This is a genomic window from Collinsella aerofaciens, from assembly GCF_028209395.1.
Lineage (GTDB): Bacteria > Actinomycetota > Coriobacteriia > Coriobacteriales > Coriobacteriaceae > Collinsella > Collinsella aerofaciens_AZ.
Map to the genome: position 1 here is coordinate 2,467 of NZ_JAQLDQ010000012.1, position 55,914 is coordinate 58,380.

The 55,914-nt window shown below is 60.5% G+C and carries 37 protein-coding genes; 26 read left to right on the forward strand and 11 right to left on the reverse strand.

What is annotated here, in order from left to right; all coding sequences use genetic code 11:
* Together PMW67_RS05980 and cysK are read right to left on the reverse strand one after the other, a co-directional pair.
* Positions 1-608: MnmA/TRMU family protein (locus tag PMW67_RS05980; RefSeq protein ID WP_271739082.1), on the reverse strand; the 608-nt coding region annotated here is incomplete at its 3' end.
* Positions 609-789: 181 nt separating this feature from the next.
* Positions 790-1,728: a cysteine synthase A gene (cysK, locus tag PMW67_RS05985; protein WP_055250951.1), complete on the reverse strand. Its 939-nt coding sequence runs from the start codon at positions 1,726-1,728 to the stop codon at positions 790-792.
* Positions 1,729-1,981: 253 nt separating this feature from the next.
* Here cysK and PMW67_RS05990 point away from each other — a divergent pair, with 253 nt between their 5' ends.
* Positions 1,982-2,410, forward strand: coding sequence for an RrF2 family transcriptional regulator (locus tag PMW67_RS05990; RefSeq protein WP_117564502.1), 429 nt, complete (start codon positions 1,982-1,984; stop codon positions 2,408-2,410).
* Between the two features lie 140 nt (positions 2,411-2,550).
* On the opposite strand, the gene PMW67_RS05995 is transcribed toward PMW67_RS05990, so the two are convergent.
* The gene (locus PMW67_RS05995) at positions 2,551-2,916 is read right to left on the reverse strand and encodes a phage holin family protein (RefSeq protein ID WP_161194649.1); all 366 of its coding nucleotides are present in this window, start codon (positions 2,914-2,916) and stop codon (positions 2,551-2,553) included.
* 323 nt (positions 2,917-3,239) lie between these two features.
* On the opposite strand from PMW67_RS05995, the gene PMW67_RS06000 reads away from it, so the two are divergent.
* The 15 genes from PMW67_RS06000 (at position 3,240) to PMW67_RS06070 (ending at position 27,932) form a co-directional block, all read left to right on the forward strand.
* Positions 3,240-3,539: a YerC/YecD family TrpR-related protein gene (locus PMW67_RS06000; protein ID WP_022094855.1), complete on the forward strand. Its 300-nt coding sequence runs from the start codon at positions 3,240-3,242 to the stop codon at positions 3,537-3,539.
* Positions 3,540-3,724: 185 nt separating this feature from the next.
* Positions 3,725-6,877, forward strand: a complete 3,153-nt coding sequence (locus PMW67_RS06005) for a PD-(D/E)XK nuclease family protein (protein ID WP_271739086.1) — start codon at positions 3,725-3,727, stop codon at positions 6,875-6,877.
* Positions 6,878-6,880: 3 nt separating this feature from the next.
* Positions 6,881-10,507 (forward strand): UvrD-helicase domain-containing protein, encoded by a 3,627-nt coding sequence (locus tag PMW67_RS06010; protein WP_271739088.1) that lies wholly within the window; start codon positions 6,881-6,883, stop codon positions 10,505-10,507.
* A 135-nt stretch (positions 10,508-10,642) separates the two neighbouring features.
* Positions 10,643-10,828: a DUF3284 domain-containing protein gene (locus tag PMW67_RS06015; RefSeq protein ID WP_271739089.1), complete on the forward strand. Its 186-nt coding sequence runs from the start codon at positions 10,643-10,645 to the stop codon at positions 10,826-10,828.
* 1 nt (position 10,829) lies between these two features.
* Positions 10,830-11,150: an SRPBCC family protein gene (locus PMW67_RS06020; protein ID WP_271739124.1), complete on the forward strand. Its 321-nt coding sequence runs from the start codon at positions 10,830-10,832 to the stop codon at positions 11,148-11,150.
* A 103-nt stretch (positions 11,151-11,253) separates the two neighbouring features.
* Complete coding sequence (locus PMW67_RS06025) at positions 11,254-12,453, forward strand: MFS transporter (RefSeq protein WP_161194646.1); 1,200 nt, start codon at positions 11,254-11,256, stop codon at positions 12,451-12,453.
* A 239-nt stretch (positions 12,454-12,692) separates the two neighbouring features.
* Positions 12,693-16,496, forward strand: coding sequence for a DNA polymerase III subunit alpha (dnaE, locus tag PMW67_RS06030; protein WP_118377276.1), 3,804 nt, complete (start codon positions 12,693-12,695; stop codon positions 16,494-16,496).
* A 28-nt stretch (positions 16,497-16,524) separates the two neighbouring features.
* On the forward strand, positions 16,525-19,989 hold the full coding sequence (locus PMW67_RS06035; protein WP_271739091.1) for a DEAD/DEAH box helicase: 3,465 nt from the start codon (positions 16,525-16,527) through the stop codon (positions 19,987-19,989).
* 150 nt (positions 19,990-20,139) lie between these two features.
* Complete coding sequence (locus PMW67_RS06040; protein WP_089572163.1) at positions 20,140-20,502, forward strand: desulfoferrodoxin family protein; 363 nt, start codon at positions 20,140-20,142, stop codon at positions 20,500-20,502.
* Between the two features lie 117 nt (positions 20,503-20,619).
* The gene (locus PMW67_RS06045) at positions 20,620-22,605 is read left to right on the forward strand and encodes an NAD(+) synthetase (RefSeq protein WP_161194643.1); all 1,986 of its coding nucleotides are present in this window, start codon (positions 20,620-20,622) and stop codon (positions 22,603-22,605) included.
* 137 nt (positions 22,606-22,742) lie between these two features.
* Entirely contained in the window at positions 22,743-23,264 is a 522-nt protein-coding gene (gene ruvC, locus PMW67_RS06050) for a crossover junction endodeoxyribonuclease RuvC (protein ID WP_035137351.1), read from the forward strand.
* Positions 23,264-23,884, forward strand: a complete 621-nt coding sequence (ruvA, locus tag PMW67_RS06055; RefSeq protein ID WP_055250934.1) for a Holliday junction branch migration protein RuvA — start codon at positions 23,264-23,266, stop codon at positions 23,882-23,884. Before ruvC ends, ruvA begins: the two co-directional genes overlap by 1 nt.
* Positions 23,884-24,951, forward strand: coding sequence for a Holliday junction branch migration DNA helicase RuvB (gene ruvB, locus PMW67_RS06060; protein WP_117639770.1), 1,068 nt, complete (start codon positions 23,884-23,886; stop codon positions 24,949-24,951). The genes ruvA and ruvB overlap by 1 nt, the downstream gene beginning before the upstream one ends.
* Before the next feature lie 144 nt (positions 24,952-25,095).
* Positions 25,096-26,763 (forward strand): formate--tetrahydrofolate ligase, encoded by a 1,668-nt coding sequence (locus tag PMW67_RS06065; RefSeq protein ID WP_117778469.1) that lies wholly within the window; start codon positions 25,096-25,098, stop codon positions 26,761-26,763.
* A gap of 179 nt (positions 26,764-26,942) precedes the next feature.
* Positions 26,943-27,932, forward strand: coding sequence for a hypothetical protein (locus PMW67_RS06070; protein ID WP_117778468.1), 990 nt, complete (start codon positions 26,943-26,945; stop codon positions 27,930-27,932).
* Between the two features lie 12 nt (positions 27,933-27,944).
* Here PMW67_RS06070 and PMW67_RS06075 read toward each other — a convergent pair whose 3' ends face one another.
* Positions 27,945-29,126: a cation diffusion facilitator family transporter gene (locus tag PMW67_RS06075; protein WP_161194641.1), complete on the reverse strand. Its 1,182-nt coding sequence runs from the start codon at positions 29,124-29,126 to the stop codon at positions 27,945-27,947.
* Between the two features lie 218 nt (positions 29,127-29,344).
* Here PMW67_RS06075 and PMW67_RS06080 point away from each other — a divergent pair, with 218 nt between their 5' ends.
* Positions 29,345-30,682 carry a TFIIB-type zinc ribbon-containing protein gene (locus PMW67_RS06080; protein WP_271739098.1) on the forward strand — a complete coding sequence of 446 codons (1,338 nt, stop codon included), beginning with the start codon at positions 29,345-29,347 and terminating at the stop codon, positions 30,680-30,682.
* A gap of 57 nt (positions 30,683-30,739) precedes the next feature.
* On the opposite strand, the gene PMW67_RS06085 is transcribed toward PMW67_RS06080, so the two are convergent.
* The 4 genes from PMW67_RS06085 to PMW67_RS06100 all read right to left on the reverse strand — a co-directional run bounded on the left by PMW67_RS06085 (position 30,740) and on the right by PMW67_RS06100 (position 36,241).
* Positions 30,740-31,789 (reverse strand): PDDEXK nuclease domain-containing protein, encoded by a 1,050-nt coding sequence (locus PMW67_RS06085; protein ID WP_271739100.1) that lies wholly within the window; start codon positions 31,787-31,789, stop codon positions 30,740-30,742.
* A 268-nt stretch (positions 31,790-32,057) separates the two neighbouring features.
* Positions 32,058-34,526, reverse strand: coding sequence for a phosphatidylinositol-specific phospholipase C (locus PMW67_RS06090; protein WP_271739101.1), 2,469 nt, complete (start codon positions 34,524-34,526; stop codon positions 32,058-32,060).
* A gap of 305 nt (positions 34,527-34,831) precedes the next feature.
* Positions 34,832-35,425, reverse strand: a complete 594-nt coding sequence (locus tag PMW67_RS06095; protein ID WP_271739102.1) for a hypothetical protein — start codon at positions 35,423-35,425, stop codon at positions 34,832-34,834.
* A 216-nt stretch (positions 35,426-35,641) separates the two neighbouring features.
* Positions 35,642-36,241 carry a hypothetical protein gene (locus PMW67_RS06100; RefSeq protein ID WP_271739104.1) on the reverse strand — a complete coding sequence of 200 codons (600 nt, stop codon included), beginning with the start codon at positions 36,239-36,241 and terminating at the stop codon, positions 35,642-35,644.
* Positions 36,242-36,582: 341 nt separating this feature from the next.
* Here PMW67_RS06100 and PMW67_RS06105 point away from each other — a divergent pair, with 341 nt between their 5' ends.
* The 8 genes from PMW67_RS06105 to PMW67_RS06140 all read left to right on the forward strand — a co-directional run bounded on the left by PMW67_RS06105 (position 36,583) and on the right by PMW67_RS06140 (position 51,370).
* Complete coding sequence (locus PMW67_RS06105) at positions 36,583-37,434, forward strand: zinc ribbon domain-containing protein (RefSeq protein ID WP_271739106.1); 852 nt, start codon at positions 36,583-36,585, stop codon at positions 37,432-37,434.
* Between the two features lie 185 nt (positions 37,435-37,619).
* The gene (locus PMW67_RS06110; protein ID WP_158555253.1) at positions 37,620-38,252 is read left to right on the forward strand and encodes a cyclodeaminase/cyclohydrolase family protein; all 633 of its coding nucleotides are present in this window, start codon (positions 37,620-37,622) and stop codon (positions 38,250-38,252) included.
* A gap of 2 nt (positions 38,253-38,254) precedes the next feature.
* Positions 38,255-39,109, forward strand: a complete 855-nt coding sequence (locus tag PMW67_RS06115) for a bifunctional 5,10-methylenetetrahydrofolate dehydrogenase/5,10-methenyltetrahydrofolate cyclohydrolase (RefSeq protein ID WP_271739109.1) — start codon at positions 38,255-38,257, stop codon at positions 39,107-39,109.
* A 365-nt stretch (positions 39,110-39,474) separates the two neighbouring features.
* Positions 39,475-40,998, forward strand: a complete 1,524-nt coding sequence (locus PMW67_RS06120) for a C69 family dipeptidase (protein ID WP_271739111.1) — start codon at positions 39,475-39,477, stop codon at positions 40,996-40,998.
* Positions 40,999-41,146: 148 nt separating this feature from the next.
* Positions 41,147-41,563 carry a hypothetical protein gene (locus PMW67_RS06125; RefSeq protein WP_117637319.1) on the forward strand — a complete coding sequence of 139 codons (417 nt, stop codon included), beginning with the start codon at positions 41,147-41,149 and terminating at the stop codon, positions 41,561-41,563.
* Between the two features lie 8 nt (positions 41,564-41,571).
* Positions 41,572-43,335: an ABC1 kinase family protein gene (locus tag PMW67_RS06130; RefSeq protein ID WP_271739113.1), complete on the forward strand. Its 1,764-nt coding sequence runs from the start codon at positions 41,572-41,574 to the stop codon at positions 43,333-43,335.
* A 664-nt stretch (positions 43,336-43,999) separates the two neighbouring features.
* On the forward strand, positions 44,000-50,482 hold the full coding sequence (locus PMW67_RS06135; protein WP_271739115.1) for an InlB B-repeat-containing protein: 6,483 nt from the start codon (positions 44,000-44,002) through the stop codon (positions 50,480-50,482).
* A gap of 9 nt (positions 50,483-50,491) precedes the next feature.
* Positions 50,492-51,370, forward strand: a complete 879-nt coding sequence (locus tag PMW67_RS06140) for a DUF4430 domain-containing protein (protein WP_271739117.1) — start codon at positions 50,492-50,494, stop codon at positions 51,368-51,370.
* Between the two features lie 158 nt (positions 51,371-51,528).
* Here PMW67_RS06140 and PMW67_RS06145 read toward each other — a convergent pair whose 3' ends face one another.
* From PMW67_RS06145 to PMW67_RS06155, 3 genes are all read right to left on the reverse strand, one after another.
* Entirely contained in the window at positions 51,529-51,936 is a 408-nt protein-coding gene (locus PMW67_RS06145) for a GtrA family protein (protein ID WP_271739119.1), read from the reverse strand.
* Between the two features lie 219 nt (positions 51,937-52,155).
* Entirely contained in the window at positions 52,156-52,551 is a 396-nt protein-coding gene (locus PMW67_RS06150) for a GtrA family protein (RefSeq protein WP_271739121.1), read from the reverse strand.
* A 78-nt stretch (positions 52,552-52,629) separates the two neighbouring features.
* The gene (locus PMW67_RS06155; RefSeq protein WP_271739122.1) at positions 52,630-54,546 is read right to left on the reverse strand and encodes a fructose-1,6-bisphosphatase; all 1,917 of its coding nucleotides are present in this window, start codon (positions 54,544-54,546) and stop codon (positions 52,630-52,632) included.
* Between the two features lie 320 nt (positions 54,547-54,866).
* Here PMW67_RS06155 and PMW67_RS06160 point away from each other — a divergent pair, with 320 nt between their 5' ends.
* Positions 54,867-55,757, forward strand: a complete 891-nt coding sequence (locus tag PMW67_RS06160; RefSeq protein ID WP_271739123.1) for a DegV family protein — start codon at positions 54,867-54,869, stop codon at positions 55,755-55,757.
* The last annotated feature ends 157 nt before the right edge of the window (positions 55,758-55,914 follow it).

The following is a 55,914-nucleotide window of genomic DNA, read 5'->3' on the forward strand; positions in this document are numbered from 1 at the left end:
GGAATAAAGCAGATGTCCTCGCTTTCGGCCTTCTGGGCGTTGGTAAAGCCCTGCTCGGCGGCTATGCGGCGCACGTCGCGCTCTTTGTCTAGGCCTGCCAGCGGAAAGATCGTGTGCGCCAGGCGCTCCTGCGTGAGCGAATACAAAAAGTAGCTTTGGTCCTTTTTAGGGTCCTCGCCGCGATGCAGCTGCCAGGTGCCGTCTGCCGCCTGGCTTGTTTTGGCGTAATGGCCCGTGGCGATGTAGTCGCAGCCCATGTCCAGCGCTGCATCGAGCAGCGCGCCAAACTTAATGTGGCGGTTGCAGATAATGCACGGATTGGGCGTCAGCCCCTCCTGGTAGGCGTTCATAAAACGCTCGACAACGTTGCGGTCGAAGGTTTGCTGCAAGTCGAGCACGTGATGGGGTATCCCCAGGCGCTCGGCGACGGCCTTTGCATCGGCGATGTCGTGGTCGACCTTACTCATGCCCGTGGCGGGATCGGGCGCGGGGCAGGTGAGGCGCATGGTGGCACCGACACATTCGTAACCCTGACTTTTGAGCAGATACGCGGTCACGCTGGAATCGACGCCGCCGCTCATGGCGACGAGCACGCGCTTGTTGTGCATGAGGAGGTTCTCCTTGGTGGCATGTGGCCAAAAAAGAAAAGCGGCGCGGGAGGCTGGTTCCGCGCCGCAGACATTGTAGCAAGTTCGGACGTCTCGTGGGGCATCCTGTTGGGATGAGGTCAGACTGCCAGAAGAGAGGGGAGACCGGCGTGCCTTGGACTCGTTCTAAGAACGAGAAGCTCTAGTCCTGGAAGAGCGCCGTGGACAGGTAGCGCTCGCCGGTGTCGGCGAGCAGCGCCACGATGGTCTTGCCTTCGTTCTCGGGGCGCTTGGCCAGCTGCAGAGCGGCCCAGACGGCGGCGCCGGACGAAATGCCCACGAGCACGCCTTCCTTGTGGCCCACGGCGCGGCCGGTGGCAAAGGCATCGTCGTTCTCGACGGGGATGATCTCGTCATAGACCTGGGTATCGAGGACGTCGGGCACAAAGCCGGCGCCGATGCCCTGGATCTTGTGCGGGCCGGCCTGGCCCTTAGAGAGCACCGGGGAGGTGGCGGGCTCGACGGCGACGACCTGAATCTCGGGGTTCTGCTCCTTGAGGAACTCGCCCACGCCGGTCACGGTGCCGCCGGTGCCAACGCCGGCGACGAAGATGTCGACCTTGCCGTCGGTGTCGTCCCAGATCTCGGGGCCGGTCGTGGCCTTGTGGATGGCGGGGTTGGCGGGGTTCACAAACTGGCCGGCGATGATGCTGTTGGGGGTCTCCTTCTGCAGCTCCTCGGCCTTGGCGATGGCGCCCTTCATGCCTTTGGAGCCGTCGGTGAGCACGAGCTGTGCGCCGTATGCCTGCATGAGCTTGCGGCGCTCGACGGACATGGTCTCGGGCATAGTGATGATCACCTTGTAGCCGCGGGCCGCCGCCACCGAGGCGATGCCGACGCCGGTGTTGCCACTCGTGGGCTCGATGATGGTGTAGTCGCCACCGCGCACGAGCTTGCCGGCCTTCTCGGCCTCGTCAATCATGTTCTTGGCGACGCGGTCTTTGACGGACCCGGCGGGGTTGAAGTATTCCAATTTGACGAGCACACGGGCCTTGAGGTCCTCGTCGGCCTCGAAGTGGGTGAGCTCCAGAAGCGGGGTGTGGCCGATAAGCTGATCGATGGACGTGTAAACATTGCTCATGGTGAACCTCCAAAGTGTTCAAATGACTGGATACCGTGTGGTTTTACGGTGTGTGTGGCAGCGAAACCCACAAACCTTATAGGTTGTTCGTTTTGCTGTTGGCAAGCATAGTAGACACCAAAGCCTAGTAACGCAATAGGAAATAGAAGATTATTACGAGTCGATTAACCATCTTGACGGGAATAGGTATTTTCAAAACCAATTTTTCGGCTAGAATTTCTACGAATTAAAAGACCGAAAGGCAGCTATATATATGTTGGTTTCCACAAAGGGCAGATATGCCCTGCGCGTTATGGTCGACCTGGCCGAGCACCAGGCGACAGGCCGTATCCCGCTTAAAGAGATTGCGGCGCGTCAGGGTATTTCGGAGAAGTACCTCGAGAATATTCTGGCTACGCTCGTGCGCGCCAACATGCTCTCGGGCATGCGCGGCAAGGGCGGCGGCTATGTGCTCACGCGCCCGCCCGAGCAGTACACGGTGGGCGAGATCTTGCGCCTGACCGAGGGCAGCCTGGCGCCGGTCGCCTGCCTGGATGGCGACTGCAAGGGTTGTTCGCGCTCTGACGAGTGCCCCACGCTCGACGTGTGGAAGAACCTGGACAAGCTTATCAACGACTACCTCGACGGTGTGACGCTCGATCAACTTGTCGCTCCCAACGAAGGCTACGACTACGTGATCTAGCCCACCTGCCATTTGGGGACGGGGTGGAAATGGCAGATTCTCTCGCCCTTTGAGACTTGGCAAATAAGAAGGCCGCCCATTTTTGTGATGGGCGGCCTTCGTTTTGGGCTGTTGAGACGGGCGCGGCCGGAATGGCCGTTTTAGCCCTCGGCGATGCTGTCGAGGATGCTGCGCATGATGGACACCAGGATGCTGCCCATAAAGGCCGATCCAAAGCTGGCGATGGAGATGCCCGCGCCCAGCAGATTGACCGACAGATAGCTGGCCAGCTCGAGCATAAAGCTGTTGACTACGAGCTGAAAAATACCCAGCGTAATGATCGTGAGCGGCAGCGAGATAACCGTCAGGAACGGCTTGACGAGCGAATCGACGATGTTCAGGAACAGTCCCACGAAGGCAAAGCAGACCCAGGCGTCGGCCATGCCGAAGGGCTGAATGCCGGGGACGAGAAACGTTGCGATCGCGATGGCGATTGAGGTCAAAAGCCAGTTGAGCATAAAGCGCATGGTGTGAATCCTTTCTTGCGCATGGCGTGGTGAGGGAGCGTGAGAGGCACATGCCTTTGCAACTCGGACAGATGCTCGGGCACGGCTCTGTTTGGGCGCCCATTGTCTCAGATATTCGTGGAGCTTGCGTGCGCATTCGGTTTCAAAACGGCGTTCGTCCTAGAAAACGCGCCGCTGGCAGAGAGTTTTGTCGCTTTAGTTTGGTGGTGTGCTAAACTGCTACGGGCAAAAGCCACAGGCGTTGCCCTATTGCATAGAACGGGCGAACGATGCCCGATGTCAGTATCAACTTCGATGCCTTATGGCGGGTTTGGCGGTGATCGATGAATATCGAGAACATGTTTGACAAGCCTGATGTCAAGCAGCTGGTCCACGCATTTAGTCTTTTGGATGACGAGAAGGATATCCAAGCGTTTTTGACCGATATCTGCACGCCGCGCGAGATCTGCGATCTTTCGCAACGTCTGCAGGTTGCGCGCTATCTGGATGAGGGCGAGCCTTATGTTGAGGTTCAGGCCCGCACCGGCGCTTCGTCCACTACGGTGAGCCGCGTTTCAAAGGCGCTGAACGGCGAGTACGGCGGCTATCGCAAGATCCTCATCAAGCTGGAGGATGGCGAGTAGGCCAGCGACAACAAACGAATTGTGCAGAACCGTTCCTTCGGGGGCGGTTTTTATATGCCCGCAATCGGCTGGTGCGTTGGGGTCAGGTTGCTTTGCACCAAAACATGGAGCTGAGGTAGCAATCTGTCCGCGTGGGCGGGTAGGATGGAAGCATTGAATATTGCGAACGGTTTGAGTGGAGGACCATGCCTGTTCGAATCTATACCACCAACGCCGGCGCGGATTTGAGCGATGCCGAGGCGGCGCTGCTTGCCGACCTTATTGCCCGCCACGGGCGTGCCGTGCTGCTGGCGCCAACGTTTGCCGAGCTCGACCTGTGCCGTCATGATGCGGCGGAAGCCGGCGTTTCGCTGGGTATTGACTACAAGACGCCTACATCGTGTGTTCGCTCGCTTTGGGAGCTTTTGGGCGACGGGCGCGGTTTCGTCGACAACCTGCAGCGCCAGATGCTGTTTTCGGACATGGTAGCGCGTCTCGACGACGCCGACCTGCAGCCGCTTTCGCGCAGCCAGGGCACGGTGCGTATGCTCGCGCGTATGGCTCGCGATGTGCTGCCGGGTGTGGCAGGGACAGGTGCCGAGCGTTGCTGCGACAACGTTTGCAAGCCCAAGCCCAGAAGCGACGCCGAGGCTCGCGTGTTTGAACTTTTGTGCGCCTATGCGCGCGGTTTGGACCGTCGAGATATGGTCGAGCCCTGCGAGGCGGCTGACATTATGGCCGGCGCTTTGGCCGACAACCTGCCGGGGTGCGCCCGCGCCGTTTGCGTGCGCGGCGTCACGTCATTTACGTATAGCCTGCTCGAGCTGCTGTCCGCCGTGGCAAACAACGGGGGAGAGGTTGTCGTGCTGCTTGCCCGCGAGCAAGCGGCGATGCGCGAGGAGCTTGCCGCGGCATTTGATGTCCGCGGTGTGCTGTTTGAGATCGCGCCGCTGGACGAGGATGCCGGCGCTCCCGCGATTGCTCCAAAGTCCGTCGTACGTCCTGCCTTTGTGGAAGTCGCCGGGCCCCATGCCCGTGCCCGTGTCTATGCGGACGTCATCGATAAGATGGTGAAAGCGCGCAAGGAGTCCAAGGTCAACGATGCCGCCTCCGCACCCGTCGATCCCGTGCGCGTACTCGTGGTGTCCGCCCGGGCACCCCAGCTGTTCGGCGAGCTTGCCGCTCGTTTGGCGGCGCGCCACGTTGCTGCCGAGACGGCCGAGTTCACGGCGTTTTCCCAATCCATTGCGGGCAGGCAGTTCACGGCGCTCGCCAACCTGATCGAGCGTATGAAGGCCGCCGACGAAGGGGCAGCTTCTAAGACTGAGTGGTGGCCCGCTCCGGAGCTTACCGACTGGATTTACAGCCCGCTTTCGGGTGCCGACGCCGCCAGCGCGCGCACGTTCGACAAGAATATGCGACTGTCGCGCAGCAAGACCACTGCGGGCGTCAAGAGCCTGCTGCAGAGCGTGCAGGGCCAGGTGAGGGGCGCGCGTAAAGCGGCGAGCGACGAGAACTGGTTTAAGAGCGTGCCGTGCGTGATCTCGGACGTGTTCCAGGCGCTGTGGCGCGACAAACCCGTGACGGCGCTCAAGGCCATGCTTGCCGTTGCCGAGGCACTGCCCGATCGCGCACTTGGCGGTCTCGACGGTCAGGCCCGTCGCCAGGCGGAGGTGGCCCTGCTGCGCCACGTCATCGACATCCTTATGAATGACGCCCGTGCGCTCAACGTGTCGCAGGCCGCGACCGTGCCCGTGCTCGATGACATTCGAACCAAGGTGGACAAGCGTAGCGCCGCCTACGATTACGAGACCTACGAGGTTGACCGTGCGCCACGCGCCCAGGTTCGCTTTGCTTCGCTTGCCGATGCGGCGGCTCTGCGCCCCGGCAGCTACGATGCCGTGCTGTTTGCCGATGTCGATCTGGACAGCTATCCGCTCTCACACGAAGAGGGGCCGCTGACCACGCTGACGGCGAGCCTCGGTCGCGAGGACGTGACGCTTGAGCCTGCGGCCTTGCTGCGCGCACGCTTTGGCCGCGCGATACAAGCGTCGCGTGGTCCGGTTACGCTCGCCCGTGTGACCCACGATCGTCAGGCGCGCGAGTGCTATCCGGCGGCCGTGTGGACCGAGTTGCGGGCGCATGCCGAGGCCGCTAACGATGCTAAGGCCGCTGACGCCGACAAGGCCGCTGACGACGCTAAGGCCGTTGGCGCCGACAAGGCGAAGTGTGTGGGTGAGGGCGATATCGTAAGGGACTTCGATCCCGCGGCAGGCGAAGGTCTTAGGCGCGAGCGCGTGACCTGCGAAGCCCCCCAGCATCTGAGCGATGAAGCCATTCCGTATCTGGTCCTGCGTCGTCGCGATGGCGAGGGCGAGGATGCGCCGCTGGTGCCGCGCCTGACGTCTGCCTCGCAGATCGAGGCCTATTCGACCTGCCCGCTATGCTGGTTCGTCTCGTACCGCGTGAAGCCCCAGTCGATCGACGCTGGCTTTGGCAATATGGAGAAGGGCAACTTTGTCCACGACGTGCTGGAACACTTGCATGCCCGTCTGCCCCAGGAGGGCATGGAGCGCGTGACACCCATGAATCTGCCACGCGCGAAGGAGCTGCTGCGCGAGGTCTTTGACGAGACCTTGGCCGAGCATGCGGGCAAGCGCGGTACCGAGGGCCCGCTCGTGCCGCTCTCCCCGGTGGAGGAGCGCCAGGTGGCCGAGATTTTGCCGCAGCTGGAGGGCGTTCTTGCCTACGAGTCCGAGGCGCTCGCGCCCTTCGCGCCGCGCTACCTGGAGTTTGCGTTCAACGAGCTCCAGGTCGAGTATGCCGGCTGGCCGCTCGGCGGGCGCATCGACCGCGTGGATGTGGATGCCGAGAATCGCGCCGTGGTAATCGACTACAAGCATCGCACGGGCGTTGAGGAGTTTAAACTCGCCGACCCCACGGTGCGCGACGAGGAATCGGGCGAGGCCGCCATCGACGACCCGCGGTGGCTGCCGCCCCATACCCAGACGCTTATCTATGCGCAGGCCATGCGCCGGGCGCTGGATCTGGATGCCCGTGCGGCGCTCTATTTTTCGACCAAGGGCGGCAAACCGGCGCTGCGCGGCGCCGCGAGTGCCGAGCTGCTCGAGGAGGAGCGTGGTGACGGCCGCATCCCGGGGCTTAAGAAGGGCTTTCCCGGCGAGGGTGGCAGCATGGACTTCGACGCCCTGCTCGATCGCGTGGAGGCCGGCATCGCCGAGCGCCTGCACGAACTCGAGGCAGGCGACGTTGCCGCCGTCGACCCGATGTCGGCTCAGGCCGCGCATGCGCGCTGCTCGTATAACCACGAAGGAACGTTTGTAAGGAGGGACGTGTAGACCATGGATCTTTCGACTTTGATGCCGCAACAGCTGCAGATCGTCAAAACGCTCGACCGTCCGCTGTTTGTCTCGGCGGGTGCCGGTTCGGGCAAGACCTTTACCCTCACGCGCCGCATCGTCTACGCGCTCTCGCCCGAATCCGGTCCGTTCGTTGAGCATCTGGACCAGGTGCTCGCCATTACCTTCACCAAAGATGCCGCGGCCGAGATTCGCGACCGCGTGCGTCGCGCGCTTATCGAAGAGGGTATGGACGAGGAGGCCCTGACCGTCGACGACGCTTGGATCTCGACCATTCACGGTATGTGTTCGCGCATCCTGCGCGCGCATGCGTTGGAGCTGGGCATCGATCCCGAGTTCACGGTGCTTACCGATACCGATGAGCTTATGGATCAGGCTGTCGAGCATGTGCTGGGGCGCGCGACGGCGCCCGATGCCGCGCCTGAGCTCGCCGCCTCGCTTAAGGCCCTCTACGCTTGGTATCCCATGGCGGGCGAGGGCGGGCCGTTTGGCGCCGGTACCACCATCAAAGGTCTGGTGCGCGACCTGCTGGAGCTATCGAGCCAGCTGCCGGGCGGCATGGACGATGTGTGCGTGGCGCGCGGCCAGGCCGATACCTCGGCACTCGCCGACGCCTATCGCGCGGCGTTGGGTGCGAGCAAGGCCGCGACCGAGAAAGCGCAGGTGGCACTCGATGCCATCGACGCGTTTGAGGCGAGCGGCAAAACCATGGAGGATGTGGCGCGACTCATGATGTCGTGCAGCATGCCTCGGGCGAGCAAGGCGTTTCCTAAGGAACAGGTGGAGCTGCTCAAGGCCGAGGCTGCCGATGCGTTTATCAATATCGTGCTGGCCTGCGGTGGTCCCGCGCTCGATGCGCTGGTGGGCCTGGCCCGTTCCGTGGAGGCTGAGTATCGCGCGCTGAAGGCCGGCCAGTCCGCGCTCGATAACAACGACCTACTGCGTATGGCGTACGAGGCGCTGCGCGACTACCCGGCTATTCGAGCGGCCTATGAGGGTCGCTTTAAGATGGTCATGATCGATGAGTTCCAGGATACCGACCAGATGCAGGTCGATTTGATCCGTTACCTGACGGGCGCGGGGGAGCGCGCACTGTGCACCGTAGGCGATGCGCAGCAGTCGATCTACCGCTTCCGTGGTGCCGAGGTCGAGGTGTTCCGTCGCCAGGAGCGCAAGGTGGGTTCGACGACGGCGTCCGAGACGGTCGCCACGTCCGATGCCCCCGCCGGCGAGCTCGTCAAGCTTGTACGCAACTTCCGCAGCCACGACGAGGTGCTGCGCTATGTGGCGCGCGTCTTTGACGGCGACACCGGTGGTTTGATGCAGGGGTTCTTGGATCTTGAACCGAGCGACGAACGCGAGGACAAGCTCAAGGCGAAGGCATCGCGCCGCCAGGCGATCTTCGTTGCCGGTGGCAGTACGCAGGAGCGAACGCAGGCGAAAGCTCGCGCGATTGCGGAGCGATTCCAAGCACTCGTTAAAGCGGGCCAGCCCCAGGGCAGCATGGTCCTGCTGCTGGGCCGCATGACCAACGCCGATGTCTATGCGCAGGCCTTCCGCGACCAAGAGCTCGACTGCGTGATCGCAGGCGGCTCGGTCTTTGCCCAGGCAGCTGAGGTGCAGACGGTGCGTGCCCTGGTCTGCGCACTCGCCAATCCGGCCGATACGGCGCAGGGCCTTATGCCGCTGCTCGCCTCGCCGATGTTTGCGCTCGGCGCCCAGGAGTTCCTGGCGCTGGCGACCAAACTGGACGACCAGACGGGGGAGACCTCGCGCCGCAACATCGATGCGGGCATCATGAGCGATTCCGATGTGCCGGGTTTGCAAGACTTGCCGCTCGTGACGCGCGCCCGCGAGGTGCTGCGGTATGCGCTTCGTCGCGTGGGCCGCGATTCGTTCGCCGCCATCGCGCGCGATACTGTCAACGCCTCCGGCTGGTTTGTGCGTCTGGCACAGCGTGGTCCCGAGGGCAAGGCCATTGCCGCCAACGTGCTTAAGGCGCTCGATGCCGTGGCCGAGGCGGAGGCCGAGTTCGGTAACTCGCCGCGTTCCATTGCGCTTGCCTTCGACCGCTTCTTGGCGGGCAAGGAGGCCCCAGGTGCCCTCAACGAGGAGGGCGACGGCGCGGTGCGCATCATGACGGTGCATGCCTCCAAGGGCCTGGAGTATCCGGTCGTGGCGGTTGCGGAGTGCTTTGGCGTGCGTAAGTCTTCGGGTGCGGCTCAGATGGGGCGTGTCGAGGGCGGAGCGCAGGTCGTGGCGCTGCCGGCGCGCTTCGACGGCGTTAAACTCGCGGACGGCACGTTCGTAAAGGGCGATGACGTCAAAAAGCAGTTTGAGCATGCGTTTAAGGGTAAGGGCACGTCGCTATGGTTGCCGCCGGAGCTCATGGAGGATGTCTGCGCGACGGGTTCTCCCGCCGAGGCATTCGTTCGCCTGCGCAACCACGACCTGCAGCTTTCGCTCGAGGAGCGGGCTCGCTTGCTCTATGTCGCCATGACGCGAGCGCGCGAGCTGGTCATTCTGGCGATGGATGTCGGCGTGAGCCGCGGCAAGGTGACGGCGCCGACCTTCGATGTCGAGACGGATCTGACCTACGACGTGCTGCGCCGCATTTTGCCGACGGATGCCCTGGACATGCCGCAGCTCGATGCCGACCGCCTGGTGTTCGACAACTCCCAGCCGGGCGACTACGAGCTCATTTCGCTCGCGGACTTTTCCTTTGGCGAGCAGTCGTTTGAGGCCAATGCTTCTCTGGATGCCGAGGGCAGGCTTGTCCGCGGCGATGCCGATGCCGCCGATAATGCTGCGCACTCAACTGTGCCCGGTCCTGCCGACGCCGAGCCCGATGCGTTTGAGCTCGTGTATCCCCAGGCGGTGGGCGTGCGCATGGGCACCTGCCCGTATCCGGCGCGCGATTCGTACAGCTACTCGTCAATTGCCGCGGCGCTGCATGCCGAGTCCGAGGACCGTGCCGCCGAGGCACACGTGCCCATGGACGAGGCCGGCGATGATGCGGAGTCGGATGGTTCTGAGGTGACGGATGCAGACGTGGCCGCCGTTGAGCCCGCCGGCAACCCCATGGCGCTGGGCTCGGCGTTCCATGCTGCCTGCCAGTGGCTGATCGAGATGGGTGCCGACGTGTTGCCCGCTGTGCGCGCCGATGCGCTGGCACGCTTGTGGCGCCTGACGCCGGAGCAGCGCGAACGCTTCGACGTTGCCCTGGACCGCTGGCTCAAGTCGGCTGTTCGTGCCGACCTGCTCGCGTGGCCGTGCGTTCGCGCCGAGGTGCCGTTCTTTTCGCTGGGCTGTGAGGACAAGGACATTGCCCGCTACGGTGCATATGCCGAGGGCGCCATCGACGCTTTGGCAACCGACCCGGCCGATCCGTCGCGCGCGCTGGTCATCGACTACAAGACGGGCGGCACACCGGACGAGACGCCGGATCAGCTGCAGGAGAAGCACGCCCTGCAGGCGCGCGTCTACGCTGATGTTCTGCACAAGGCGGGCTTTGAGGCCGTGACCGTCAAGTTCGTCCGCGCGGAGCAGCCGGATCCAACCATCTTCGTCAAACCCGCCGAACCTCAAGTAGTCACCTACAACCTTTAGCCACCTCAGGCTTTATGGTGCTATTTGGTTGGTTTTCGGCCGTAAGGCCCTCAATCGTCCAAATGGCACCGCAACGCATGGGAGAGCCTGGGGCGGTACAATGGCTCGAACGGTTCAAGCGAATAAGGAGCCATCATGCAGCTCACCAAAACGCTTAAGGTGACGCCGGAGGAGCTTTTTGACGTTCTGGCGGGGTCCATCATGCAGGATATCGAGAACGCCACGGGCAAACGTCCTAGTCGCAATAAGCTCAACGGCTATAAGTACGAGAAGCGTCCATACCGCAAAAGGCAAGACCAAGGGCACGGCGATCAAGGTTAAGATCAAGCACTTTGACTACCCGTGCCTCTATGAGGTCTGTTTTCAGTATGCGGCGGGCATCAATACCATGCGCTATGAGGCTGCACCTGCTGGCGATGGTGCTTGCGAGCTCACCTATACCGAGGATTTTCAGGGTGCGGGTGGCAACACGTCTGGTATGCGCGGCAAGCTCGGCCTCTTCTTCTACGAGCGCAAGCTCAAGAGCCGCGCCAACCAGACGATTGATCAAATCGTCAAATACATCGAGGGTGAGCGCCGCGTAAAGGCTAATCCCGCCTTCGCCGATGATACTGCCGAAAACGCTTCGGATGTATTCCATTGATACCCTGTGCAAAAGCTTTACCGCTCTTCACATCAACTGTGAACACTTCAGGCTTCGAGTCAGTAGCGAGCGGCCCGGCAAAATTAGTTGATGGAAGTGCCAAATGAATAAGAATGCCGCTACGCAACTGCACATCTATTCCGCCTTTTTCGTTCTCGCGGGATTTGTTTTAAATCGGGGAGTGTTTCTACTTTTCCTTGCGGATAAAGGAATGTCTGTCACGGAAATCGCGCTTTATCAAGCCCTGTACAACATTGCAACGGTCGTCCTCGAGCTGCCAACAGGGCTGGTAGGCGATTTCTTTGGAAAGAAGTTCTCGATTCAAGTGGGCGTTCTGCTTCTTTTCTTCCATACGGCTGGCATGCTGTTACTCTCAGGCCCCTTTCTCGTCGCGCTTTCCCTTGTTGAGGCACTCGCCTACTCCCTTCAATCGGGATCCGAACAAGCACTTTTATATGAAATTGCCCGAAATGCCGGTCAAGGAGAGCGCTTCCTCACCATCAACGCTCGGCTGCTTGCCGCGCAATCAATCGCGACGGGAGTGGCAATCGTACTTGGATCATTCATTGCCCAAGTATCTTGGAGTGCCCTCTACGTATGCGTTTCCGTTTTCTATCTCCTGCAGCTTTTCCTTCTGTATCCCATTGAGAGGATGGAAACGACCCATTCCAAAAACTCTGGGGAGGAAAGGTTTGACGTAGCCAAGATCTTCAGACGCGAAACCTGGTGCATTGGAGAATCCGCTTTTGCGGTATTGCTTCTTCTAGTCGGCACAAGCATGCTCGATGGATTCTATGGGAGTTATTACAACTTGAATCAGTTGGTATTCGACGCATTTGATGCTCCCGTCTCCATAATAGGAATCTTTTTCGGTGCATCCTATGCAGTAAATGCGACGGCCTACATTGCAGCAGATTTCTTCTCATCGCGTTTCGGGAAAAGAAATACCATGCTCGGCTCGATGTTAATCGAGGCCGGTCTTTTCATGATTCTTCCGTGGTTCGCTTCAAATCCGCTGTGTTTGTTTGGCCTTAGCATGGTGCTTTGTTTTCTCCCGGAAGTGGTGTACATCACTTCGGAAAACTTAATCCAAGACGCGATAGCGGATGATCTCCGCGCGACGATCCTTTCCGTCGCGTCTCTGGTGAGGGCCCTCTTTTCTGCAATGTTTTTCTCCATATTTGGATATGTGTTGGGGTTATATCCCATTCAGATAGCGCTCGGTGTTATTGGCGCAATCGCGATAGCAATTACCGCCGTTGTTTCTTTAAAAATGGTAGGAATACATGTCTCCAAGAATTGATATATCGATTGACGAGCTGCCCGAAGCGTCGAGCCTTCTTGATGGACATGACTATTCGTCACAAATCATTCAGCGTATCGCCGGGGTTTCAGTAATACTCGATATATCTGGATGCCCTCATTCCCCTTTTTGAAGGTCCCAAAAAGACTACCGTGTGGGTTTGGCTAGGTTCGGGTGCTGTCCGCGCCGTGGGGTAAAATCGTTCAGTCAGAACACGAACCCGCATCGGAGCTCATCACATGGCATTCGTCCATCTGCACAACCACACCGTCTTTTCCATGCTCGACGGCGCAACCCGTATCCAGGATATGGTCAACCGCGCCGTTGAGCTGGGCATGCCCGCCGTCGCCATTACCGACCACGGCTACATGTATGGCGTGCCCGATCTGGCGCTGGCCTGTGACGCCGTTAACCACAACACGCCCGAGTACAAAACCTGGAGCCACGACAAGGCCTTCTTGGAAAAGGACCGTCGCGACGAGCTGGTGGAGCCCGATCCCGAGGCAAACCCGCGCGAGCATGCCCAGTATGTGAAGGACATGGCCATGTGGGACGAGAAGGGCAACATCGACGAGCTCAAGCCGCCTCTGGTCATCAAGCCCATCTTTGGCTGCGAGGTTTACTTTACGCCGGACGAGACGCTCGCCCGCGACCATAAGCCCGAGCTTTATCACATGATCCTTCTGGCCAAGGACCAGGAGGGCTACGTCAACCTGATGCAGACGGTTTCCGAGGCCGCCGTGCAGGGCTTTTACTACAAGCCCCGCGTGACGCTCGACAACCTGCGCCGCCATGCCAAGGGCATGATCTGCACGAGCGCCTGCATCGCGGGCATCATTCCCAAATACATCGACCGCGGTGACATGGAGGGCGCCATCAAGTGGGCCGAGACCTTCCGCGATACCTTCGAACCCGGCGACTTTTATATCGAGATCCAGGAACACGGCATCACCACCGACAACGGCCTGACCGACGAGCAGATGGACCGCACGCTCATCGACATCGCCAAGCAGGTGGGCGTCAAAGTCATTGCCACCAACGACTTCCACTACCTGCGCCGCGAGGACGCGCCGGTGCAGGACGTCATCATGTGCATTGGCATGAACGCCAAGGTCGACGACCCCAACCGCATGCGCATGACCGGCTCGGAGTTTTATATGAAGACCGAGGAGGAGATGCGGGCGATGTTCCCGTATTGCCCCGAGGCCTGCGACAACACGCTCGAGATCGCCGACAAGTGCTACGTAGAGCTGGACTGGGACTCCATCATCCTGCCGCGCTTCCCGCTGCTCGACCCCGGCGAGACACACGAGAGCCAGTTCCGCCGCGAGTGCGAGAAGGGCCTGCGCCAGCACTATGGTGACGACTGGGCCACGCGCGAGATCGGTGGCGTCAACATCAAAGAGCGCTTTGAGTACGAATACAAGGTCATTTGCGACAAGGGCTTTGCCGCCTACTTCCTCATCGTCGCCGAGTACGTGCAATGGGCCAAGGACAACGGCATCGGCGTCGGCCCCGGCCGTGGCTCGGCCGCCGGCGCTATCGTCGCCTACGCCATGAACATCACCGCGTTCGACCCGCTCGAGAACGGCCTGATGTTCGAGAGGTTCCTGTCCCCGCAGCGTACCGAGATGCCCGATATCGATATGGACTTCGACGATGAGCGGCGCCTCGAGGTCGTGGAGCACGTTCGCCAGCTCTACGGCCCCGAGAAGGTCACCCACGTCATCACCTACTCGACCATTAAGGCCAAGCAGGCCATCAACGATGCCGCGCGCGTTCTGGACTACCCGGTCTACATGGGCCAGCGCCTGTCCAAGATGGTCTCGAGCGACCCCAAGGTCAAGCTCAAGCAGGTACTCGAAAAACAACCCGGCAAAGAGGATCTGTTTAACCCCGACTTTGCCGAGGCCTATAAAAAGGACGACGACGCCCGCCGCATCATCGACACGGCGCTCTCGATTGAGGGCCTCACCCGTGGCGAGGGCGTGCACGCGTGCGCCGTTCTGATCTGCCGCGACCCCGTCAACGAACATGTGCCCACCAAGCTCGACACCAAGGGCGGCGTCGAGATTACCCAGTACGAGGGCCATACCGTTGCCGACATGGGCCTGCTCAAGATGGACTTCTTGGGCCTGCGCACGCTGACGGTTATCTCCAAGGCCAAGGCAAACATCAAAAAGAACTTCGGTATCGACATCAAAGAGGAAGAGATCCCCTTTGACGATCCCGAGATCTTTAAGCTCATGGGCTCCGGTCACACTGCCGGCGTCTTCCAGGTCGAGTCCGCCGGCATGACGGCCACGATCAAGAACATGAAGCCCACCGAGTACAAGCACGTCGTAGCATTGATCGCCCTGTACCGCCCGGGCCCGCTGGGCGCCGGCATGGTCTCGTCCTACATCAACCGTATGAACGGCAAGGAGCCGGCCGTCTCCTACGACGACCGCCTGGACGACATCCTGGGCGAAACCTACGGCACCATGGTCTACCAGGAGCAGGTTATGCTCATCTCCGTCGAGATGTGCGGCTTCTCCAAGGGCGAATCGGACTCGCGTATCCGTAAACCCGTGGCTAAGAAAAAGATCAAGCTGCTCACGTCGACGGTGCTGCACTGGGAGGATGGCTCGGACGAGACCACCTACGACCACTGGATGAACGGCGCTATCAAGAACAACTACACGCGCGAGGTCGCCCAGAAGATTTGGGACGATGTTCTCGAGTTCGCATCTTACGCCTTTAACAAGTCGCACTCCGCCGGCTACGCCATCCTGGTTATGCAGACGGCGTGGCTCAAGGCGCACTATCCGCACGAGTACATGGCGGCCGTTCTGACGTCCTACACGGGCAAGACCGACAAGATCGTGCACTACGTCTCGGCATGCCGTCACGACGGCATCCCCGTGCTGTCGCCAGATGTCAACGAGTCGGGTACCGAGTTCACGGCTACCAAGGAGGGCGTGCGCTTTGGTCTGGCCGGCATCCGCGGCGTGGGCACCGGTGTGGCACAGGCGATTATCGCCGAGCGCGAGGCGGGCGGCCCGTTTAAGACGCTGCACGACTTTGTCGAGCGCGTGGACTCGAGCCAGGCCAACCGTCGCGTAATCGAATCGCTGATCAAGGCAGGCGCCTTCGACTCCACGGGGTATCCGCGTCGTCAGATGATGCACTTTGTGGACAAGAACAACCCCGAGAACATCATCGATGCCGCGGTAAAGCGCCAGAAGGATCGCGCGAGCGGGCAGACGTCGTTCTTCGATATGTTTGGCGACGTTGAGGGCTCGGGCTTCGAGGTCAGCGTGCCCGATCCGGACGGCCAGGAATGGGACCGACACCTCAAGCTGAGCCAGGAGAAAGAGGTTCTGGGCATCTATGTCTCGGACCACCCGCTGCGCCCGTTTGAGTATGCACTAGCCAAGGCGCGCGACTTCTCGTTCTCGCAGATCGATACCGGCTACGAAGTTCAGAATCCTACGGGCGGCACCATCAACCAGGAAATTCCCGAGGGCAAGGCGCTGTGGTGGGCCGGCATGGTCTCGAGCGTGTCCAAGCGCGTGACCAAAAACGGTGACCCCATGGGCATCGTGCAGCTCGAGGACATGGAAGGCGAGGCCACCGTCGTCGTGTTCCCCAAGACCTATAAAGAGGCCGAGGGGTACCTGTACGGCGAGGTCGATCCCGAGACCGGCGCGCAGCTGTCCGATGCCTTTGTGCGCATTAAGGGCAAGCTCGAGCGCTCGGACCGCGGCGACCAGATCATCGCGCAGGAGATCGTGCCGCTCGAGCTCAACGAGGAGAACAACAAGCCCAAGGTGTTTGAGGTCATGGTGCCCAACAGCCGCTTTAGCCAGGGCAATATGGCGCGCCTGGCCACGGTGCTCACCGCTAACCCGGGCGGCGACCGTGTGGAGATCTTTATCGAGCAGGTGGACGGGCGCGTGCTGCGTGCCGAGGTACCTGCCAAGGTCAACGCGCGTTCGATTCCGCTGCTGGCCGAGGCCAAGGCCATTGTGGGTAACCAGGGCCGCGTGACGGTGATCTAAGCTACCCCGGGTGAGATTGGAGGAAGTGATGGCGCAGGGGACGTTTGTGCAGGCGCTTCGCAAAGAGGCGGCGTTGAGCGGCACCTTTATGAAGGGGCGTTCGCTCATGCTCAACGGTGCCGTGCTGTCGATTGAGGACAGCGGCTCGCGCTTCTCCAAAAACGTGACGATTGAGGGGTCGGTGCGCGGCTCGCGCGGCGACCTGTACAAGACGCACGTGGCGCTCGACATGGACGAGCACGAGGTGATCGACTACGACTGCGATTGCCCCGCCGCCTATCGTTACCCCGGTATGTGCAAGCACGCTATTGCCACGGCTCTGGCGTATTTGGATGCCAGCGGCGCCGAGCCCGTCGAAGGTTTGCGCACGCCGGTCCGCACGTTTACGGCGCAGCCGAAACAGCCCGCGCGCACCGCGTCCGCCGCGCCGGCCGTCAACCCCAACTTTCCCTTCCCGGCGCCCGTCCCCACGAGCCCGAGCCTTGTGGCGGCGCTTTCCGATCTTTCGGACGCGCGCATGGATGAGCTGGCGAGCATGCGCCGCAAGCTTGCCGGTGCCGTTGATCCCGACGCCCCCAAAGCGGCGTTGGAGCCCTCGTTGGTGCCGTACTACAATCCGCTGTTCGCTGACCGCTTTAGCTGGGCGCTCGAGTTCCGCATTCGCTGTGGATCGGTCTCCTACGTGGTCAAGGACATCGACGGCATGGCCGATGCCTACGTGCGCGGCGGCACGTTCTCCTATGGCAAGAAGCTCACGTTTGTCCATTCACCTGAGGCCTTTGACGAAACATCGGCAAAGCTGCTCAACCTTGTTGTGACGACAGTTGCCTATCTCGATGACATCACAAGCTCGCGTTCGGCGTCGTACGACTTTGCCCGCAGTGGTTTTGTTGCCGAGCGTCAGTTGCCGCTGTCCGAGCATAGCATCGTATATGTGCTGGACCTGCTGCGCGGCCAGACCATCTCCTTTGAGCCCGCCTGGTCGCGGGGGATGACGACGCATCGCACCTACGACGTGGCGGTTGAGCTGTCTCCGCAAGGGGAGGACGAGGCATCCGCTAAGCGCCCACCGCTGCTTGCCGCCAAAATCGCGCCGGCGGCTGGTGGTAGCTATGACCTGCGCCTGCCCGCCGATATGTACTGCTTTGCGTCGGGCGATGCCGCCTACTTGGTTGACACGCGCCGCGCGCGCCGTACCGACGCTGCATTTGCTCAGCATGCCGCACCTTTTTTGTCGCGCTTGCTGCCGTGCCGCACGCCCGCCCATATTGCCGCCGAGCAGGTGGGTGAGTTCTGCCGTATGGCGCTGCCCATTTTGCGCGACTACACCGACCTCACCGCGCCCGCCGCGCTCGATACCGTGGCACCCGAGCCGAGCTTTGCTATGGCGATCGGCGTCGACGATGGGCTCGTGACCTGCAAAATTACGGTTACCTACGGCGATTGGTCGGCGGATCTCTTTAGCCTGGGCGCTCCGGGCAGCCCCTTCGAAGAGCAGCGCCCCGGTGTGCCGCCCCGCGACGAGGTGGCGGAGTTTCGCGTTATGGATACGGCGGCCCTGTACTTCGATTTCTACGAGCGCGGCCTGGCGTTTGAGGAGCGCGATGACGCCCGCTTGTTCTGCCTGCTGACCGAGGGCCTGTCTGCCCTGTCCGAACTGGGTGAGATCATGCTCAGCGACCGTCTGCGCCAGATCTCGGTCCGCCCCGCGCCCAAGCTCTCGGTTCGTGCGACCGTTAAGAGCAATCTGCTCGATGTCGAGCTGGGCGCGAGCGGGCTTTCGGCCGCGGACCTTGCCGTCTATCTCGATTCGTACAAGCGCCATCAAACGTTTGCGCGCCTTACGTCCGGCGACATCATTCGCCTGGACGAGGGGGCGCGCGCCGCGTTTGGCCTTGCCGAGGACCTGGGTGTCGATGCCGTCGACCTGCTCGACGGCGTGTCGCTTCCCGCGTCGAGCACCCTGTTCGTCGACAGCATGCTCGCACGCACGCCGGCGCTCGAGGCCGATCGCGACGCTGCGTTCCGCCGTACCGTCGAGCGCCTGGACACGCTCGGCAAGATGGACTTTACGGTGCCGGGATCGCTCAAGGCAACGATGCGCGGCTACCAGGTCGACGGATACCAGTGGCTCGGCTCGCTCGAACACCTGGGCCTTGGCGGCATCTTGGCCGACGACATGGGCCTGGGCAAAACGCTCCAGATGATTGCGCATATTCTGGCGCGCGTGGAGGCGGGGGACACCAAGCCCACGCTCGTGGTATGCCCGGCCTCACTCGTGTACAACTGGACTGCCGAGCTGGAGCGCTTTGCCCCGTCGCTCGATGTGTGCGCCATTGTGGGCGCCAAGGCTCAACGCCGCGTGCAGATCGCTGGCGTGGCCGAGCATAGCGTGGTCGTGACGTCGTATGACCTTATGCGGCGCGATATCGACGAGTACGTCGAGCGGGATTTTGCCCGCGTGGTGCTCGATGAGGCACAGTACATTAAAAATCCGCTCACGCAGGTGGCGCGCGCCGCCAAGCGCCTGCCTGCCGGCGTGCGCTTTGCCCTGACGGGCACGCCCATCGAAAACCGCCTGTCCGAGCTCTGGAGCATCTTCGACTTTTTGATGCCGGGCCTTTTGGGGACGCGCGAGTCGTTTGCCAAGCGCTTTGAGAGCCCCGTCGAGCATGCCGAGGGCGATAGCGCCGCTCGCCTGCAGGCGCTCGTGTCGCCGTTTGTGCTGCGCCGTGTTAAGGAAGACGTGGTGGCCGACCTGCCCGAGAAGATCGAAGACACCGTCATGGCGCAGCTTACCGGCGAGCAGCGCAAGCTCTACCTGGCCAACCAGGACCGCATCGCCCAGCAGGTGCAGCACCGCGAGGCTGGGGAGTTTAAGAAGGACAAACTCAAGGTGCTCGCCGAGCTCACCAAGCTGCGCCAGATCTGCTGCGACCCGCGTCTACACTACGAGGATTACAAGGCGGGGAGCGCCAAGCTCGATACGTGTATGGAGCTCGTGCACGGCGCACTCGACGGCGGGCATCGCATCCTGTTGTTCAGCCAGTTTACGGGTATGCTCGATATCATCGGTAAGCGCTTGGCCAAGGAGGACATCGCCTTCCTTAAGCTCACGGGCGCTTCGTCTAAGGAGAGCCGCGCCAAGATGGTCGCGCAGTTCCAAGCGGGCGAGGTTCCGGTCTTTTTGATTTCGCTCAAGGCGGGCGGCGTGGGCCTTAACCTGACGGCGGCCGACGTGGTCATCCACTACGACCCGTGGTGGAACGTGGCAGCGCAGGACCAGGCGACCGACCGCGCGCACCGTATTGGCCAGCAACATACCGTGACCGTGTACAAGCTCATCGCCAAGGACACGATCGAGGAGCGCATTATGCAGATGCAGGAGTCCAAGCGCGACCTGGTCAACAGCGTGCTCGGCGGCGACGGCATCTCGTCGGCGCTGTTTACCCGCGAAGATGTTCTGGCGCTGCTGGGCGGCGACGGGCGCTAACCCGCTCGGGTGGGGCCGCCAGGGCGGATAGCGCACGCTGCCCCATCGTCCCCGCCCGTTATGTGTTCATTTGCAATGCCGTGGATGGTTTGTCTGCCTTTGGGCATAAGAACCATCAAGAACATTGGCACGTCAGCAAAGGAGAACATCATGGCGAAATTCTTTAAGGACCCCGACGGTAAGCTCATTGCCGCCCTTGGCAACGACGTTGCAACCCCTGCCGGTTGCACGGAACTGACCGCAAACACTGAGGACGCGGCGCACGAGAAGCACGTGCCTGTTGTCGAGACCGAGCGCGACGGTCACGTGATTCGCGCACGCGTTGGCTCGGTCGAGCACCCCAGCCTGCCCGAGCACTATATTGAGTGGATCGCCCTTGAGGCCGAGGGCCGCTTAGAGGTCCATTACCTTGAGCCCGGCATGAAGCCCGCGACGTTTTTTGCCGGCGGTTCCAAGACCGGTACCGTCTATGCCTACTGCAACCTGCACGGGCTGTGGTCCGCGACGTTCTAGGAGCGCGCCCCCGCTCGGGGTATCATAGCTAGCATATGCACATGCGAGCGCCGACTGCATCATGCGGCCGGCGCTTTTACTACGATTTCGATGGTTTACGACGGAAAGGGCTGAGCCATGAAGCTCGCGCTTGCACAGATCGATATGCGCCTGGGTGATATTGAGGGCATTTGCGGCCGCATCGAGGACCAGGCTCGTCTGGCCCACGAGCGCGGGGCGCGCGTGCTGTGCGTTCCGGCTCCGCTCTTTATGGGCGCCATGCCCGGTGGCCTGGTGGGCGCTGCCGACTTTGAGCACGACATGCTTGCCGGCTTGACTGGTGTCGCCGAGCGCATCCAGGAGCTTGACATGATCTGCATCGTGCCCGCGGCGGTTTCGTTTGAGGGTCAGCCGCTGCTCGACTACATGATGCTCAAGGACGGTCATGTGGTGCCGGCGCGTTCGAGCATTGCCCTGCAGCGTGGCGAGAACAACGACACGCGTTGGGCGCCGCCGGTGTTCGACGTGGACGGCGTGCGCATCGCCGTGATTTTTGACTTGGACCGCGAACTCGAGATGTTGCCGACCGGTGTTGACCTCATTGCGTATTTCCAATTCAATGCGTTTGACATGACCGACCGCGAGACTGCCGCCATTGCCGCCGTTCGCAGCGGCGCCTACCGCAAGATCGCATCCAAGCGCAGCGTGTGGTTTGCCTGTATGGCGCCGGTCGGTGCTTATGACGAGTCGGTGTATACCGGCGGTTCGTTTGTGCTCGACGACTGTGGTCGTGTGGTGGCCCAGGCGCCGTGTTTTGAGGAGAGCCTGCTGGTTCAGGAGATTCAGCGCGGCGTGATGCTCGATGCCCTGGAAGATCACGAACTGCCCGAGTTCCGTTCCGAGGAGTGGCTGTGGCAGGCGCTGGTGCTCGCCGTGCGCGACAACGCCCGAGCCCACGGTGCGTCGCGTGCTGTGGTGGCGCTCGAGGGCGACTTGCCGTCGTCCCTGCTGGCGGCGCTGACCGTCGACGCTCTGGGCCCGCGTAATGTGATTGGCCTGGTGCTGGGGCGCAACCGTATCTTTACGCCGGCGCAGGAAGAGGCCGAGGCTGCCCGCTGTGCCGCCGTCCGCGCCATCGCCGAGCGTCTGCACATTCGCACCGTCGAGCGCGATGCACCGGATGCGGCGCGTGTGCTCGATCGCGACGTGTCGGCGGGCGATGCCGAGCGTCTGCGCTCGCGCACGCTGGGCCTCATGCTGGAGGACACGGCGCTCGAGCTGGGTGCGATGGCGCTGAGCCCGCTGTCCAAAACCGAGTACGCGCTGGCGGCGCCGGCGCTTTGCGGCGGCTACCAGGGCGATTACGCGCCCTTTGGCGATGTGTACCTGTCGACGCTTGAGTTTGTGGCGCGTGTGCGCAACCGCACGTCTGCCGTGGTGCCCCAAGAGCTCGTGACGCTCAACGCGGTGGAAGATTGTATGGAGCGAGTGCTGGCGCAGGCGCTCTCGACGCTCGACGGTCCGGTCGATATGCTCGACCGCGCGGCACAGCTGCTCGGCGGGCTTGAGCCGGGTGAGGTCGATGGCGCGCTCGAGGCGCACGTGGACCGCAATCGATCTTTCGACGACATCCCGATGGCCGCTGGCAAGCCTGAGGCCTGCTCGCTGCTGCTGATGCTCGTGCGTCAGGGCGAGGCCGCCCGCCGCATGCTGCCGACGGCGTCGATCGTCTCAGCCCGTTCGTTTGTCGAGCGCGCCTGGCCGTACATGCTCGCGTGGTCCGACCTGGGGCTTAACGGCAAGGAGCGTATGACGGTCGATTCGCTGGCGCGCGCCGAGGTGCGCCGTTTTGCTGACGAGGATACGAGCGAGCGCGTGCGAAACGAGATGATGGGCGTGCTGGGCGAGCTACTGGGTATTTCGCCCGAGCAGATGGAGGAGCTGCGCTCCGAGGACGGCCAGCGCCGCCTGCACGAGGGTATGAAGAAGTTTGAGGGCGAGGTCCAGGACGCCATCGATAAGATGATGGGCGGCCAGGGTGGCCCGCAGGGTGGGCCCCAGGGTGGCCCGATGCCGCATCCGCCGGTGGATCCGAGGCAGTTTCCCTTTTTCTCTCAAAACTAACTATGGGATAGGATTCGCTTCCAACCCCGACACTTCAACTAAGCATCTTGGCCCCGTTGTGTTATTCTAGAACAGACGTTCGTGAATGATGCTCGGGGCCTTGCCTTGTGCTGTACTTGTGACGAGGGGAGGTTGGCTTGGTCATTTTGGGTATCGACCCCGGTTTGGCCCATACGGGTTGGGGGATTATCGAGGAGCGGCGCGGCGAGGTTCGCTGCCGTGCCTACGGTTGTATCGAGACCAGCGCGGGTAGTCCGCTCGCGGTGCGCCTGTCGCATATCGCCCGCGACCTCAAGGGCGTCGTGGAGCGTTATCGACCCGATACTGCTGCTATCGAGAGCATCTACTTTGGCGCTAATGTCCGCTCGGCAATCCCCACGGCACATGCCCGCGGTGCCGCGCTCGTGGCGCTTTCGGAGTGCGCGCTCGAGATCGGCGAGTACACGCCTATGCAGATCAAGCAGGCTGTGGTGGGTACCGGCGCCGCGGACAAGCGGCAGGTCGCCTACATGGTGCGCACGCTCACGCAGCTCGACCACGACCCTCATCCCGACCATGCCGCCGATGCCCTGGCTTGCGCCATCTGCCACGTAAACCTCAGCCGCACCCGCGCCCTCACCGGTGGCGAGTTCTATCAACAGAGAGGAACCGGATACTGATGATTTCCCAGCTCCACGGAACGCTTGTCGAGGCCACGATGAGCTCTGCTGTCGTCGACGTGTCGGGCGTTGGCTTTGAACTCGGCATTTCTGGCGGCACTGCGGCCACGCTGCCTACGCCCGGCGGTGAGGTGCGCCTCTATACCCGTATGCAGGTGCGCGAGGACGCTATGACACTTTTCGGTTTTTCCTCTAAGGATGAGCGCACGATGTTCGACCGGCTTGTGTCCGTCTCGGGCGTTGGCCCGCGCTTGGCGCTCGCCGTACTTTCCACCTATACCGTGGGACAGCTGTATTCCCTGGTGATGGCCGAGGACGACAAGGGCATGGCCAAGGTGCCCGGCGTGGGCAAAAAGACCGCCCAGCGCCTCATCTTGGAGCTCAAGAGCACCTTTGCCAAGGACAAGGGCTTTGTGCCGGTCGATGCGATCCCCGGTCAGGTTGCGATGCCCGTGCCCGCCGCCGCTCCTTCGGCGATCGATGACGCCCGTGCGGCACTCCTTTCCATGGGCTTTAGCCCGCAGGAGACCGATGTCGCTCTGAGCGGGTATGATGGGCAGGATATGCGTGTCGAGGATTTGCTCGGCGCGGCGCTTAAGCGACTCGGAATGGATGCGTGATGTGGGAAGCCGATGACTCTCAGGACCTGTGGGCGACGCCCGGCAACTCGCCGGCGGCATCCATGGCGCACGGCGAGCGCATGGTGGGCTCGGAGCTGACGGCCGAGGACCTCGATGTCGATCGCACTTTGCGCCCCCAGCGCCTGGACGATTACTGCGGCCAGGAGCATATCAAGCAGAGCCTGCGCGTGTTGATCGAAGCGGCGCAGAGCCGTGGGGAGACGCTCGACCACGTGATCTTCTCGGGTCCTCCGGGCCTGGGCAAGACCACGCTGGCCACCGTAATCGCCAACGAGTTGGGCGCTCAGATAAAAACGACGAGTGGCCCGGCCATCGCGCGTACGGGCGACCTGGCGGCCATCCTTACCAACTTGCAGCCGGGTGATGTGCTGTTTATCGACGAGATCCACCGCCTCAACCGTTCGGTCGAGGAAGTCCTGTACCCCGCGATGGAGGACTTTGCCCTCGATATCGTGATTGGCAAGGGTCCGGCGGCGCGCTCGATTCGCCTGGATATCCCCAAGTTTACGCTGGTAGCAGCAACGACCCGCTCAGGCATGTTGACCGGCCCGTTGCGCGACCGCTTTGGCATTTCATATCGCCTGGATTACTACACGGTCGAAGAGCTCGCGCAGATTGTGACGCGCTCGGCAACTATTCTGGGCGTGGCGATCGACCATCCCAGTGCACTTGAGATCGGCTCGCGTTCGCGCGGCACGCCGCGTCTTGCCAACCGCCTGCTCAAGCGCGTGCGCGATTACGCACAGGTGCGCGGCAACGGTCCCATCGAGCTCGATATCTGTCGCCAGGCGCTCGAGTTCTTCGAGATCGACGAGCTCGGCCTGGACTGGATGGATATTCGTATCTTGGAGACGCTTGCCAAGACGTTCTCCGGTCGTGCCGTGGGACTTACGACCCTTGCCAGCGCGGTGGGCGAGGACCCGGGCACGCTCGAGGATGTCTATGAGCCCTATTTGCTGCAGTGCGGGTTGATGATTCGTACGCCGCAGGGCCGTCAGGCAACCCTGCGCACCTTTGAGCACCTGGGGATTGAACCTACCGTTTAGGGCGCTTTGTTTTGGCGGGCTGTTGGGCTATCGCCGGGCATCGGGTAAACATATCGCCGTTCATCGGTTATGGGCGTTTTACTATTGCGCGCCCGTGCTATGCTGAATTGGTCTTTTTCTCATTCGGTAACGAAAGGACCGCCCATGCCTACTGACATCGAAATCGCACGTTCTGTCACGCCGCTGCCTATTACCGAGGTGGCCAAGAACGCCGGCGTCGACGTTAAGCACCTTATTCCGTACGGCTTCGACAAGGCTAAGGTCGACTATTCACTGCTCAACGAGCCGACCGATCACCAGGCCAAGCTCGTCCTCGTGACCGCTATCAACCCAACGCCTGCGGGCGAGGGCAAGACCACCACGACCATCGGTCTGGCCGATGGCCTGCGTCGTCGCGGCGTCAAGAGTGCCGTGGCCCTGCGCGAGCCTTCGCTCGGCCCCGTCTTTGGTGTTAAGGGCGGTGCTGCCGGCGGCGGCTGGGCTCAGGTGATCCCCATGGAGGATATCAACCTGCACTTTACCGGCGACTTCCATGCCATCGGTGCTGCCAACAACCTGCTGGCCGCCATGCTTGATAACCACATCCAGCAGGGCAACCAGCTTGGCATCGACGTTAAACGCATCACTTGGAAGCGCGTCGTCGATATGAACGACCGTCAGCTGCGCCACGTCATCGACGGTATTGGCGGTAAGGCCCAGGGCGTGCCGCGCGAGGACGGCTTCGATATCACCGTCGCCTCCGAGGTCATGGCAATCCTGTGCCTGTCTACGAGCATCAGCGACCTCAAGGAGCGCCTGGGCGAGATCGTCGTCGGCTACAGCTTTGCCGGCGAGCCCGTCCGTGCCCGCGACCTTAAGGCCCAGGGTGCCATGGCCGCGTTGCTTAAGGACGCGCTCAAGCCCAACCTGGTGCAAACGCTCGAGGGCACGCCCGCGTTTGTCCACGGCGGCCCCTTCGCCAACATCGCCCACGGCTGCAACTCTATCATGGCCACGCGTATGGCGATGCGCTTTGGCGATGTTGCCATTACCGAGGCCGGCTTCGGTGCCGATCTGGGTGCCGAGAAGTTCCTCGACATCAAGTGCCGTATGACGGGCGTTCGCCCCAGCGCCGTCGTGGTCGTCGCGACCGCTCGTGCGCTGAAGTACAACGGTGGCGTCGCCAAGGCCGACCTCAACGAGGAGAACCTCGAGGCACTCAAGGCCGGCATGCCCAACCTGCTGCGTCACGTCGACAACATCCAGAACGTTTATGGTCTGCCCTGCGTGGTCGCCATCAACCGCTTCCCGACGGACACCGAGGCCGAGCTTGCGCTCATCGAGTCCGAGTGCCAGAAGCTCGGCGTCAACGTTAAGCTTTCCGAGGTCTGGGCCAAGGGCGGCGAGGGCGCGCTCGAGCTTGCCGATGAGGTCATGCGTCTGATTGAGCAGCCGAGCGAGCTCAAGTTTGCCTATGAGGACGGCGCCGATGTGGCCGACGCTCTTGAGGCCATTGCCACCAAGGTCTACCGCGCCGACGGTGTTGACTTTACGCCGGCCGCCAAGCGCCAGCTCGCCGAGCTGCGCGAGAACGGCTTTGGCAACCTGCCGGTGTGCGTGGCCAAGACGCAGTACAGCTTTAGCGACAACGCCAAGGCCCTGGGCGCTCCCGAGAACTTCCGCATCACGGTGCGCGAGCTCAAGGTTTCCGCCGGTGCCCACTTTGTGGTCGCACTGACTGGCAGTGTTCTGACCATGCCGGGCCTGCCCAAGGTCCCTGCGGCCGAGAACATCGACGTCGACAACGACGGCAACATCACCGGCCTGTTCTAAGCCTGCTGCCCATAGCTGCTTGTCCGCCCCGCCGTGCCCACAAGGCCCGGCGGGGCTTTTTTATCCTTAGGCCCGCGCATGTCTTGTAGATACCGACGGGCTCTGCCCATCATAGGCTTTTGCGCGGGTAGAATGCATGGATAACTTGATGCTCACGCGCGACGGAAAGGAATCGTTGCATGGATCAGGACAAGACAACCGTGATGGGCGGCTACGGTTCCGCGCAGGCTGGCGATAGCGCCGATGCGACCCGCGTTGTTCCCAACCCCGGATATACCGACCCCGCCGCGACGCAGCCTTCTGCCGAGCCCACCCGGGTTATGGGCTATGGCGACACGGCGCAGGATTCTTGCGCTGCATCTTCGCAAGGCCCCTATGGCAACGCAGCTCCGGACCCGTTTGATTATGCGTCGCAGGATTCTTATGCCGCTTCGACACCGAATCCCTATGATGACCTGCCGCAGAATCCCATTCCGCAGCCTCAGCAGACGACGTATATGCCTCGCACGGCGCAGCCTCGCTACGAGTCGCGCGAGCCGTATCGCGAGTACCCCAAGTCGATTCCGCAATATGGCGAGGACGAGGAGAAGAAGCCGTCGCGTTCGTCGAGCGTGATCAAGAAGATCCTCATCGTGCTGGCGATCTTCTTTGCGCTGTCGGTTGTGTTTGCCATCGTGTCGGGCATGCTCAACAAGCGAGGGAGTTCAACGGCCGATACCACTGCCGAGCAAACCGAGTCCGCCTCGTCTAGCACCGTCGATCTGAGCGATATCCCGGGGCAGTACTGGTCCAACGCCAAAAAGCTTCTCAAGTCGCGCGGCGCCGATCTTTCGAATGCCGTGGTCCTGACTGATGATGGCTCAACGCCCGTCATCGATGCCAACTGGGTCGTTACTTCTGCCTACTATAACGACAACGGCAACCTCGAAATTCAACTCACGCACAAGAACAGCTCGGGCAACTCGTCCGGCGGCCAAAGCGGTACCGACAGCTCGAGCTCCAATACGCTGGAGGACTTGAGCAACAAGGCACAGGAGTTGGGAGACAAGGCGCAAGAGCTGGGCGATACGGCACAAAACCTGGGCGACACCGCGCAGAACTTGGGCGACATGGCGACGGATGCCTGGAACGCACTGCAAAACGGCATCTCGGGCGCGCAGGGAAACTAGCTGTTAAGCGGGCTACAGCTGCTCTGCTGGACGGTCGGGCGAACTAAAGCCCGAGTCAAACGTAACGACGCATGAGACGTTGGGCCGGCGCTCGTGCACGATGCGCGTGACGAGCTCCAGCAGCTCCTCGTCGGATATGTCAAAGCCGTCGGGGCGCACCAGGTCAAACGAAACGAACCCGTCGTGCTCGTGCAGGTCGTGGATGGAGAGCGCGGGATCGATCTGCATGACGCCGCGCTTGACCCAGCCGCGCAGATCATCGCCGGTTGTCGCGATGGGGTCGCAGTGCAGCGTGATGCCAATGCCCATCTGGCGCTTGATGTCGTGCTCGATGGTGTCCAGGATCTCGTGGTGCTCAAATGCGTCGCCCTCGCCGGGCATCTCCACGTGGGCGCTGGCAAACTGACGACCGGGGCCGTAGTCGTGCACCATCAGGTCGTGTGTGCCCAAGACCTGCGGATAGGACATGATCTTGTCGCGGATTGCCTGGACGAGCTTGGGGTCGGGCGCTTGCCCCAGCAACGGGCTGATGGCGTCGCGCACCAGGCCCATGCCACTGATGCAGATGAAGACGCCCACGCCCAGGCCCGCCCAGCCGTCGAGGTCAAAGCCGGTCGTCTGCGAAATAAGCGCTGCGGCCAGGACCGATCCCGAGGTGATGACGTCGTTTTTGGAGTCCTGTGCTGTGGCGATGAGTGTTTCGGAATCGATACGGTTGCCCAGCGCACGGTTGAATGCGGCCATCCAGAATTTGACGAGCATGGACAAGACGAGAGCGGCTAGGGAGACCAGCGTGTAGGCGGTGGGGGAGGGCTTGATGATCTTAGTGACCGACTCGAGGATCAGGTTGATGCCGACGGCGCAAACCAGGACGGCGACGAACAGACCGGCTAGGTACTCGTAGCGACCGTGGCCATAGGGGTGGCCTTCGTCTGCCGGGCGGCTGGCAAGGCGGAACCCGAGCAGGCTCACGATGTTGCTCGAGGCGTCGGAGAGGTTGTTGAAGGCGTCGGCGATGAGCGAGACAGAGCCGGCGAGCAGGCCCGCGATGCCCTTGGCCAGGCACAGAGTGATGTTGAGGCCAATGCAGATGAGGCTTGCGGCGAAGCCCGCGTTGGTGCGGCAGGAGGTATCGACCGGCTCGCCCTCGCTGCCGGGAACAAGCGTATGTACCAGCCGATTTACAAATAGCATAGCGGTCGTCCTCACAATCATGTTTAAGGGGATAGTGTAGCTCGCGCGGAGGCGCTGTGCACCGATGCTCAGAAAATGCAGTAATGGTCTGCCGGTGCTAACGAGCGAGCCTTCTCGTCTGCCTGGGTGGTCCATTTTGGGCCACATGGGTATGGGCATGTGCCTGTTTGCTCGACATACTTAACGTCGATAGCCCCTGTGCAAAGGAGGACGTTTCCATGGACGAGATGTTTGCCATTAAATGTCAAAACTGCGGCGGCCCTATGTACTCGCACCAGGCTAAGCGCAGCTTTGAGTGCGCCTATTGCGGCGCGGTCATTCCGTGGCAGGCGGACGCCGGAGAGCCCAAGAGCGCTTTGGGCATTCGCCATACGCCGTTGACGGTGGTGGATGGACTGCTCAAGCTCACGCATGTGTCGCAACTCGAGCGCCCGGAGGACCCGGACTGGTATTTCTTCAATTCGCACTGGCGCAATCAGTCGGTCCTGGAACATCTGCTGTGGGAGGATTGCGGCACGGCGCAGGAGTTCCAAGAGGCCACGCATGTGAGCATTCCCTGCCCCTTCTGCGGAGCGTCCTTTGAGGGCGAGTCAACGCAGCGTGTGTTTGAGTGCCCGTCCTGCGGCAACAAGATCGGCATTGCCGACCTGCTCAAGCCCGGTACGTTTAGCAAGCGCCTGACCTTGGGCGTGGGTGCGGAGTATGTGCCGGAGCAGGGTATTCCATGCGAAATCTCGCCGCAGCAGGCGCGTGCCAACGCACTGCAGCTGGTGCGTCAGTACCCCGACGCCTTTGCCGGGCACGATGTAGAAGATGCGATCCAAAACGACATGATGCTCTTCTACTTCCCCATGGCGCTCGCGGATTTGCGCATGATGGCGTCCTTCCCGGGCAAGGGCCTGAGCAAGGAAACCCTGGTGTACTACGAGGTGCTCGACTGGGCGTATCCGCGGGCAAACTACCTGGACATTCGCCTCATGGGCATTTTGGAGCCGTGGGACTTTGCCAAGGTCGGTCCGTTCGATCCCGCCATGCAGGAAGGCGATTTCCGCGTTGTCTCCGTCGATGCATCTACCAAGGACCAGGTGGTCATTGATAAGCTGGCGCTCGACATTGCCGGCAACGATGCCGAGGCGGTACTGGGGCTCAATAAAAAGAGCATTCGCATGTGGGCGCGCAAGGCCCGCAAGCAAAAGGACGGTCTGGTGATGGTGCCGGTCTACTTTGTCGATCGTCCGGCGACGGATAGCCGCGACGGCGAGCAGGTGCGCATCGCCGTGAACGGCCAGACGGGCCGCGCGGCCGCGGTGGTGTTTAGCGACAAGCGCGAGACGCATATCGTGGCGCCGCTCAACCTGAGCCTTCATCTGTCCGGCGAGAGCACCGTGCACGCCACGCCCATCGAGGTCAAATACGTTAAGTCGCCGTTTCTGTACCAGATCGTGCGCCGTGGAGGCGGCGAGCAACCGCGCCAGGTTGCAGCCGCCGTCGAGGGTTCCTACCGAGAAGAAAAGCCCAAACGCAAGGGCTTGCTCGCTGCGATCTTTGGGAAGTAGGGAAGCGCAGCGCGGGACGGCTCACAGGCGTGCGGGCGTTTCGGTCGCAACGTGCTGCTACCCTTGCGTTTCGCCATTGGTCGCTTCGTTGATGGCGCGGTACTCGGCACTCAGCTCGCGCGCCAGCTCTTCCTTGCTTGGAAGATACGGCAGGTATTTGGCGGCAAACACTTGGTCGTTGTCTTCGGGCAGCGTGTACTCGACGATCGAATCGCTTTTGTCCGCGCAGAGCACGATGCCTATGGGCGGATTGTCGCCTTCGTTCATGAGCTCACGCGTGTAGTAGTTCACATACATTTGCATCTGGCCCAGGTCCTGATGCGTAAGGTCATCGGTCTTAAGGTCGATGAGCACGAAGCAGCGCATCAGATAGTTGTAAAAAACAAGGTCAATATAGAAATGGCGCCCATCAAAGGTGATGCGCTTTTGGCGCGCCTCGAAAGCGAAGCCACGGCCAAGCTCCAGCAGGAACTTCTGAAGATGTGTGATGAGCGCCTGCTCTAGATCGCTCTCGCGAAACGCAGTATCGTCCGAGAAACCTAAAAACTCCAGTACATATGGATCGCGGATGATATCCTCGGGGCGACGAGCTGGGGCGCTCTTTTGGATTTCTTGGGTGACAGCCTCCTTGTCTTTGCTGGCAAGTAGGCGCTCGCGGAACATGGTGTTGATCTGGCGTTCGAGCTGGCGCGTGCTCCAGCGAGAGTCGGCGCATTCGTTCATGTACCAGGTGCGAGCTTCGGGGTCAGGAATGCGTATTAACCTGCGGTAATGTGTCCAGCTCAATTCGGGACGCAGTGAGTCCCGAATTGGAAATGCAAGATAGAACTGACGCATTTTGCGCAGCTCTCTTGCTCCAAAACCTTTACCAAAATCCTTGGTAAGTCTGATTGCGAGGGCCTTGAGCAGCGCCTCTCCATACTTGGCGCGCTCCTCTCCGCCCTGCTCGTCAACAATGCTCTTGCCGATCTCCCAATACGCCTCAACCATCGCAAAGTTAACGGCGGTATAGGCCTTGTCGCGAGCGGCGTTGAGAATCGAGGAAACCTGCTTGTAAAAAACTTCTGGCACGATTGCCGATTCTCCACGGTTTACCAGTTCGCCCATCACTGTCGCCCCACTTTCCTCTTGTGGAATGCATCTTTATCGCATTTAGTTTAAAGCCTCGCGCGGACACGAATTGCTGTGCTGTCTGGCACCTTCGCATGGGAGCCTTGCGGTGACTAAAATGTGGCCATAGAGGCAGTTTTAGCGAATCCCGCGGGAGTGACACGTATGGATAACAACACTTTGCTACTCCTTCATGTCAAAAATAGGGGCGCAGAACGGTATTCTGCGCCCCTGATTGAGCCGATGCGTCTGAAAGCCGGCTTGCCTATTCGCTAGCGCCTTCGCTGTCTTCGCGATCGTTGGCAAGCATTGCCGCGCCGGCGACCGTTGTCGCCACGGCGGCGGCAGCGAGCCCGGCGGCAATGCCAGAGCCGTCGCCCGTGCCGGCGAGTTTTCCGCCCGAGCCCTTGCCCTTGTTGCTCTTACCGTTCTTGTCCGCGCTGCCCGCGTTGGCATCGTTGCCGGTGTCGCCCGCGTCGCCCGAAGCCGTCACAGTAAAGCTTGCGGCTCCGTCGGTGGCAAGCTCGTAGTTCTGCGCCGCGTCGCCCAAAAGGCCTTTCGCGCGCACCCAGTACGCCCCTGCGGTAAATGCCTCGCCTTCGGCCATTGCCGTGCCCGGCACGCCGTTTGCATCGTGCATAAACTCGAGCTGGGCGGTGCAGGCATCGCCTTCGAGCTTGCCCTCGAGCGGCGCCGCGATCTTTGCGCGCACGTCCTCGCCGGCCTTAAGGCCCTCGAGCCCTTCAAAGTGGGGCGTCAGTGCGCGCGGGTCGATATCGATGGGCACGGAACCCTGCAGTTCCGTAACGGTCTCGTTGCCCAGGGCGTCGACATCCACGTATTCGATAGCAAACGTGTTGCCCGAAGCCGCCACGCTGAGTACGTTACTGCTGTCGACAAGGCGGAAACGACCCTCGCCAACGGTCTTTCCATCCTGGAGTGAGGCATCGCTCAACGAGTCGCCGTATGTCATGCGTATACGGGTCGGGAGGTAGTACGAAACGGTCTGCTTGTGCTTCGCATCGTAATTGCGCTGGTAGATGCTTCGGGCCAGTGCCGCATCAACAAAGTCGGACGCAATGATGCCAATGTGCTTGAGGCAGTCCTCCTTTGTGCTCTCATTTCCGGTGCTGTTTATATACTGGCTCTTGTATAGATGCTCGTTGACCACTCGTGCTGCGGTAAAAGGATTGCTTCCTTGCTTGTAGTTCGTGCAGCTGGTGTAGTTGATACACCAGCTGTGCTCCAGGACCTTTACCTTGGCCCCGTCATTGTCCTCGACGTCCACCATGATGCGGGCGAGCTTGGTTGTCTCCTGCAGCGCCATATCGACCCAGCCGATTTTGTCGGTTCCTGTGCATTCGTAATGGTCCTGGGCGTATACCTTGGTGCAATAGGGCTCTTCGTCACCCGTTTTCCCCACGGCTTCAAAGCCCCGCTCGTCTCGAACGAGACACATAGAGGTGCTGTCGGTGTGTGCTGCGATTTTGTCGTCCCATTGGGTGAGGTCGAGGCCCCATGTGTGGCTGCTTACGCTGTTGCCGGCGAGCCCAAACCGACGCAGCAGGACGATCTTTCCGCGCACCTCGCCCAGCGTGGGGATGCGGCTCGATGTGTAGAACAGGTCGGGGTTCTCATCAAAAACCTTGCCCAAGGCCGTCGTGAGGCTTTCGTCGGTAGCCTCGTCATTGCCCCGCGACACGAGCATGATGAGCGCTTCTGTCGGGTTTTCGCTCAAAAACGTATTGAAGTACCCGATGACATCGGAGAGATGCATAAAGTTCCCGTCTTTTTTGAGCAGGTAACAAGCTCCGTGGTCGATGCCGGGGTCGCCGTTCTCGTCGTTCTTTCCAAGTCGGATATCAAAATAGCGAACGCCTTCGAGCAACTGCGTGGGGATGTAATCCTGCTGGCATTTTGCTTGGGAGGATTGGGGCTCGGTGTCGTTGTCCACGCTGCAGGTGCCCGAATCGTGCGTGCCCGGGATGCTCAGTTCGTCGAGGAACTTGTTGTTGTCGACGTATTTCATCCAACATGGCCCGTCGGCGTAGCTGCTATACCTGATCCAGTCGATACTGCTAACCGTGGTATTGATCTTGCCCATGTCGTAACCGACAAGCTCGAGCTCCCACGGAATGTCCTTCCTCTTATGGCAGATCTTGTTGTTGTCCTGGTCTTTGCCGTCCTTTTCTATGGCCAGGTAATTAATGTCTTTTTTCTCGTTTGTGCGGTCTCGGATGATGTAGGTTCCGTTTAACTGGCGTTCAAACGCAAAAGCGCGGCTGGGCTTGTCGTCATACTCGCCACTCCATACGTGGATGACCTTTCCATCTTTGTCCGAGTCGCCATCGACCGACCAAATGCTGTAGCCCGTCTTCTTGTGCTCTTCGAAATTGAGCAGGGTGCGGATGGCATACCAATTTTTATTTTCTGTATCGGTCACTACGTGCTCAAGGATGAGCTTGCTGGACGTGCCGTCATTAAACAGGTGGCAGACGTTGCCGATGACGTTGCCGTCTTCGTTGACGCTTGCGGTGCGAAAATAGCCCGCGGGGCGAAGGCGAATGACGAAATTATGGAGGCTCTTCGCCGGTGTGGGCACGTCTTCTGCAAATGCCGCGCGCACGGGAAGGCCCAGCGCCGCGGTTTCGGGCAGGCTTGCAAATGGCGACAATGCTGCGAGTCCTAGGCCCAACGTGAATGCTCGACGGCTGATTGCTTGGTGCTCGGTCATAACTCCTCCATTCGCAGGGTGCGGTTGTGCGCTCGTTTTGGTCACTATACTGCCCGGATGTCCAAAGGCATCGGCTCAATTGTCTGCGCGGCGCTATAAATCGGCGGGCGGACGCACCGGGGTGCTTGTCGTTTTCGTACTGTTGCCACATTTGGGGCGGTTCCAGCGTCCGGCATCCTCGCGTTCGTCGGTTACCGGTATAAGAAAGGGAGGGTCGGTTTACCGGCCCTCCCTGGGTATGAAGCGCTGGGGCACCGCCGCTTGTTAGCACCGCGCTCGTGTTACCCGCTGCGCTCGCGAGTCGCTTAGCGCTTAATCTCGATATCGTCGAGCTTAACGTCCATGGCTTCGGTCTTGGCCTTGGCGATGTCGTCGGCAAATTCCAGAGACTTCATCATGGTCTCGACGGCGTCCTTGTGCTCTTCGACGTTGTCGATGCACACGTAGACGCTGCCGCCGCCTGCTTCGGTGAAGTACTCAGTCGTCACGCCGCCCGAGTGTGTATAGGAAGCGTTGCGCCAGGTCTTGCCGTTGTACTTGACGGGATCATTCTCGGTCCACTCAAAGTCGGTCTTCCACTTGGCCTCGTAGTCAAACAGCTCGTCGGCGTTCTTGTCAGGGTCGAAGACGGGGATGAAGCGGTCGCTGGCGTGCTCGCTCTTGGTGAACTTAAACTGGGCCCTGTCGGCCGTGTCGCCGGCAACGTCGGTAATCTCGACGCCCTCGGGGACCTCGACCTTAAACCAAATGAAGTCGGTCCTCATATCCACGGTTGGCTTTTCCGCGCCGCCGCCACCGCTGCTGCCGGTAGCGCCACCGCTTCCGCCACAACCCACCAGGGCAACCGCGGCAAAGAGACTGATGCAGAGGGTGAGAATCGCAAAGGCCTTCTTTTTCATGGTCGTGTCCTCCTCGATCTGTAACCGCCCATGGATTACCTGTCTTTACTGTACGCGCGGGCGGCTCGTTCGGGTGGGCCATGTGTCCCATTCTGGGGGCCGGATTTGCGCCGGCAAGTGGCAATATGCGCGGGTGTAAAGAGGGGAGGGCCGATGCTGTCGGCCCTCCCCGGGTTGGGCGCCCGTTGTTTTAATGGGGCGCGTGCGGGTGCCCCGTTACTTGATCTCGATGCTCGAAATTTCGACTTCGCGTGCCTCGGAAACTGCCTCTTCCATGTCATCGGGGAACTCGATGGAGTTGAGGAGCGCCTCGGCTTCTTTCTTGTGCTGGTCGAAGTTCGAGATGAGGACGTAGACGCTTCCCGGCTCAACGTCGGTAAAAAGCATGGTTGAGATGCCGCTGTTGTCCTCGTATGTTCCGACGAGCCACGTCCTGCCGTTATACTCGACGGACCCGCCATCCTTCCACTGGAACGTGTCCCCCTTCTTTTCCGCCTGGTCGGCGTGGGATTCCTCGGCCGTCAGCGCTTTTTTCCAAACGGGGATAAAGCGATCGGCCGAGGCGTTCTCATCTTCGGGGAAGGTGAGCTGGACCCTGTCGGCATTCTTGCCGGCAGAGTCACTTACGCCGACGCCCTCGGGCATCTCGACCTTAAACCAGATGAAGTCGGTCTTCTTGGCGACGGGGGCCTTTTCCTTGCTCTCGCTCTTGGGGGCGCTGCCGCCGCCCGATGCGCTCCCGCCGCAGCCGACAAGGGCAAACGCGGCAAAGAGGGCGATGCAGAGGGAAAGGATTGATAGGGTCTTTTTCTTCATGATGGCGTCCTCCTTGTCTGCCGATGACATCACGGCGCCGCGGGTTGTTGGGGTACTGATTGCGCTGGCGGCGGATGTCTCTGTGTACTGTGCGGCGATACCTCCGTTCGTTGTTTGCGGCCGTCGCTCGGCCGCGCCCCAACGGGTTCCTTACCTATAGATATGCCCCAGCTTGTGCTGCCCGGGAGTCTCGAAAGGTGGGCCATGTGTCCCATGTTTGGGGCACGGGGCGCATGGGACGGCACGGCTCAGCATCGACTTTTCCATGTTGCGCAACAGCGTCTTGGGTGGGGGCGTATAGACTTGGCTGTGACAAAAGCTAAACCACGAAAGGTCGAACGATGTTCTGTCAAAAATGCGGGCAGCAAGTTCCCGATGGATCGACGTTTTGTACGCACTGTGGGGCCTCGCTGGCGGGTGGTTCCGTGCCGACGCCTACGGCTGCCGCACCGACTTCTGCGCCCACGTCCGGCCCGGGCCTGACCCAGTCGATGCCGCCGGTCGCGCCCGCACCTCAAAAGCCTAAGAGCAAAGCTCCGATTGTCATCGCGGTGGCGTGTGCCGCCGTGGTACTCCTTGGGGGCGGCACGGTGTTTGCGCTTACGGTGCTAAACGGGTCAAAGAGTTCCGGCACGCAGATTTCGGTGGTCGATACCGGGTCTTCGGACGAGCAGGATTCTTCTGCCAAGAAGAAGAGCGACAAGTCCAAGTCCAAGGAATCCTCGTCGTCCGATGACGAGGCCGTTCCCGAGGACGAGTCGGCATACTACGGTTCGGGCGATTCGGACGATTACCTAACCGACGTGCATACGTACACGAACGACATGCATCCTTATAGCATGTCGATTCCCAATCGCTTTGAGATGGAAGACACTCCCAACGGCAGCGGCGCTAGGTATGAGGACCCGGAGACGGGCTTTGTAATCAACCTGTTTGGCTACGTCAACGTTAACGACGAAACTGCACACGAGATGTTTGTCGATGAGGACACCTCGGGTAAGGCCGACCTCTATACCGCGGAGGGCGACAACTGGTACGTGGTTTCGTGGCGCGAGGGCGATACGATCATTTACGAAAAGACGATCGTCACGGATTCGACAATTGCCACGGCGCATTTGGAGTACTCGACCGCGAACCGCGACATGGGGTCGAAGATTATCGACACGCTGTTGCCGACGTTTCAGGTGGACTAGGCATCCGTGCCTATAGCCGGCAATCGGAAACGCCGATAGCCAGAGCTCCTGACAGTCTTTGTCTTATGGGCTAGACTGGCTTGGACAAGATCGATGAATGGGACAACCGCTTCCTGGCGTCGTTGTCCCATTTTTTATTATGCGTGCGGCCCATGGTGGCCGGCGCGGTGGGCAGAGGTGTTTCGATGAGCCAAGAGATGATGGACAAAACCTGCCGAGGGTTTGCCGAGGCGTTGGCTGCACGCGAGCCCGTTCCCGGCGGCGGTAGCGCCAGTGCGTTTGTGGGAGCACTGGGCGCCTCGCTGTGCGGGATGGTTGCTCGCTATGGCGCGACGAACCCCGCGCTTGCCGATCGCGCGGACGATCTGACGCGCGCATTCGCCCAGGCAGACGAGTTGGCACAGGAACTTGTGGGTCTGGTCGCCGAGGACGTTCGTGCGTACGGCCAGGTGTCTGCGGCGTACGGTATTTCGCGCGAGGATCCGGCTCGACCGGCCGCGATTCAGGATGCGCTGCACGTGGCGGCCATGCCGCCGTACCGCATTATGGATGCGTGCGGTCGTGCGCTGGCGCTGCTTGAGGACATGGCAGACAAGGGCTCGCGCCAGTTGCTGTCCGATGTGGCGTGTGGCGCCGTATTCTGCCGCGCCGCCATGCAGGGTGCGAGCCTGACGCTCTTTGCCAATACCACGTCTATGAAAGACCGGGCGCGCGCCGAGGAGCTCGAGGCGGCGTGCGATGAGCTGCTGGATACGTGGCTACCGCGCGCCGATGCTCTGGCGCGCCGCGCCGCTGACGCCGCAAGGAAGAGGGGATAGCCATGGCCGAGCTGCTCAAAGGGGTTCCCGTTGCCCGTGCTTTGACCGAGGAGCTCGTCGTCCGCTGCGCCGCCCTGCGCGAGCGCGGCGTTGTGCCGACGCTGGCCATCGTTCGCGTGGGCGAGCGCGAGGACGACCTGTCCTACGAGCGTGGTGCACTCAAGCGCTGCGAAAAGGTGGGCATCGAAGCTCGTCGCGTATTGCTGCCTGCCGATGTTTCGCAGGATGAGCTGCTGGCGGCTATTAAGGACATCAATGCCGACCCCACTGTTCACGGTTGTCTGATGTTTCGCCCGCTGCCTGCCGGTCTTGACGAGGATGCAGTTGCCGCGGCGCTCGATCCCGCCAAGGATGTTGACTCCATGACGCCGGCCTCGCTGCTTACCACGCTTTCGGGTCGTGGAGTGGGCTTTGCTCCTTGCACGGCTGAGGCCGTGTTGGCGTTGCTGGACCATTACGGCGTTGAGCTGGATGGTACCAAGGTTGCGGCGGTCGGTCGATCGCTGGTGATTGGCCGTCCCGTTGCCGCCATGCTTACGGCTCGCAATGCCACAGTGACGATGTGCCATACGCATACGCGCGACCTTGCTGCCGAGTGCCGTTCTGCCGACATCGTTGTTGCCGCGGTTGGACGCGCACGCACGATTGGCGCGGATGCGGTTCGCGAGGGCCAGACGGTCATCGATGTTGGCATTAATTGGGACGAGGCTGCTGGCAAGCTGGTCGGTGACGTTGATTTTGACGCTGTGGAGCCGGTTGTTGGCGCCATCACGCCCGTGCCGGGCGGCGTGGGCGCAGTGACGACGGCGATTCTCGCCAAACACGTGATCGAGGCGGCGGAGCGCGCATTGAACTAGGCATTTTTGGCTGATTAGGGGGTTAGATATATACTCCCGAGACACGCCGTGTGCAAAAAATGCCAAATATGAGTACTGTTGCCAAGCTAGTCACATATAATTTAGGTCATTTTGGCTCTCTAACGATATTTAGTATCGATAGGGAGCCTATTTTATTGGACCTTTGAGGAATTACATAGTCTAACTTTTGCACAAATGTAGACTTTCGACGCCCACGCCCGGCAAAATAGCTGCTACTAAATTGGTGTCAGTACTCATATTTGGCATTTTTTGCACACAGGGGTTGCTGTGGCCGTGGTTTCGCCCTTTTTGCGCCGAAGCGATACACTGTTGCCGTTTGATTTCTTCGCTCAAGGAGGATGCACATGCCGTGCACAACGATTTTGGTTGGTAAGAACGCGAGCTACGACGGGTCGACGCTTGTCGCCCGCAACGAGGACTCGTCCAACGGGGTGTTTGAGCCCAAGCGCATGCGCGTGGTGCATCCCGACGAGCAGCCGCGTGTCTACACGAGTGTCCTGAGCCACCTGACCGTTGAGCTGCCCGACAACCCCATGCGTTACACGAGCGTCCCCGACGTTGTCCCGGGCCATGGCATTTGGGCCGAGGCCGGCTTCAACGAGCTCAATGTTGGCATGTCCGCAACCGAGACACTCACCACCAACGAGCGCGTCCGCGGCGCCGATCCGCTCGTGGACTATGTACCCGCCAAGGGCAACGAGGGCGAGGACGGCTATGTTCCGGCCCAGCCCGGCGGACTGGGCGAGGAGGATATGGTGACCCTGGTGCTGCCGTACGCCACGTCCGCCCGCGACGGCGTGCGTATTTTGGGTGACCTGCTCGAGCGCTACGGCACCTACGAGAACAATGGCATCGCCTTTAGTGACGTTGACGAGATCTGGTGGCTCGAGACCATCGGCGGCCACCACTGGATCGCCAAGCGCGTGCCCGATGACGCCTATGTGACCATGCCCAACCAGCTGGGTATTGACAGCTTTGACCTGGACGACGCCGAGGGCGCTCAGGTCGACCACATGTGCTCTGCCGACCTGCGCTCCTGGATGGCAGAGTGGCATCTGGACCTAACGCTGGGCGTCGAGGGTGACGTTCCCGCCGCGGTCTTTAACCCGCGCGAGGCCTTTGGCTCGCACAGCGACAGCGATCACGTCTACAACACGCCGCGCGCCTGGTATATGCAGCGCTGCCTCAACCCCAGCGATGTGTGGGACGGTCCCGACGCCGACTACACGCCCGAGAGCGACGACATTCCCTGGAGCCGCGTGCCCGAGCGCAAGGTGACCATCGAGGACATCAAGTACGTGCTTTCGAGCCACTACCAGGGCACGGAGTACGACTGCTACGGCAGCAAGGGCACGCCCGCCACGCGCGGCGCCTATCGTCCCATCGGCATCAACCGCAACAGCCAGCTTGCCGTGCTGCAGCTGCGCCCCTATGCGCAGCCGGCGTATCGCGCCGTGCAGTGGATGGCGTTTGGCTCCAACTCGTTTAACGCGCTCGTACCGCTGTACGCCAATGTCGAGACCATGCCCGAGTACTATGCCGGCACGCAGGCTCGCGTGACGTCCGAGAATTTCTATTGGGCCAACCGCCTGATCGGTGCCCTGGCCGATGTTCGCTTCCATGAGTGCGGTCGCGCGGTCGAGGATTATCAGGAGAAGGTCGGCGGCATGGGCCACAAGCAGATTCACGACGTCGATGCCGCCGTGGCCGCGCTGCCCGAAGCCGAGGTGCCCGCCGAGCTCGCCCGCGCCAACGAGGAGTTTGCCGAGCGCGTGCGGGTGGAGACCGATGCTCTGTTGGGCAAGGTGCTCTACACCACGAGCTGTGCCATGAAGAACTCCTTCGCGATGAACGACAACGTAAGGTAAAGGCAACCTTGCAGCGAACGAGCGGGGCAAACGCCGTCAAAGGCTTTGGCCCGCTCGATTTCTATCTTGGCGGTAAAACGATTTTGTGTCGTTTACTCAATCTTGGGTACAAGAAGTCCAATGCAGTTGTTCATGATTGGAGCCAACCATGGTTATGAAACTCGATCAGCTTGTTAACGGTGCCATCAACGTGGGCTTCGGCGCCGCCGCCGTTGCCGTCGAGGGCGGCAAGAAGGTTCTCGACGACCTCGGTACCAAGGGCGAGCAGGTCCGCAAGGATGCCGGCACCCCCGATATCGCCCGCAGCGTGTCCGATATGTTCGAGCAGGCGGGTGGCACCATCTCCGACCTGACCGAGCGCCTGGGCATGCAGGGCGAGACTGCGGCGCAGCGCGTGCTCGATGAGCTCATCCTGGCGCGCGTCCGCGTTATGACCGCCCCCGAGCGTACGGCCTTCCTGGCCCATGTGCGCGACATCGTCGATTCGGTCGAGGACAACGTGACTTCGGTGCCCGTCGAGTCTGTTGAGCCCGACGATGCAGAGGATGCCGAAGAGGCCGAGTAGTAGCGCAGATGGCAGATTCCACCACCGATTACAACAATCAAGATCCCTTGGGTGACGAGGCGGCGGTTGTCGACGAGGTCGATGCCGCCGTCTCGGGCGCTCGCAAGAAGCCGCGCGCTGTCGATATGGTCCCCGAGGAGCCCGACGCGATGGCGCCGGATGAGGAATACCAGCTCACGCCGGCAGGTCGTCGTGAGCGCATTGGGCAGATCGTTCGCCTGATCAAAAAGTATCGCGTGTGGGACAACCTCACGCCGGTGCGCCTGCGTCGTCTGCTTGAAGAGCTCGGCCCTATGTTCGTCAAGATGGGGCAGATTCTGGCTAACCGCTCCGAGATTTTGCCGCAGCGGTTTTGCGACGAGCTGCGTCGTCTGCGCTCCGATGTAGAGCCGGTGCCGTATGAGGTAGTGCTCCGGTGTCTGGAAGAGGAGTACGGCCAGCGCCTGGGGCAGATGTTCGACGCGATCGACCCCAATCCGCTCGGAAGCGCGTCGCTCGCGCAGGTACACCGTGCCCGCCTGGTGACCGGCGAGGACGTGGCCGTTAAGGTGCAGCGCCCCGGCGCGCAGCAGGTGATGGCTCAGGATATCGACATCATCCGTTCGGTGGTGCGTATCGTCTCAAAGTTCGTCAACACCGACCAGTTTGTTGACCTGCACGGCGTGGTCGAAGAGCTGTGGACCTCGTTTCGCGAGGAAACCAACTTTTTGGCCGAGGCCAAAAACCTCAACGATTTCTATGAGTTCCATAAGAGCGTCCATGGCGTGTCGTGTCCCAAATCCTACTTGGACCTTTGCACCGAGCACGTCGTGGTCATGGACTACATTGACGGCATCTCGATTGCCGATCCCGAGCGCCTGGTGGCCGAGGGCTATGACCTGGAAAAGATCGGCTCGGCGATTGTCGAGGACTATTCGACGCAAGTGCTCGATGACGGCTTTTTCCATGCCGACCCGCATGCGGGAAACATCATCCTCAAGGACGGCATCGTCTACTTTATTGACCTGGGCATGGTTGGGCGCATGTCGAGCCACGACCGCGGTATCGTTAAGGACATGATTTTCGCCGTGGCCGAGGGCGACGTGCCCAAGCTCAAGGATTCGCTTATGCGCTTTGCCGTGACGCGCGGCGACTCGGCCGAGCTCGACCATTCGGCCTTTCTGTCCGATTTGGACTTTATCGTTGCCGACTTTGCGGGCCTCGACCTTAGGGACCTGGATATCGGCGAGTTTTTGACCTCGCTGCTAAACCTGGCGCGCAAAAACGACGTTGAGCTGCCGAGTGTGGTGACGATGTTTGCCCGCGGCATGGTGACACTCGAGGGTCTGCTGACCGAGTACATGCCCAACGTCAACATGATCCAGATTATCCAGACGCACATCAAAAACGAGAAGAGCACCTATGCGCGCATGCGCGATATGGGGCGCGATCTTGCCGCGAGCAGCTATCGCGCGGCAAAAGGCTCGCTCGAGGCGGCCGAGTATCTGGGCTTGGCGTCGCGTATGCTCACGCGCGGCCAGCTTAAGGTGAACACGCAGATTATGAGCAGCGATAAGGCGCTGCGACAGCTGGGTGGAATTATCGACCGCATGTCGATGGCAATTGTGATTGCCGGTCTGTTTATCGGTTCGTCGGTGGTGTACTACGCGCGTATCGAGCCGGTTGTGTTTGGTATCCCGGTCATTGGCTTTATGGGCTACGTGAGCGCGCTGGTGCTGGCGCTGATGCTGGGCCGCGAGATCTGGCGCAACAGTCACGGCGGCAAGCATTAACGATTTCCCGGGGTCGGGGAAACGGGTTATTTTGCCTTGCGTCGCGCCGGCGTGGGCTGGTCCGAACAAAACTATGCCGGTTTACGGGGCTGGAGTGCCGAACCTCGACCATGCCGAAATTCGCGCTTTTAAAACCGCAGGTAGATGAGTCGTTGGTTTTCGAAAATGGCAGATATGGTTGCGAGGTGCTGAATCATCCCCGTAATCCGGCATAGTTTTGAAACGGGCTATTCTTGCAAGGTCCGCCGACAGCCCTTCCTATCGCAAACCATAGCTTTTACCTTGGGCTTCGCCTGTGTGCGGGCCCCTTTTGCGTGCTACCATATCGACAGTAATAATCGATGGCCTAGATGGTGGTGCGGAGACGCACGAATGCGCGGTTTTCCTGTGCGTTTGGGAGAATCGGGGTGCAAGTCCCCGGCTGTACCAGTAACCGTAATTCCTCTTGGCCCGGGATGGTCGCGTCGCAGATCGGACGGCGCGCCCGGGTCGGTAAGGTTAAGTCGGATCGCCTCCCATCTTGTGCGCGACCGCGGCGCATGCCGCCGGTACGCGTTGGGCTCTGGAGGGAAGGGGGACCCCGATGGGGGAACTCGAGCGCAACATGCGCGATGACGTGGGGCAGCCGCTGGGCAATGTCCCAAGTTCAGACAATAGGAGACAAATGGATATGTTTGAGGATGAGTGCCAACGCGCCTCGTGGCGTCGTCATGGAGCGATTGCCCGCGGCGTAGCCAAGCGCGGTCTGGTGGCGTTCCTGGCTTTTGCCATGGCTTTTGGCACCACGCCGGCGCAACTTTGGGCCGGGGGCGCCGAGGGCATTGCCGAGGCCGTGGCGCAGGCTGCGACGGGCGGCGAGGGCGCGGCGGCCGACGATGGCACCGCTGCCGACACCGGCGCGAACAGTGCGGCGGCGAGCGCCGCTGCCGATGACGCCGGCGCAGATCAGGGCGCAACTGCGAGTGCCGCGAATGGTGCCGACACCGCCGCAGGCAACGCGACTGAGTCCGAGAACTCTGCTGCGACGCCTGCTGCTTCGGAGCAGAAGAACGCCGTTGCCGCCGCGTCTGCCACAACGCTTTCGAGCGAGGCCAAGGTCTTCATCCAGGATACCAAGGATAAGGACAGCTCCTATTCCACGAAGTCGGGCGCGCTCAAGGCCGGTGAGACGCTTTGGGCAAATATGTACGATGAGGTCGAGGACGACTGGTACGGCACTTCGACTGAGTCCGTTGCCAATCCCGGCACTTGGACTTACACCTGGCTCGCCGGTACGACTAGGGCCAGCAGCAATGTCGCCGACTACACCGAGGTCGTAGGCCACGAGCAGTCGCTCACCGTCACCGCCGCGATGGAAGGCAAATACTTCATCTGCAGGGTAACGGTTGATGGCAAGGACTACTACGGGCCGTCCGTTTCTTCCGGCTCGGGTATCAATGCCAACAACATCCCCGGTCCCGTGCTGGGTGCCGGGCAGATGGAGCTTAACAACGTCAAGCTGAGTAGCGACACGCCGAGCATAGGCGACACCCTGACGGCGACTCCGTACATAAGCTATTATCAGCAAGCCCCCGCCGACGCCAAGGTTACCTACACGTGGTCCGCATCCACCTCGCAGTACTCGGGCTTTACCAAGATCGAGGGCAAGACGGGTGCTTCGCTCGTGGTGGGCGACGACCTTGAGGGCAAGTACATCAGGGTCGAGGCCAACGCTGGCGTCAACACGGTGAACAAGACCACTTCCAGCAAGGTCAAACAGGCCGGTGCGGTTGAGATTTCGGCCGTGTCCATCATCAATACCAAGGACGATACGAGCGTCTTTGCGGTGGGGGATACCGCTAAGGCCCGCGCTAAGGAGAAGGGCGGCGCGTACGGCGCGTTCGTCGACGCGAGCAAGCTCAACTATCAGTGGCAGAGCTCTGACACCAAGAGTGGCACGTATACCGACATTGCGGGTGCCACGGGTGAGACCCTCGAGCTTACCGACGCTTTAGGTGGCAAGTACCTCAAGTGCAAGGTGTCCTCGAAGATCGGCTCTTCGAGCATGGCCAACAACACGGGCGCTCTCGTTGCGGCTACCGGTTCAATTAATGTTACGAGCGTGACTATGAGCCCGACTTCGGGCAAAGTCGAGGTTGGTTCTACGATTACGGCGACCGCCAAGGCGGGTTCCACCGACGTTACCGCCGATTCGCATGTCACGTGGCAGTGGTATAAGGGCACCTCGAACACCGCAAGCAAGTGCGACACGCCTATCAAGGGTGAGACCGGTAACACCCTGACGGTGACCGCCGCCCTTAAGGGCTACTACGTCGTGGCCAAGGCCAACGGCGGCTATGGCGAGCAGAAGCCGTACTATGCGGTGGGTCCCGTTTCCGTCGCGGGCCAAGTGGAGCTCTATGACGTGCAGTTCGAGGGTTCTCCTGCTACCAATGGCGTGCACGTAGGCGATACGCTCAAGACTAAGGTGCGCAAAAAGGACGGTTCGCGCTACAACTATATCGACCGCACCGATAACGTGACCTACCAGTGGCAGTATGCAAATAGCAGCTCGAGCTACGACTCCGCTTACACCGATATCCCCGGTGCTACCAAGGCCACCTATACCGTTGATGCCGCCTATGCTGGCAAGTATCTGCGCGTGAAGGTGACGAGCGAAAACACCGTTTCCAGCACGCAGAAGAAGAGCTCCTACGGCGGCGCGCAGTCCGTTGCCCCGCTCGGCCCCGTGACGCTTAAGGGCCAGTACAAGGTGGCGGGCATTGAGCTTGCCGATAAGAACGTTACGCTCAGCGTGGGCTCAAAGATCACACCGAGCGTGCAGGTTCCGGGTAGCTGGTCGGGCTCGACGAAGGACGTGCCCGACGATGCCGAGTTGACCATGGCGTGGTATGCCAAGGGCGAGGGCGATGCCGATTGGACCGAGCTCACCGACGGCATCGATAAGACCGATGGCAGCCTGACTCTTACGGATGCGCTTGTCGGCAGGCGCATCAAAGTTACGGCGAGCGCTCTCGACAACACGGTTGAATGGGTTTCGTCCGATAGCGTCACCGCGGCGGGGGAGTATAGCCTGCTGCGCGTGATCGCCAGCCCGCAGATCAATAGCGATTCGGTCCATCTCGCCTCGGGTGATAGCGTCAAGGCGACGGCGCAGGCCAAGCGCGCCGACGGTTCGGCCACCAACGGTATCGACGTCACCGACCAGGCGACTGTTGCCTGGTATGCGGCGGACGACGCGAAGGCTCCCGCGGCTGACTGGACGCTGCTGTCCGATATGTCGGGCGCCGAGGCGACGGTTTCGGCTTCTGCCGCGGGCAAGTATCTGAAGGCTGTCGCCACGAGCGGTAGCTCGACGGTCGAGCTCGTCTCCGCCAACAAGGTTATCGCCGCGGGCTCGCTCGAGGCTGCAGTCCAAAAGCTCAACGATGCCAATAAGCAGATCGCTGTTGATTACAGCGCCAAGGGCGGCAACGTCAACGATGTTCTGAAGGCGCAGCTTGCCGATTTGGGCTTCACCGATATCGACGTCAAGGTCTCCGAGGGCGGCGTTGCCTTTAAGGCTGAGGATAACAAGGCCACGGTCGGTATCTCCGACGCCCAGGATAAGACCAACGGCGATGTGACGTTCTTTTACATTGACCCCAACGACTACACCGGTTACAACATCGACGGTCTGCGTAGTGCCGATGTGGTGTTTGAGCTGTCGCGTGACGGCGAGAAGACCGAGTATTACCAGCCCAACAAGACGGTTCAGGTGGCTTGGGACGAGGCTAAACTGCAAGACCTTCTTGACGGAGCCGCCGAATCCCTGCAGATTGGCTACGCGGCGGGCGAGTCCGCCGATGGCGTGACCCAAAATGTCACGCTTCCGTACAAGGCGGGTTCCGCAAAGAAATTCTCTGTTGAATGGACAAGCTCCGATACCGAGCGCCTGTTTGTTTCTGGTTATAGCTGGGAAGATAAGACGGGTAAGGTTTCGCGCGCATCGAGCGATCGAGACGTGGCGCTGACCGCCAAAGTTACGGTTACGAGCGGCGACATCAAGCTTGCCGGCTCGCACGACTTCACCGTGACCGTCAAGGGCGATCCCGAGAAGGTCGCTGCCGACAAGAAGGCGCTGCAGGAGAAGGTCGATGCGGCCTTTACCTACGGCAACATCAAGTACTCCGGCACCGACGCGCCCGCCAACAAGGATGGCCTGACCGCCGACCTGCAGATGCCGCGCACGAGCACGCTCAAAATCGACGGCAAGTATTACGAGGTCAAGTACTCCGCCAGCACCGATGACATCACGTTCAACGGTTACAAGGGCACGGTCTATCAGCCGCTGCCTGGCACCGAGGCAGCGAAGACCAAGATCACCCTCACGGTGACCGATAAGTCTAACGCCGAGGTCACGGCTAGTAAGACCCTCGATTTTGCGATTGCCCCGCAGGACCAGAACGAGCTCGATGCCGAGCTGTTCCACCTGAGCCTTGCAAAGTCAACATTCTCTCAGGGTATTCTTGACGGGCAGGATGCGTCCAATGTAACGGGGAACTTGCATGCGCCGTTGAAGGTGTACGGTCAGGGGTATGCAGTTAACTGGTGCTATTCCTCCGAAGAGGCTGCAGGCCACTACGGCTTCGTGTTCAGTGAGCTCCCCGGCGGCACGGAGAACACCTATCGTTTGCTCAAGTCGAGCAAACCGAGGGTTATCGCGCATGAGAACCTTATCTTCACTCAGCCCGAATACAACACGAAAGTCACAATTAGCGGCCGTCTGAAGAGTGAGCGTTTTGCCCGTTATGCCGAGCGCTATCCCGACAATTCGGACTACGCGGTGCTTGCCGGCTTGGATGTTTCTGCGACGGTAAACGTCAAGGGAACGACGGGGCTCGACAACCCGAACGAGGGCAAGACCATTACGGTGACGGCCAAGGTCACGGGCGTTTCCGCAAGTGATGCTGACGGCGATTATACCGAGCAATCGGTGGCGCCCTTGACCGAGCTCACGCTTCCTGCCGACGAAGACACGACGGCCGAGTCGGTGCTCGAGCAGCTTATGACGGCTGCCGGTTGCACGAACCTCGAAGCAAATGCATGGGGTCTTACGAGTGCGACGATGCCCGATGGCCGCGTGCTGAGCACAACGAGCGCCGCGCCGTACAGCTACTGGTCGTTCTTTGTAAACAATGGGTATGCGAGCGTCGGTGCTCCGAGCTACTACCTCAAGAACGGCGATTGCGTCGAGTTCCGTTATGTTAAGGGTGACGGCACGCAGAAGCCCTCGACGGCTCCTGCTACCAATCCCGGAACGGAGCATCCCGATGTCGATGCGGCATGGAATGGTTTTGCGAACGGTGGCTCGGGATCCTCGACGGACGCCCTTACGCCTACAACAAAGACCGATACGCCTTCTTGGGCACTTAATCTTCTGACCGAAGAGCAGCAGAAGGCAGGTGCAAGCGCCTCTGCGTCTGACCCCATTGTCGCGAACGGAAAGGTATACCTTGTCACGGGCGCTTCGGTATGGGGTGGAAAGACGTGGAATGCTGTCCTGAATGAGATTGATCCCGAGACGGGTTCCGTTCTGCGATCTCTTGAGCTTGGCTCTTCCATGGATACCACCTGCCGTCCTGTTATTGCGCAAGGCATTATTTTGATTCCGCTTTCCGGCGGCTATCTGCAGGCTGTTTCGGCGAAAACGTTTGAGACGCTTTGGTATTCCGATGCATTTACGAAGCAGAACCTGTCTTCGTTGACCGTTGACGGCGACTACGTCTATATCAACACCCTTGATTATTGGTCTGGCAATGGCAATGACGTGCAAAACGGTACGGTCAGGCGCATCAATATTCACACGGGCGCCATCGCCGGTAGCGCCTCCGTCGCTGACGGAGGTTACTACTGGTCTGGCGGCCTGATGGTAAATGGCTACTATGTCGTTGGCGGCGACTATGGCCAGGTGCGCGTATATTCTGCCGATCTGTCAAAGCTTGTTGGTTCGATTAAGCTGTCTGGTGGCAACATCCGTTCGGCGCTTACCGTTCATGACGGTTATATATATGCTGTTACGCGCGACGATGGTACGTTGCACAAGCTGACCATTGGTTCCGATGGTTCCATTACTGAGGCCGCGAAAGTTCAGTTTGCCGCTTATTCGACTTCGACGCCCGTTTTCAGTGGTAAGTATGCTTTTATTGGCGGGACAACCGTGAACAATTGGAAGGCCAAGGCCAAGGCTAAGGCTAAGGCTAAGGCTAAGGGCCTGCTTTCGATCATTGACCTCTCCGATATGAGTGTGAAGCAGATTACGAAGGCCAATGGCGAAGAGCTTGGCTTTGAGTCCAAGGGCACGCCGCTCGTCTCAACACATGATGGCGAGACGTACGTATATTTCACCTTGAACGGCGCCAAGGGCAATTGGCCTAACTACACTACCGGCGGTGGCGTGTACATGTACAAGCTGGGCGATGCCGAGGCAACCGAGGTGTTCGTTCCCGGTTCTGGATATGCCAACTATTGCATGGCCTCGGTTGTCTGCGATCAGTTCGGCAATCTGTATTACACCAACGATTCGGGCCATCTCTTCTGTGTGAAATCTCAGGCACATCGCGTCAAGTTTGATGCTCAGGGCGGCTCGTCGGTCAATGGTCAGACCCCCGCTTCGGGCTCGACTGTCAGCAAGCCGACCGATCCGACGCGCGAGGGCTATACCTTCGCTGGTTGGTACACCGATGAAGCTTGTACAAAGGCGTATGACTTTAGCGTTGCGGTGACGGCTGATATGACGCTGTATGCCAAGTGGATCAAGAAGGCCGCTGACAACAACGGCGGTTCTGGCGGCAATGGCGGCTCCGGTTCTGGCAACGGTACGAACGGGCAGCAGTCCGGCGGTGCTGTCTCGCCGGGTCAGAAGCCGGTCTCCACGACCACCACGACCGAGACCAAGGACGATAAGGATTCCAAGAAGGATTCCGATAAGTCCGGCAAGAAGGATGGCAAGTCCGATACGGGCTCGTCTGCTACGACCGCTGCTAAGAAGTCCGCTGCTGCTCCGGCACAGGAGTCTGGCTTCAACCCGCTCGCCATTGTTGGCGTGGCGGCCGGCGTGATCGGTCTCGCAGTCATCGGTGTGTTCGTGTTTACCAAGCGTCGGTAGGTGAGGGCTGTGTCCAATAAGCCTCAGGACGCCGAGTCCAAGCAGCCCGACTCGTCGTTCATCCAGCTTGACGATGCAAAGAAAAAGGACGCCGCTTCGGCGGCGTCCGCCCCTCGGCGCAAGGCGCTTTTTGGCGCCCTGACGGCCGTCTGCATCGTCTTGATCGTTGTGTCGCTGGGTTTTGTCCAACCTTCTTCCAGCGGTGCTTGGTCCATCGATTGGATCGCTCGGGCCGTGGCGGGGAAGAGCGTTGCCGGCTCTGGCTCTACCGCCTCTCGCAAGACGGAGGCAGCGGGCTCCTCGTCTTCTGACGCTGTGGACTCCGAGTCCAAGGACTCGGATGAATCTGATTCCAAGGACAAGTCTGAATCTTCGGACAAGAAGTCTGACAAGGATTCGAAGGAGAAGAAGTCCGAAGGCAAAGGCGGCAAGAAGTCCAGCAACACGTCTGCCGGACAGGGCTCCGAATTCGCCGGTGGATCGAGCTCTTCTTCGGGCAGCGACTCGGCGTCCGGCGGTGGGTCTGCATCCAACAGTGGCGGCGCCTCTGCGGGCAATCAGGACGGCTCGCAGCAGCCTGGCTACGTCACGGTAACGGTCTCGGTCACATCGAGCGCTGTGGGCAATCCTGTGTCTTCTAGTGGCACCTTCACCTTTAACAAGGGCGCTACGGTCTACGATGCCCTGTGCGCCCTAGGGCTTTCCGTGAATGCGCGCGGCACGTCGTACGGCACGTATGTCGCCGCTATCGGCGGCTTGGCCGAGAAGGAGCACGGCGGCACGAGCGGCTGGATGTACTCCGTCAACGGCGCAACGCCCAACACGGCCTGCAGCAACTACGTTCTCTCCAATGGCGACACAGTCGTTTGGTATTACGTAACGGGCTAGATGCCTCGACATAACGCGCCAAACGGGCGGTTCGGACCAACATCCGAGCCGCCCGTATTTCATGCGAATGGGACTGGGTCGCCGGGTCTCTCTGTAAACAAAAAGCCGGTTGGAACGTGAATTCCAGCCGGCTGCGAAGCGAGATTATGTTGGGTCGTCTACGACTGTGCGCCCTCGAGGAAAAGGCGGCGGCTAAAGTAGTTGTACCAGGTGACCAGGAACGTGGCGATGGCCTTCATGGCCTGGTAGCCGATGCTCAAAAACGTGACGCCCACAAACATGTACAGGTCGTTGAGACCCAGGCCAATCACCGACAGGATGGTGAAGATCGTGAACTCGCGCTTGCGGCTCATGCCCTCGCGGTGGTCGAACACGTACTTCATGCTGAGCCAGTAGTTAACCACGACGGATGTGGTAAACGAGACCGTGGTGCTCATCAAAAAGTCAAGGTGGAACAGCTCGACGAGCGCAATGAGCATACCCCAGTCGATGCCAAAGGAGATAAGACCCACGACAGCGAACTTGAAGAACTGCTTGGTATGAGGTTGTGCCAGTGCCTTGCGCACGTAATCACATCCAATGCATTGACGAATCGAGCAGAGGATACTTTAGAGCTTTTGCATGGGAAACGTAAGGTCTTTGGCAAGAACTATACGAACTCGCCAAATTTGCAAGAGACAATCCGCAAACGTTGTAAATCCTTCCGTAAACGAGCAAGGCCCACGAACAGCGCAGCGCTCGACGCACATCGTCCGTGAGCCCCGTAGTGCAACGAGGAGGCCGGGTTACTTGGTCTCCTCGCCCTCCAGGAAGATCTTTCGGGTTACAAAGTTGTAGACCATGACCAGTGCGGTGGCGCAAATCTTGGCGATATTGGCTTCGAGCCCCAGGCCGGCGTTGAGGGCCAGTACGATGCCGTCGTTGAGAGCCAAACCGATCACGGACAGCACGACAAAGATAATGAACTCGCGGCGGCGGCTCATGCCCTCCTTGTGCGCAAACACGTACTTCATGCTCGCGACGTAGTTAAAGATGAGCGAAACGATAAAGCCGCTGGTATTGGCGATCAGGATGTTAAGACCCAGGCCGTAGTGGAGCAGATTCATGATGCCAAAGTCGATGACGGTGGCAATGACGCCGACGACGCCAAACTTCATGATCTGCGCAAAGAGCTTTTGCATGGTACCTGCCTTAGGGTGGCGCCGCAGCGCCGTGGGGATGACGAACTCAGCAAGTTTAGCCAATCCCCACGGGTGGAGCTAGGCGCGCTCCTCGATAGCACCGTTTCTATATGCATCGAGCAGTTGGCGTAGGTCCTGGATTTGGCTGCGGATCTTGGCACCCGTATCGGTGTCGCTTACCATGCGGCGGCGGTCGGCCTCGTCAAAGCGGTTGGTCTCGCTCTCGATATCGATATTGCGGGTGAGCGCCTCGGCAACGGTGGTAAAGGCCTGGTGCGACTTGAGGCGGCATCCGCGCGAGCTCGAGATGAGCGTGTAGCCGGCGATGCCTGTTTTGGGATGGTAGGCGCGGCAGAAACCGCCATCGATGACCAGCAGCTTGCCGTTGGCGCGGATGGGCTGCTCGCCCTTGGTAGTCTTGACGGGCGTATGGCCATTGATGATGTGACCGGTCGGCGAACATGCCATGGGGGCAACGCCGAACTCGCGCATGATGTCGTCGCAGACCGAGGGCGACTTGGTTAGCGTAAAGTACGGGTCCATCGGCTCGACCCAGGTGCTCTTATCGGCGATATAGGCGCGCTCAAAGGTACGCACCAGGCGTCCGCTGGCGGGTGAGTTAAAGCCGATCCACAGGTACCACATCCAGTCGAGGGCATCGTGGTCGCCGACGCGCCAGGCTCGGCGGGCGATATGGTCGCAAAAATCGAGATAATCGCGGCCTGCGTGCCAGGCGCCCAGGCAGTTCATGCTGCTAAAGGTACCATCCTCGTTGAGCGGCACGCAGCCATGGAACAGCAGATTGCCGTTGGCGACCTTATACATCGAGCCGTGGGTGTAGAGGAAATCGATATGGCGATGCAGGTGGTCGGCGGTGACAAACTCGGACACGAGCTTGTCGATGATGTGTTGCTCCTGGGGCGTGAGCATGTAGGGGTCCGTCGGGTCGACGGTGGGGAAGTCGCTGGTCGTGAGCGGCCACACGCTGCCGTCGGCAAGCGTGACTGTGCCGGCGTCGTGATCGATTTTGTCGAGCAGCAGGCGGTTGGTCATGTCGAACTCGGGGTGGCGCTGGATAATCTGGCCCTCGAGCTTAAAGAGCAGGACGTTGATGGCTTTAATCAGCGGGCTGATGGGCTCACCGGCGGTATAGGTGGCATCGGCAAAGGCGACAAGCTCGCGCAGCGAGATGCCATAGTCGTTCTCGAGGATCTCGTAATTGTCGTAGCGCAGGTTGTTGCGCAGCACCGTGGCGATGCAGGCAGGCTCACCGGCCGCAGCGCCCATCCACAGTAGGTCGTGGTTACCCCACTGAATGTCGAGCGAATGGTAGGTGAGCAGGCGGTCCATAATCTTGGCAGCGCCGCCGCCACGGTCGAAGATATCGCCCACCAGGTGCAGGTGGTCGACGGCCAGGCGCTTGATGAGCGAGGCGAGCGACTCGATAAAGTCGTCGGCGCTTGCGGTCTCTAGGATGGACCCAACGATGCGCTCGTGATAGCGCACGCGATAGTTGTTCTCGTCCGGATGCGTGTGCAGCAACTCGTCGATGATGTAGGCGTAATCGCGCGGGATGGCCTTACGCACCTTGGAGCGCGTATAGCGGCTCGAAAGCGAGCGGGCAACCACAATGAGTTGGTCGAGCATGGTCTTGTACCAGGTGGGCGAGTCCTCGCGCTTGCTGCGGACCAGCTCGATCTTCTCGCGCGGGTAGTAGATGAGCGTGCACAGCTCGCCCTTTTCGTCAAACGTGAGCGTGTCGCCAAAAATCTCGTCGACATGTTCGCGCACGACGCCCGAACAGTTGTTGAGGATGTGCATAAAGGCTTCGTACTCGCCATGCACGTCGCTCATAAAATGCTCGGTGCCTTTGGGCAGGTTGAGAATGGCCGAGAGATTGATAATTTCGGTAAACGCGGATTGCTCGGTGGGAAATTGTCTCGACAACAGACGCAGATATTTAAAGTCTTGCGGATTGCGATCGAATGCGACCATGAAACACCTTCCGATATGGATGGTAAAACTGATAAAACAGCGTCAAGCGTTTACCAGTATGCGCCGGCTTTGTTTCGATTTTGCGCCGGCGGCTGAATTGTCGGCTGAACGGTTTGGTAAATCGATTTAGTTGAGGTAGATATGGCGGTTGAGTGGAGACGAAGCGGGTGATTTTGCCCACGTTGGCCCATGGCGGGGATGAGGATGTTCATGATAAAGATATTGGATGCAAATGGTTCGCATTGGTAAATAGCGGACATATGTATCGTATTTAGGCTTGCTGTGCGATAATTTGCGCAGCAATACTTAAGGAGCCTCATATGAGTGATTTTGTCCTGACCTGTGAATCCGCCGCCGATCGAACCCGTGAGTTCTTCGCGTCGCGCAATATCCCTGTCGTGTGTTTTCATTACGAGATTGACGATGTTGTCTATACGGACGATCTGTATCAGTCGATTACGCCGGACGAGTTTTTTGCCCAGATTGCCGCGGGCGCCATGCCCAAGACGTCTCAGGTGAGCGTGGGTGAGTACGAGGAGTTTTGGGAGCCGTTTGTTGCCGAGGGTAAAGACGTGCTGCACCTGACGTTGTCGTCGGGTATTTCGGGCACGTATGGATCGGCCTGCGTTGCGGCGCAGATGCTCGCGGATCGCTATCCCCAGGGCGGCAAGGTGCGCGTCATCGATTCGTTAGCGGCGTCTTCGGGCTTTGGCCTGCTGACGGAATGTGCCGCCGACGTTCGCGATAGCGGCGCTTCGCTCGACGAGACGGCCGCTTGGATTGAGGAGCATAAACTCAACCTTCACCACTGGTTCTTCTCGACCGATCTGTCGAGCTACCTGCGCGGCGGTCGCATTTCGGCTGCGAGCGCGATCATCGGCACGGCGCTTAAGATTTGCCCGCTTATGACGGTCGATTGCGAAGGTGGACTGTCGCCACGTGAGAAGATTCGCACTAAGAAGCGCGCGATTTCCGAGATGGCTAAGACCATGATGGCACATGTGCAGGACGGTGCGGATTATTCGGGTAAGTGCATCATGTCGCACTCGGCGTGCCGCGAGGATGCCGAGGCCGTTGCGGCGCTGATTGAGGAACAGGTTCCGCAGCTTAAAGGCAAGATTGAGATCAATAACATCGGTACTCTGATCGGTTCGCACACCGGACCTGGTACGGTGGCGCTCTTCTTTATGGGCGACAAGCGCGTGGATTAGCGTTCGTGCGCTGACTGTCAGTTTTAACAGCTGCGCTTGTCACTCCTGACATTCGAAAACAGAAAAGGCCCGTCCCGTTGTGAACTGCGTCCCAAATCTTGGACGCCCTAAATAGCGACTAGGCCGCGAGGGCCTGATTCCGGAACTCCTCCGGGGT

Bases quoted from the DNA above. Each gene is read 5' to 3' on its own strand.
- PMW67_RS06085 (WP_271739100.1), bottom strand. From the start codon at position 31,789: ATGGGCGAACTGGTAAACCGTGGAGAATCGGCAATCGTGCCAGAAGTT.
- PMW67_RS06065 (WP_117778469.1), top strand. From the start codon at position 25,096: ATGCCTACTGACATCGAAATCGCACGTTCTGTCACGCCGCTGCCTATT.
- PMW67_RS06070 (WP_117778468.1), top strand. From the start codon at position 26,943: ATGGATCAGGACAAGACAACCGTGATGGGCGGCTACGGTTCCGCGCAG.
- PMW67_RS06155 (WP_271739122.1), bottom strand. From the start codon at position 54,546: ATGGTCGCATTCGATCGCAATCCGCAAGACTTTAAATATCTGCGTCTG.
- PMW67_RS06095 (WP_271739102.1), bottom strand. From the start codon at position 35,425: ATGAAAAAGAAGGCCTTTGCGATTCTCACCCTCTGCATCAGTCTCTTT.
- PMW67_RS06015 (WP_271739089.1), top strand. From the start codon at position 10,643: ATGCAGCTCACCAAAACGCTTAAGGTGACGCCGGAGGAGCTTTTTGAC.
- PMW67_RS06110 (WP_158555253.1), top strand. From the start codon at position 37,620: ATGAGCCAAGAGATGATGGACAAAACCTGCCGAGGGTTTGCCGAGGCG.
- PMW67_RS05990 (WP_117564502.1), top strand. From the start codon at position 1,982: ATGTTGGTTTCCACAAAGGGCAGATATGCCCTGCGCGTTATGGTCGAC.
- PMW67_RS06000 (WP_022094855.1), top strand. From the start codon at position 3,240: ATGAATATCGAGAACATGTTTGACAAGCCTGATGTCAAGCAGCTGGTC.
- ruvB (WP_117639770.1), top strand. From the start codon at position 23,884: ATGTGGGAAGCCGATGACTCTCAGGACCTGTGGGCGACGCCCGGCAAC.
- PMW67_RS06115 (WP_271739109.1), top strand. From the start codon at position 38,255: ATGGCCGAGCTGCTCAAAGGGGTTCCCGTTGCCCGTGCTTTGACCGAG.
- PMW67_RS06160 (WP_271739123.1), top strand. From the start codon at position 54,867: ATGAGTGATTTTGTCCTGACCTGTGAATCCGCCGCCGATCGAACCCGT.
- PMW67_RS06100 (WP_271739104.1), bottom strand. From the start codon at position 36,241: ATGAAGAAAAAGACCCTATCAATCCTTTCCCTCTGCATCGCCCTCTTT.
- PMW67_RS05995 (WP_161194649.1), bottom strand. From the start codon at position 2,916: ATGCGCTTTATGCTCAACTGGCTTTTGACCTCAATCGCCATCGCGATC.
- cysK (WP_055250951.1), bottom strand. From the start codon at position 1,728: ATGAGCAATGTTTACACGTCCATCGATCAGCTTATCGGCCACACCCCG.
- PMW67_RS06080 (WP_271739098.1), top strand. From the start codon at position 29,345: ATGGACGAGATGTTTGCCATTAAATGTCAAAACTGCGGCGGCCCTATG.
- PMW67_RS06105 (WP_271739106.1), top strand. From the start codon at position 36,583: ATGTTCTGTCAAAAATGCGGGCAGCAAGTTCCCGATGGATCGACGTTT.
- PMW67_RS06075 (WP_161194641.1), bottom strand. From the start codon at position 29,126: ATGCTATTTGTAAATCGGCTGGTACATACGCTTGTTCCCGGCAGCGAG.
- PMW67_RS06045 (WP_161194643.1), top strand. From the start codon at position 20,620: ATGAAGCTCGCGCTTGCACAGATCGATATGCGCCTGGGTGATATTGAG.
- PMW67_RS06130 (WP_271739113.1), top strand. From the start codon at position 41,572: ATGGCAGATTCCACCACCGATTACAACAATCAAGATCCCTTGGGTGAC.
- PMW67_RS06040 (WP_089572163.1), top strand. From the start codon at position 20,140: ATGGCGAAATTCTTTAAGGACCCCGACGGTAAGCTCATTGCCGCCCTT.
- PMW67_RS06010 (WP_271739088.1), top strand. From the start codon at position 6,881: ATGGATCTTTCGACTTTGATGCCGCAACAGCTGCAGATCGTCAAAACG.
- dnaE (WP_118377276.1), top strand. From the start codon at position 12,693: ATGGCATTCGTCCATCTGCACAACCACACCGTCTTTTCCATGCTCGAC.
- PMW67_RS06035 (WP_271739091.1), top strand. From the start codon at position 16,525: ATGGCGCAGGGGACGTTTGTGCAGGCGCTTCGCAAAGAGGCGGCGTTG.
- PMW67_RS06125 (WP_117637319.1), top strand. From the start codon at position 41,147: ATGGTTATGAAACTCGATCAGCTTGTTAACGGTGCCATCAACGTGGGC.
- ruvA (WP_055250934.1), top strand. From the start codon at position 23,264: ATGATTTCCCAGCTCCACGGAACGCTTGTCGAGGCCACGATGAGCTCT.
- PMW67_RS06120 (WP_271739111.1), top strand. From the start codon at position 39,475: ATGCCGTGCACAACGATTTTGGTTGGTAAGAACGCGAGCTACGACGGG.
- PMW67_RS06150 (WP_271739121.1), bottom strand. From the start codon at position 52,551: ATGCAAAAGCTCTTTGCGCAGATCATGAAGTTTGGCGTCGTCGGCGTC.
- PMW67_RS06025 (WP_161194646.1), top strand. From the start codon at position 11,254: ATGAATAAGAATGCCGCTACGCAACTGCACATCTATTCCGCCTTTTTC.
- PMW67_RS06005 (WP_271739086.1), top strand. From the start codon at position 3,725: ATGCCTGTTCGAATCTATACCACCAACGCCGGCGCGGATTTGAGCGAT.
- PMW67_RS06090 (WP_271739101.1), bottom strand. From the start codon at position 34,526: ATGACCGAGCACCAAGCAATCAGCCGTCGAGCATTCACGTTGGGCCTA.
- PMW67_RS06135 (WP_271739115.1), top strand. From the start codon at position 44,000: ATGGATATGTTTGAGGATGAGTGCCAACGCGCCTCGTGGCGTCGTCAT.